This is a genomic window from Roseobacter sp. SK209-2-6 (genome assembly GCF_000169455.1).
Taxonomy (GTDB): domain Bacteria; phylum Pseudomonadota; class Alphaproteobacteria; order Rhodobacterales; family Rhodobacteraceae; genus Pseudophaeobacter.
Window position 1 is genome coordinate 1 of record NZ_AAYC01000005.1, and the last position, 54,095, is coordinate 54,095.

Annotated in this window: 60 protein-coding genes, 1 tRNA gene and 1 pseudogene (1 of these 62 running past the window's edge); 23 read left to right on the forward strand and 39 right to left on the reverse strand. The window is 57.6% G+C overall.

Translation table 11 applies throughout. The features are described from left to right. Positions 1-793: nicotinate-nucleotide--dimethylbenzimidazole phosphoribosyltransferase (locus RSK20926_RS08965; RefSeq protein ID WP_008206023.1), on the reverse strand; the 793-nt coding region annotated here is incomplete at its 3' end. A gap of 100 nt (positions 794-893) precedes the next feature. Between RSK20926_RS08965 and cobS the strand changes: the two genes are divergently transcribed. Further along, the gene (cobS, locus tag RSK20926_RS08970) at positions 894-1,652 is read left to right on the forward strand and encodes an adenosylcobinamide-GDP ribazoletransferase (protein ID WP_008206025.1); all 759 of its coding nucleotides are present in this window, start codon (positions 894-896) and stop codon (positions 1,650-1,652) included. Positions 1,653-1,761: 109 nt separating this feature from the next. On the opposite strand, the gene RSK20926_RS08975 is transcribed toward cobS, so the two are convergent. From RSK20926_RS08975 to RSK20926_RS08995, 5 genes and pseudogenes are all read right to left on the reverse strand, one after another. Beyond that, positions 1,762-2,271 (reverse strand): CarD family transcriptional regulator, encoded by a 510-nt coding sequence (locus tag RSK20926_RS08975; protein ID WP_008206027.1) that lies wholly within the window; start codon positions 2,269-2,271, stop codon positions 1,762-1,764. A gap of 355 nt (positions 2,272-2,626) precedes the next feature. After that, complete coding sequence (gene fdxA / locus RSK20926_RS08980; protein WP_008206030.1) at positions 2,627-2,965, reverse strand: ferredoxin FdxA; 339 nt, start codon at positions 2,963-2,965, stop codon at positions 2,627-2,629. A gap of 63 nt (positions 2,966-3,028) precedes the next feature. Next, positions 3,029-3,403 carry an RNA-binding S4 domain-containing protein gene (locus tag RSK20926_RS08985; RefSeq protein WP_008206032.1) on the reverse strand — a complete coding sequence of 125 codons (375 nt, stop codon included), beginning with the start codon at positions 3,401-3,403 and terminating at the stop codon, positions 3,029-3,031. Between the two features lie 6 nt (positions 3,404-3,409). After that, a pseudogene (locus tag RSK20926_RS08990) lies at positions 3,410-6,333 on the reverse strand (helicase-related protein). Positions 6,334-6,366: 33 nt separating this feature from the next. Further along, a complete protein-coding gene (locus RSK20926_RS08995; protein ID WP_008206037.1) occupies positions 6,367-6,936 on the reverse strand; it encodes a tetratricopeptide repeat protein in 570 nt (189 codons plus the stop codon). A gap of 113 nt (positions 6,937-7,049) precedes the next feature. Between RSK20926_RS08995 and RSK20926_RS09000 the strand changes: the two genes are divergently transcribed. The 5 genes from RSK20926_RS09000 to RSK20926_RS09020 all read left to right on the forward strand — a co-directional run bounded on the left by RSK20926_RS09000 (position 7,050) and on the right by RSK20926_RS09020 (position 11,326). After that, complete coding sequence (locus RSK20926_RS09000) at positions 7,050-7,340, forward strand: SCP2 sterol-binding domain-containing protein (RefSeq protein WP_008206039.1); 291 nt, start codon at positions 7,050-7,052, stop codon at positions 7,338-7,340. Next, entirely contained in the window at positions 7,340-8,311 is a 972-nt protein-coding gene (locus RSK20926_RS09005) for an alpha/beta hydrolase (RefSeq protein ID WP_008206041.1), read from the forward strand. The genes RSK20926_RS09000 and RSK20926_RS09005 overlap by 1 nt, the downstream gene beginning before the upstream one ends. Positions 8,312-8,452: 141 nt before the next feature. Beyond that, positions 8,453-8,770, forward strand: a complete 318-nt coding sequence (locus RSK20926_RS09010) for an Imm53 family immunity protein (RefSeq protein ID WP_008206043.1) — start codon at positions 8,453-8,455, stop codon at positions 8,768-8,770. A gap of 157 nt (positions 8,771-8,927) precedes the next feature. After that, positions 8,928-10,748, forward strand: a complete 1,821-nt coding sequence (locus RSK20926_RS09015) for a M3 family oligoendopeptidase (RefSeq protein WP_008206045.1) — start codon at positions 8,928-8,930, stop codon at positions 10,746-10,748. A gap of 80 nt (positions 10,749-10,828) precedes the next feature. Further along, a complete protein-coding gene (locus RSK20926_RS09020) occupies positions 10,829-11,326 on the forward strand; it encodes a GNAT family N-acetyltransferase (protein WP_008206047.1) in 498 nt (165 codons plus the stop codon). A gap of 22 nt (positions 11,327-11,348) precedes the next feature. Here RSK20926_RS09020 and RSK20926_RS09025 read toward each other — a convergent pair whose 3' ends face one another. Together RSK20926_RS09025 and RSK20926_RS09030 are read right to left on the reverse strand one after the other, a co-directional pair. Then, the gene (locus RSK20926_RS09025) at positions 11,349-12,470 is read right to left on the reverse strand and encodes a serine/threonine protein kinase (protein WP_008206048.1); all 1,122 of its coding nucleotides are present in this window, start codon (positions 12,468-12,470) and stop codon (positions 11,349-11,351) included. A gap of 215 nt (positions 12,471-12,685) precedes the next feature. Further along, positions 12,686-12,955: a DksA/TraR family C4-type zinc finger protein gene (locus RSK20926_RS09030; RefSeq protein WP_008206050.1), complete on the reverse strand. Its 270-nt coding sequence runs from the start codon at positions 12,953-12,955 to the stop codon at positions 12,686-12,688. Positions 12,956-13,076: 121 nt separating this feature from the next. On the opposite strand from RSK20926_RS09030, the gene RSK20926_RS22815 reads away from it, so the two are divergent. Further along, positions 13,077-13,427 carry a hypothetical protein gene (locus tag RSK20926_RS22815; RefSeq protein ID WP_157133074.1) on the forward strand — a complete coding sequence of 117 codons (351 nt, stop codon included), beginning with the start codon at positions 13,077-13,079 and terminating at the stop codon, positions 13,425-13,427. A 347-nt stretch (positions 13,428-13,774) separates the two neighbouring features. On the opposite strand, the gene rpoH is transcribed toward RSK20926_RS22815, so the two are convergent. Together rpoH and RSK20926_RS09040 are read right to left on the reverse strand one after the other, a co-directional pair. Continuing rightward, complete coding sequence (gene rpoH, locus RSK20926_RS09035; protein ID WP_008206052.1) at positions 13,775-14,671, reverse strand: RNA polymerase sigma factor RpoH; 897 nt, start codon at positions 14,669-14,671, stop codon at positions 13,775-13,777. 175 nt (positions 14,672-14,846) lie between these two features. Then, positions 14,847-15,665: a LysR family transcriptional regulator gene (locus tag RSK20926_RS09040; RefSeq protein ID WP_008206055.1), complete on the reverse strand. Its 819-nt coding sequence runs from the start codon at positions 15,663-15,665 to the stop codon at positions 14,847-14,849. 98 nt (positions 15,666-15,763) lie between these two features. Here RSK20926_RS09040 and RSK20926_RS09045 point away from each other — a divergent pair, with 98 nt between their 5' ends. Continuing rightward, complete coding sequence (locus RSK20926_RS09045) at positions 15,764-16,165, forward strand: hypothetical protein (protein WP_008206057.1); 402 nt, start codon at positions 15,764-15,766, stop codon at positions 16,163-16,165. A gap of 207 nt (positions 16,166-16,372) precedes the next feature. On the opposite strand, the gene RSK20926_RS09050 is transcribed toward RSK20926_RS09045, so the two are convergent. Further along, positions 16,373-17,014: a hypothetical protein gene (locus tag RSK20926_RS09050; RefSeq protein WP_037254523.1), complete on the reverse strand. Its 642-nt coding sequence runs from the start codon at positions 17,012-17,014 to the stop codon at positions 16,373-16,375. Positions 17,015-17,123: 109 nt separating this feature from the next. Here RSK20926_RS09050 and RSK20926_RS09055 point away from each other — a divergent pair, with 109 nt between their 5' ends. Then, positions 17,124-17,651, forward strand: coding sequence for a hypothetical protein (locus RSK20926_RS09055; protein WP_008206061.1), 528 nt, complete (start codon positions 17,124-17,126; stop codon positions 17,649-17,651). Beyond that, positions 17,651-17,881, forward strand: coding sequence for a helix-turn-helix domain-containing protein (locus RSK20926_RS09060; protein ID WP_008206063.1), 231 nt, complete (start codon positions 17,651-17,653; stop codon positions 17,879-17,881). Before RSK20926_RS09055 ends, RSK20926_RS09060 begins: the two co-directional genes overlap by 1 nt. Here the strand turns inward: RSK20926_RS09060 and RSK20926_RS09065 are convergent. Further along, the gene (locus RSK20926_RS09065) at positions 17,878-18,912 is read right to left on the reverse strand and encodes an RluA family pseudouridine synthase (RefSeq protein WP_008206064.1); all 1,035 of its coding nucleotides are present in this window, start codon (positions 18,910-18,912) and stop codon (positions 17,878-17,880) included. The two genes, RSK20926_RS09060 and RSK20926_RS09065, sit on opposite strands and share 4 nt — an antisense overlap. Between RSK20926_RS09065 and RSK20926_RS09070 the strand changes: the two genes are divergently transcribed. Beyond that, complete coding sequence (locus tag RSK20926_RS09070) at positions 18,911-19,213, forward strand: DUF6476 family protein (protein ID WP_008206066.1); 303 nt, start codon at positions 18,911-18,913, stop codon at positions 19,211-19,213. The genes RSK20926_RS09065 and RSK20926_RS09070 overlap by 2 nt on opposite strands. A 21-nt stretch (positions 19,214-19,234) precedes the next feature. Here the strand turns inward: RSK20926_RS09070 and RSK20926_RS09075 are convergent, their stop codons facing one another. Then, positions 19,235-19,816, reverse strand: coding sequence for a hypothetical protein (locus RSK20926_RS09075; RefSeq protein ID WP_008206067.1), 582 nt, complete (start codon positions 19,814-19,816; stop codon positions 19,235-19,237). Between the two features lie 162 nt (positions 19,817-19,978). Between RSK20926_RS09075 and RSK20926_RS09080 the strand changes: the two genes are divergently transcribed. Beyond that, positions 19,979-20,335: a hypothetical protein gene (locus tag RSK20926_RS09080; protein WP_008206068.1), complete on the forward strand. Its 357-nt coding sequence runs from the start codon at positions 19,979-19,981 to the stop codon at positions 20,333-20,335. A gap of 180 nt (positions 20,336-20,515) precedes the next feature. On the opposite strand, the gene RSK20926_RS09085 is transcribed toward RSK20926_RS09080, so the two are convergent. Continuing rightward, positions 20,516-20,592 (reverse strand) — tRNA-His (locus RSK20926_RS09085). Between the two features lie 220 nt (positions 20,593-20,812). Here RSK20926_RS09085 and RSK20926_RS09090 point away from each other — a divergent pair. Then, complete coding sequence (locus tag RSK20926_RS09090) at positions 20,813-21,004, forward strand: DUF6324 family protein (RefSeq protein ID WP_008206069.1); 192 nt, start codon at positions 20,813-20,815, stop codon at positions 21,002-21,004. A gap of 21 nt (positions 21,005-21,025) precedes the next feature. On the opposite strand, the gene RSK20926_RS09095 is transcribed toward RSK20926_RS09090, so the two are convergent. After that, positions 21,026-21,517: an MmcB family DNA repair protein gene (locus RSK20926_RS09095; RefSeq protein ID WP_008206070.1), complete on the reverse strand. Its 492-nt coding sequence runs from the start codon at positions 21,515-21,517 to the stop codon at positions 21,026-21,028. A gap of 115 nt (positions 21,518-21,632) precedes the next feature. Here RSK20926_RS09095 and RSK20926_RS09100 point away from each other — a divergent pair, with 115 nt between their 5' ends. Together RSK20926_RS09100 and RSK20926_RS09105 are read left to right on the forward strand one after the other, a co-directional pair. Beyond that, positions 21,633-21,953, forward strand: a complete 321-nt coding sequence (locus RSK20926_RS09100) for an ArsR/SmtB family transcription factor (protein WP_008206071.1) — start codon at positions 21,633-21,635, stop codon at positions 21,951-21,953. Then, positions 21,950-22,372 (forward strand): SRPBCC family protein, encoded by a 423-nt coding sequence (locus RSK20926_RS09105; protein WP_008206073.1) that lies wholly within the window; start codon positions 21,950-21,952, stop codon positions 22,370-22,372. The genes RSK20926_RS09100 and RSK20926_RS09105 overlap by 4 nt, the downstream gene beginning before the upstream one ends. A gap of 279 nt (positions 22,373-22,651) precedes the next feature. On the opposite strand, the gene RSK20926_RS09110 is transcribed toward RSK20926_RS09105, so the two are convergent. From RSK20926_RS09110 to ribB, 4 genes are all read right to left on the reverse strand, one after another. After that, positions 22,652-22,975 carry a hypothetical protein gene (locus RSK20926_RS09110; RefSeq protein WP_008206075.1) on the reverse strand — a complete coding sequence of 108 codons (324 nt, stop codon included), beginning with the start codon at positions 22,973-22,975 and terminating at the stop codon, positions 22,652-22,654. Between the two features lie 260 nt (positions 22,976-23,235). Beyond that, positions 23,236-23,718: a transcription antitermination factor NusB gene (gene nusB / locus RSK20926_RS09115; RefSeq protein WP_008206076.1), complete on the reverse strand. Its 483-nt coding sequence runs from the start codon at positions 23,716-23,718 to the stop codon at positions 23,236-23,238. Further along, positions 23,715-24,266 carry a 6,7-dimethyl-8-ribityllumazine synthase gene (locus tag RSK20926_RS09120; RefSeq protein ID WP_008206078.1) on the reverse strand — a complete coding sequence of 184 codons (552 nt, stop codon included), beginning with the start codon at positions 24,264-24,266 and terminating at the stop codon, positions 23,715-23,717. The genes nusB and RSK20926_RS09120 overlap by 4 nt, the downstream gene beginning before the upstream one ends. Position 24,267: 1 nt before the next feature. Further along, on the reverse strand, positions 24,268-25,389 hold the full coding sequence (gene ribB / locus RSK20926_RS09125) for a 3,4-dihydroxy-2-butanone-4-phosphate synthase (protein WP_037254623.1): 1,122 nt from the start codon (positions 25,387-25,389) through the stop codon (positions 24,268-24,270). Positions 25,390-25,571: 182 nt separating this feature from the next. On the opposite strand from ribB, the gene RSK20926_RS09130 reads away from it, so the two are divergent. Continuing rightward, positions 25,572-26,624, forward strand: coding sequence for a proline racemase family protein (locus RSK20926_RS09130; RefSeq protein WP_008206081.1), 1,053 nt, complete (start codon positions 25,572-25,574; stop codon positions 26,622-26,624). A 168-nt stretch (positions 26,625-26,792) separates the two neighbouring features. Here the strand turns inward: RSK20926_RS09130 and RSK20926_RS09135 are convergent, their stop codons facing one another. Continuing rightward, positions 26,793-27,380: a riboflavin synthase gene (locus tag RSK20926_RS09135; protein ID WP_008206082.1), complete on the reverse strand. Its 588-nt coding sequence runs from the start codon at positions 27,378-27,380 to the stop codon at positions 26,793-26,795. A gap of 285 nt (positions 27,381-27,665) precedes the next feature. Between RSK20926_RS09135 and RSK20926_RS09140 the strand changes: the two genes are divergently transcribed. The 3 genes from RSK20926_RS09140 to RSK20926_RS09150 all read left to right on the forward strand — a co-directional run bounded on the left by RSK20926_RS09140 (position 27,666) and on the right by RSK20926_RS09150 (position 32,231). After that, positions 27,666-28,970 (forward strand): capsule biosynthesis protein, encoded by a 1,305-nt coding sequence (locus RSK20926_RS09140; protein WP_037254529.1) that lies wholly within the window; start codon positions 27,666-27,668, stop codon positions 28,968-28,970. A 96-nt stretch (positions 28,971-29,066) separates the two neighbouring features. Beyond that, positions 29,067-30,200, forward strand: a complete 1,134-nt coding sequence (locus tag RSK20926_RS09145; protein ID WP_037254531.1) for a polysaccharide biosynthesis/export family protein — start codon at positions 29,067-29,069, stop codon at positions 30,198-30,200. A gap of 3 nt (positions 30,201-30,203) precedes the next feature. Next, the gene (locus tag RSK20926_RS09150; RefSeq protein ID WP_008206087.1) at positions 30,204-32,231 is read left to right on the forward strand and encodes a capsular polysaccharide biosynthesis protein; all 2,028 of its coding nucleotides are present in this window, start codon (positions 30,204-30,206) and stop codon (positions 32,229-32,231) included. 58 nt (positions 32,232-32,289) lie between these two features. Here RSK20926_RS09150 and ribD read toward each other — a convergent pair whose 3' ends face one another. From ribD to RSK20926_RS09240, 18 genes are all read right to left on the reverse strand, one after another. Continuing rightward, the gene (ribD, locus tag RSK20926_RS09155; protein WP_008206088.1) at positions 32,290-33,402 is read right to left on the reverse strand and encodes a bifunctional diaminohydroxyphosphoribosylaminopyrimidine deaminase/5-amino-6-(5-phosphoribosylamino)uracil reductase RibD; all 1,113 of its coding nucleotides are present in this window, start codon (positions 33,400-33,402) and stop codon (positions 32,290-32,292) included. 98 nt (positions 33,403-33,500) lie between these two features. Beyond that, positions 33,501-33,968: a transcriptional regulator NrdR gene (gene nrdR, locus RSK20926_RS09160; protein ID WP_008206089.1), complete on the reverse strand. Its 468-nt coding sequence runs from the start codon at positions 33,966-33,968 to the stop codon at positions 33,501-33,503. A 122-nt stretch (positions 33,969-34,090) separates the two neighbouring features. Then, positions 34,091-34,510, reverse strand: a complete 420-nt coding sequence (locus RSK20926_RS09165) for a secondary thiamine-phosphate synthase enzyme YjbQ (protein ID WP_008206090.1) — start codon at positions 34,508-34,510, stop codon at positions 34,091-34,093. A 574-nt stretch (positions 34,511-35,084) separates the two neighbouring features. Then, a complete protein-coding gene (locus RSK20926_RS09175) occupies positions 35,085-35,498 on the reverse strand; it encodes a hypothetical protein (protein WP_008206094.1) in 414 nt (137 codons plus the stop codon). Positions 35,499-35,877: 379 nt separating this feature from the next. Beyond that, the gene (locus RSK20926_RS09180) at positions 35,878-36,291 is read right to left on the reverse strand and encodes a hypothetical protein (RefSeq protein WP_232281866.1); all 414 of its coding nucleotides are present in this window, start codon (positions 36,289-36,291) and stop codon (positions 35,878-35,880) included. 116 nt (positions 36,292-36,407) lie between these two features. After that, positions 36,408-36,710 (reverse strand): hypothetical protein, encoded by a 303-nt coding sequence (locus tag RSK20926_RS09185; protein ID WP_008206098.1) that lies wholly within the window; start codon positions 36,708-36,710, stop codon positions 36,408-36,410. A 111-nt stretch (positions 36,711-36,821) separates the two neighbouring features. Continuing rightward, positions 36,822-37,385 (reverse strand): DUF4166 domain-containing protein, encoded by a 564-nt coding sequence (locus RSK20926_RS09190; RefSeq protein ID WP_008206100.1) that lies wholly within the window; start codon positions 37,383-37,385, stop codon positions 36,822-36,824. Then, entirely contained in the window at positions 37,375-37,959 is a 585-nt protein-coding gene (locus RSK20926_RS09195) for a thiol-disulfide oxidoreductase DCC family protein (RefSeq protein ID WP_008206102.1), read from the reverse strand. Before RSK20926_RS09195 ends, RSK20926_RS09190 begins: the two co-directional genes overlap by 11 nt. 80 nt (positions 37,960-38,039) lie before the next feature. After that, positions 38,040-40,031: an RNA polymerase sigma factor RpoD gene (rpoD, locus tag RSK20926_RS09200; protein WP_008206105.1), complete on the reverse strand. Its 1,992-nt coding sequence runs from the start codon at positions 40,029-40,031 to the stop codon at positions 38,040-38,042. 128 nt (positions 40,032-40,159) lie between these two features. Further along, positions 40,160-42,178: a DNA primase gene (gene dnaG / locus RSK20926_RS09205; RefSeq protein ID WP_008206110.1), complete on the reverse strand. Its 2,019-nt coding sequence runs from the start codon at positions 42,176-42,178 to the stop codon at positions 40,160-40,162. Between the two features lie 17 nt (positions 42,179-42,195). Continuing rightward, a complete protein-coding gene (locus RSK20926_RS09210) occupies positions 42,196-42,537 on the reverse strand; it encodes a hypothetical protein (protein ID WP_008206111.1) in 342 nt (113 codons plus the stop codon). A 36-nt stretch (positions 42,538-42,573) separates the two neighbouring features. Further along, positions 42,574-43,122 carry a sarcosine oxidase subunit gamma gene (locus RSK20926_RS09215; RefSeq protein WP_008206112.1) on the reverse strand — a complete coding sequence of 183 codons (549 nt, stop codon included), beginning with the start codon at positions 43,120-43,122 and terminating at the stop codon, positions 42,574-42,576. Beyond that, positions 43,115-46,060 carry a sarcosine oxidase subunit alpha family protein gene (locus tag RSK20926_RS09220; RefSeq protein WP_008206113.1) on the reverse strand — a complete coding sequence of 982 codons (2,946 nt, stop codon included), beginning with the start codon at positions 46,058-46,060 and terminating at the stop codon, positions 43,115-43,117. The genes RSK20926_RS09215 and RSK20926_RS09220 overlap by 8 nt, the downstream gene beginning before the upstream one ends. Beyond that, positions 46,057-46,326, reverse strand: a complete 270-nt coding sequence (locus RSK20926_RS09225; protein ID WP_037254533.1) for a sarcosine oxidase subunit delta — start codon at positions 46,324-46,326, stop codon at positions 46,057-46,059. The genes RSK20926_RS09220 and RSK20926_RS09225 overlap by 4 nt, the downstream gene beginning before the upstream one ends. 69 nt (positions 46,327-46,395) lie before the next feature. Beyond that, the gene (locus RSK20926_RS09230; RefSeq protein ID WP_008206115.1) at positions 46,396-47,649 is read right to left on the reverse strand and encodes a sarcosine oxidase subunit beta family protein; all 1,254 of its coding nucleotides are present in this window, start codon (positions 47,647-47,649) and stop codon (positions 46,396-46,398) included. Positions 47,650-47,879: 230 nt separating this feature from the next. Then, the gene (locus tag RSK20926_RS09235; RefSeq protein ID WP_008206116.1) at positions 47,880-48,467 is read right to left on the reverse strand and encodes a hypothetical protein; all 588 of its coding nucleotides are present in this window, start codon (positions 48,465-48,467) and stop codon (positions 47,880-47,882) included. A 24-nt stretch (positions 48,468-48,491) separates the two neighbouring features. Continuing rightward, positions 48,492-48,665, reverse strand: a complete 174-nt coding sequence (locus tag RSK20926_RS22820; protein WP_008206118.1) for a hypothetical protein — start codon at positions 48,663-48,665, stop codon at positions 48,492-48,494. Between the two features lie 37 nt (positions 48,666-48,702). Beyond that, positions 48,703-50,133: a Glu/Leu/Phe/Val family dehydrogenase gene (locus RSK20926_RS09240; RefSeq protein WP_008206119.1), complete on the reverse strand. Its 1,431-nt coding sequence runs from the start codon at positions 50,131-50,133 to the stop codon at positions 48,703-48,705. A gap of 342 nt (positions 50,134-50,475) precedes the next feature. Between RSK20926_RS09240 and RSK20926_RS09245 the strand changes: the two genes are divergently transcribed. From RSK20926_RS09245 to RSK20926_RS09255, 3 genes are read left to right on the forward strand one after another with little or no spacing between them, the layout of a single operon-like run. Beyond that, complete coding sequence (locus RSK20926_RS09245) at positions 50,476-52,068, forward strand: pilus assembly protein TadG-related protein (RefSeq protein WP_008206120.1); 1,593 nt, start codon at positions 50,476-50,478, stop codon at positions 52,066-52,068. After that, positions 52,065-52,604: a TadE/TadG family type IV pilus assembly protein gene (locus tag RSK20926_RS09250; RefSeq protein WP_008206121.1), complete on the forward strand. Its 540-nt coding sequence runs from the start codon at positions 52,065-52,067 to the stop codon at positions 52,602-52,604. Before RSK20926_RS09245 ends, RSK20926_RS09250 begins: the two co-directional genes overlap by 4 nt. Positions 52,605-52,607: 3 nt before the next feature. Then, positions 52,608-53,219 carry a TadE/TadG family type IV pilus assembly protein gene (locus RSK20926_RS09255; protein ID WP_008206122.1) on the forward strand — a complete coding sequence of 204 codons (612 nt, stop codon included), beginning with the start codon at positions 52,608-52,610 and terminating at the stop codon, positions 53,217-53,219. Positions 53,220-53,297: 78 nt separating this feature from the next. On the opposite strand, the gene RSK20926_RS09260 is transcribed toward RSK20926_RS09255, so the two are convergent. Beyond that, the gene (locus RSK20926_RS09260) at positions 53,298-53,777 is read right to left on the reverse strand and encodes a hypothetical protein (RefSeq protein WP_037254535.1); all 480 of its coding nucleotides are present in this window, start codon (positions 53,775-53,777) and stop codon (positions 53,298-53,300) included. 141 nt (positions 53,778-53,918) lie between these two features. On the opposite strand from RSK20926_RS09260, the gene RSK20926_RS09265 reads away from it, so the two are divergent. Further along, positions 53,919-54,095, forward strand: partial view of a reductive dehalogenase gene (locus RSK20926_RS09265; protein ID WP_008206125.1) — the start only. Its footprint extends 1,032 nt past the window's final position; 177 of the gene's 1,209 nt are visible here — the first part of the coding sequence; the start codon lies at positions 53,919-53,921; its stop codon lies beyond the right edge, outside the window.

A 54,095-nucleotide genomic window follows, 5' to 3' on the forward strand; every position in this document is an offset into this window, starting at 1 on the left:
GTTGCAAACAGGCGGCGGCTGCGCAGCAGATGAAACCATCCAAGATTACAGGAATTCCCAGAACACGCGCCGCTGCAATTGCGCCGGCCATGGCTGCGATTTCGCGCCCACCCAGGCGACCCAGAGCATCAAGCCCGTCGCGAATCTGGGCCTTGTGCAGAGCGATACCTTCCGCAACGACACGCGATTTATTCGCCAAGCCGGCATCATCAACGCCAGTGCCACGCCCGGTCCAGTCAGCAGCCTCGCCACCAAAAAGCGCATGGGCCAGAGCGGCGGCGGGTGTGGTATTGCCAATTCCCATCTCGCCGACAACCAAAAGGTCTGCCTCAGGGTCGACCGCGTTCCAGCCAACCTGCAATGCCGCAAGCAGTTCTGCCTCTGACATTGCCGCTTCTTGGGTGAAATCCTTCACCGGGTTGTCCAGGTCCAGCGCATGCACATCCATGCGCGCACCGGCCAGCTTGGCCAGCTGATTGATCGCAGCACCGCCGTGCTCAAAATTCAGCACCATCTGCGCGGTAACTTCCGGTGGGAACGCAGAGACCCCTTGCGCGGTCACACCATGGTTGCCCGCAAAGACGATGACCTGCGGAGATCTGATCTCGGGGCGGTCAGTGCCACGCCAGCTGCCATACCAAATTGCCAGATCCTCAAGACGGCCAAGCGCACCGGGGGGTTTGGTCAATTGCCCATTGCGGGACGCGGCGGCCGCGGCGGCCGCTTCGTCACAGTCCCCGGCCTTGGCCAGTTGGGCACGTAAATCATCGAGAGTGGTTAGTTCTGACAGCATGTAAAGCCTCGTTGCATCTGAGTGGCGGACGCGCGTAAATCAGGGTTCACTCTGTTTAGCGGCTGAGGGCTGCTTCGCAAGTACCGCAAGAGGCCCGCATATGCGAAAAAACGACATCTCCCCCGTGGACATCCCCCTGGCCCTGGTGCTGCTTACACGCCTTCCGATACCCACCCTTTCCGACACAACTTTTCAGCGACAATCCCGTGCGGTCTGGGCCTTTCCCCTGGCCGGGCTAGCTGTGTCGTTGCCTGCCTGCCTGCTGGCCTGGCTTGCCCTGTCTCTTGGCCTGTCCCCCGGCTTGGCTGCCGGGCTGTTCATTGCGCTTCAGGTTCTTCTTACCGGTGCGATGCACGAAGACGGGCTGGCAGATTGCGCTGATGGATTCTGGGGCGGGTTTGACCGCGATCGCCGCCTGGAGATCATGAAGGACAGTCAAATCGGCACCTATGGGGTGCTGGCACTGATCCTGGTGCTTGGGCTGCGCTGGCAGGCGCTTACGCTGCTACTTGAGGCAGGCCATCTCTGGCTCCTCCCCGCCCTCGCGATGCTAAGCCGCGCCTTTATGCCGCTGCTTATGGCGGCCCTTCCCAATGCGCGACAATCAGGGCTGTCACAGTCGGTTGGCCGACCGGAATGGCGAGCGGGTTTGGTTGGGCTGGGACTTGCACTAACCTTTAGCGTCCCACTCTTGGGAGCCAGCGGAGCTGTCGTGCTCCTAATCATGGCTCTCGCGGCTATTAGCCTCGCCCAGTTGGCACGCAACAAGATTGGCGGCCAGACCGGTGATGTCCTGGGCGCTTGCCAACAGCTCTGTGAGCTGGTGGGACTTTTGGCACTGGTCGCGCTCCTTCACTAGTGGTGGGCACTAGTGGCGGGCATGACAGGCCTTCACCCAGAGCTTCACTAAAAGAAAAGGCCCGCATCATAAGACGCAGGCCCCTTAGTTGTCAGATAGTCAATTCGGATCAGGCAGCGCGGGAGGTCAGAACCTCATCCACCTGCTTGGCGGCCAGAATCTCATCGGCACCGGAAACAGCGGCAACCTCACGCGTCAGACGCTCCAATGCGGCCTCATAAAGCTGGCGCTCAGAGTAGCTCTGCTCACGCTGATCATCGGTGCGGTGCAAGTCACGGACCACTTCCGCAATCGCGATCAGATCACCGGAGTTGATCTTCTGTTCGTATTCCTGAGCCCGGCGCGACCACATGGCCCGCTTGACCTTGGCTTTGCCTTTCAGCGTCTTCATAGCCTGGTTGATCACATCAGGAGAGCTGAGCGAGCGCATGCCAACTTCGGTTGCCTTGTTGGTTGGCACCCGCAGGGTCATCTTGTCTTTCTCAAAAGTGATCACGAAAAGCTCCAGCGCAAAGCCGGCCACTTCCTGCTCCTCGATCGAAATGATCTGTCCAACGCCATGGGCTGGATAAACCACATAATCATTTGGGCGGAATTCGAGCTTCTTCGATTTTGTCATTCAGGTCTTTCCTCGCTCTTGGTTCAAAACCCTGCCTACAGCTGTGCAATATCAGCAGATCACCTGCCTCAGACACAACAACGGCAACGCTCTCCCCCAACTTGCGCCAAACGTGGCGCCGTAAGTTCGATCGTCGCCGCAGGTCAATCTCAAAACCGCGCGATGCAGGGCATGCGCGGCCAGATCAGGGTCCCACCATCTCTAGTATCTGAAAAAGAGTGTAACACAGAATCACCCCAGCCGAAAGCTGAGCACCAGAGGATTCGCGGTTTCACATCTTAAAAGTGCATCACTTCCGCAGAAAACCAGCAATTTCCCGAGCCACGGAATGGCGCACGGGGCGCTAAATCGGGCCTCAGCCACCTTCGCCAGGCGCTTCGGAGAAGTATTTCTCCAGCTTGCCCTCTTCCCCATCTTTTTCTTCATAGCCCGGCATCGGATCCTTCTTGGAGACGATCACAGGCCACATTTCCGAGTATTTACGGTTAAACTCGACCCATTTGTCCATGTCTGGCTCTGTATCCGGCCGAATCGCATCCGCCGGGCATTCCGGCTCGCAGACGCCACAGTCGATGCATTCGTCAGGGTGAATCACCAATGTGTTTTCACCTTCGTAAAAGCAATCCACCGGGCACACTTCGACACAGTCGGTGTATTTGCAGGCGATGCAGTTTTCCGTAACGACATAGGTCATGGTGCCGAGTCCTATTTGCTGTTTGGCGTCTAGCTAATTCAGAGCAGCGACTTCTTCAAGACATCATAGCCCCTGACCATTGCGGGAAAGATCAAGCGCTCTGCGAGTCTTCTTGTCCGGACGGCCTTTTCCCTCAAAGCCTGGGTTCTTTGGTATGATTTCCTGCTTTGGCGTCCGGTCGAGGTATAGTGTTTGCGCCTCAGGTGCAGGACCGCGGCGTTCGCCTATCGCCGAGACTTCGATCACGCGAATTTGACGCCCCTGCGGGAAGGTCAGAACATCACCTGGCGTGACGTTCTGAGCCGGTTTTGAGATTTTGGAACTGTTAAGGCGCAGATGACCGCCGCTGACAAGTTTTGCGGCCAGGCTGCGGGTTTTGAAAAACCGCGCATGCCATAGCCACTTGTCGATGCGGATCTTCTGCCCCTGTGGCTCCATCAGCGATCAATCGCCCTGTTTCAGCCCCATAAGTGCGGCTGCAAAGGGGTTATCCGGATCGATCTGCTTTTCTTTGCGTGGTGGGCGCGCCGAATAGGTCTTGCTACCCTGCTGCGGAGGCCGCTTGCCGGTTTTGCCGCCGGGACGTCCCTGGCCGCCTTTGGCACCACGCGGTTTGCCTTTGCCACCGGCGCGTTGTTCCTGACCACGGGAGTCGCCGCGATCTTGTCCGCGACGTTGACCACGCTGGCCGCCACCCTGACGAGCACGGCCACCCCAGGTGAAAGTATAGAAAACTTCCATCTCTGGCGCGGCAGCTTCCGCTGATACCTCGGCAGGAGCTTCAGCACTCTCACCTTCGGCTGGGGTCGCGTCCTCAGCAGGAGCTTCACTTACATCGGCCGCCTTGGCTTCTGCCGCAGAATCTTCTGCCACGGCCTCACCAGTTGCTGATGCATCGACCTCCGTCGCTGAAGCTGCTTCAGCTTCCGCCGATCCCTCAGCCTTTTCAGTTGCTTCGCCACTGGGCTTCGGGGCTTCAGCAGGGGCTTTCACCTTCTCCCGTTCACCTTTTTCGGCGCGATAGCCAAGACCCTGCATCAGATCAGAGAATTGTTCCAGCGTCATGCCAGTGATCGACAACATGTCCGCCTTGGCTTCAAAACCACCGCGGCTGTCTTCACCGCGCAGCATATCTGCCAGACGCTCCAGCATATCGATACGGATCATCCGCTCGCCCGCTTCGCGGTAGCCCGACATGGTGTCATAGCCCTTGGGCGCATCTTTCAGCGCAGGCACGGTCACCAGTCCCGGAGGCGGCGCTTCGGGGAATTCTTGCAGACCATTTGCCAGAGACCACAGCACCAGACGCAGACGCGTTGGGGCGGGCTTTAGCAGGAGCGGCATGAAGATAGTGAACTGGCCAAAACGAATACCGTGCTTGCGCAGCGCGCCACGGGCATCCTGATCCAGGTCTTTCACTTCCTGCATCACGCTGTGACGCGGCAGCAGGCCCAGACCTTCGACCAGACGGAAGGCGAACCCACGGGCAAGGCCAGTCAGCTCTTCGTCTTTCTGCAGGTTCAACAGCGGTTCAAACAGCGCCTGCACCTTGCGGGAGATGAAATGCTGCAACCGGCGCTCAACCTTCTGAGCGACATCCGGACCAGCACTTTCATCTACAAAGACCTCTACCATGGGGGAGAGAGGATCAGCGCCAGCACCAATTTGCACGCTGCGTCGCCCCACATCAGCCCCCTGCTCGGTGAATCGATCTCGGTATCTGGGGCATTGTAAAAGCGGTCCGCACGCAGATGAAACTGCGGTGCCAAGGCCTGCAGTGAGGCAGACTTCAACGTCTTTGCCTCTGCGCCCTGCGCGCTTTTATCCGGGGAAAACCGGAACCCATCCAAACGACCGACAAATTCGCCTTCGACGGTCACTTCACCCTTGTCATTCACTTCGGCCAAAAGGGCCTCCTTCTGTTTGAGCCGGCGCAGAAGCACGGATGTGCGCCGGTCCACAAATCGCTGAGTCAAGCGCTCGTGCAGCGCATCTGACAACCTGTCTTCTACAGCGCGAGTCACCCCACGCCAATGGCTTTCATCACGCAACCAGTTCTTACGTTGTGAGACATAGGTCCAGGTGCGAATAAAAGCCAGTCGTTTGGAGAGGGTATCTATATCTCCATCGGTGCGATCAATTCGCTTTATCTGGCGAGCCAGCCAGTCGTCCGGCACCACTCCGCCCCCGTGCAGATACTCAAAAATACCCCCAATCAAGGAGGCATGCTCCCCGTGGGAGATACCGCGAAAATCGGGGATCCGGCAGACATCCCAGAGCAGACGAACAGATTCCGCATTGGTTGTGCGCGAAATTATGCCGCTGTCGCGCGACAAAAACTTGAGAGCTCCCAAATCATCCGCTTCGCGTGCCTTAACCAGCACTTCGCTCTGTGTGGCGGAGGGCGATGATTCGAGTGACCGGATCAGCGCCTCAACCGTGCCGAACTGCAGATCAGAAGACCGCCAGTTGAGTTTCTTTAGCGGCGCAAAGCGGTGATCCATGATTGCCTCGGCCACCTCATCCTCCAAGGGGCGCGCGTCACCGGTGACACCAAAGCTGCCATGGCTCATACCGCGCCCGGCACGGCCTGCGATCTGGGCCAGCTCATTGGGGGCCAGTGGTCGCATTCGGCGACCATCGAATTTTGAAGTGGCAGAAAAGGCCACATGGTCGATATCGAGGTTCAACCCCATCCCAATGGCATCGGTGGCGACCAGATAGTCGACTTCGCCATTTTGATAGAGCGCCACCTGAGCATTGCGGGTGCGCGGGCTAAGGGCGCCCATGACCACAGCCGCCCCGCCCTTCTGTCGCTTTAACAGCTCGGCAATGGCATAGACATTGTCGACCGAGAACCCAACGATGGCAGTGCGCGGCGGCATGCGACTGATCTTTTTCGAGCCGCCATAAACAAGTTCCGACATCCTTTCACGGCGCAGAAACTCCACACCGGGCACCAGGGCCGCGATCGGCCCGCGCATGGTATCGGCCCCCAGAAACAGGGTTTCATGGGTGCCGCGGGCACGCAAAAGCCGCTCGGTGAAGACGTGACCGCGTTCGGGGTCGGCACAAAGCTGGATCTCATCAATTGCCAGGAAATCGCAGCCCATACCCGGTGGCATCGCCTCGACAGTGCAGATCCAGTATTGCGCGCGCGGCGGCACGATACGCTCTTCCCCGGTGACCAAGGCAACCACCGAAGGGCCGCGCAGGGCGACGATCTTGTCATAGACTTCCCGCGCCAATAGCCGCAAAGGAAAGCCCATGATGCCGCTGCGATGGGCCAGCATCCTCTCGATTGCATAGTGGGTTTTGCCGGTGTTCGTGGGGCCAAGAACCGCCACCAGCCGGGATGCGCCTGCCATAGTCTTCAGCCTCCGCCTGCGCCGCGCCTACGACTACAGGTCCCTGCCGCCATAAAGGGGCATTAATCGTTCAAGCGCTGTGGTTACTTCCTCATGATGCGGATGTATAGACTTGGCCCGCAAATAGGCCTGATAGGCGCGTTTGGGACGTTGAACCGTTTCCAGGACCTGGCCCAGCGCAAAGATCGCGTCATAGTCGTTGGGATTCAGGGCCAAAGCGCGTTCCAGATCGGCAACGGCGGGGCCATAATAGCCCGCAGCGTATAAGGCACGGGCACGCAGCAGCCAGCCCCGTGCAAAATCAGGCGCATGATCCGTAAGCGCAGTCAGATGCTCTGTTGCCGCTGCGACCTCTCCCTGCTCCAGAGCTTTTTGCGCGCGAGAGAACAGCAGATCCATCGCCGGTGAGCCGCTTTTGCGCCAGAGCGCCTGCAACTCGCGATTTAGGGCCAAGGCCTCCTCTGCATCCGCCCCCGCCAGAGATTGCAGCAACTCACTCTCCACCGGGGCTGCCGAGAGAGGTTTACTAAAAGGCAAGGAAATCGTGACTGTCGCCAGAGTTGCCGCCACGATAGCTTTGAGATTCAGGTGATTTGCAATCATGATGGCCTAGTGTAACCCTGCGCGATGCGTTTACCAGAGCGAGTGCAGTCTGCATCACGCAGAATTGCGAAATCGCCCGCAGCTATATTGCGCGAAGAGATAAGGATTTGACAATGAGCGAGATGCTTGAACAGGCCGCAGCCGTCCTCAACGAAAAGCTGAGCGGAGAAGGCTTTGATGCTTCTGCAAAATTTGCGATTGAAGGCCTGGGCGCCATCATTCTGGACGGGGAAGGCGCGCGCATCAGCGATGATGAGGCCGATGTGACCCTGTCCGCAGATGCAGATACCTTTCAGGAAATCCTGAGCGGCGAGTTGAACCCGACCTCTGCCTTCATGACCGGCAAGCTCTCGGTGGATGGTGACATGGGCATTGCGATGAAACTCGCATCGGTTCTGGCCTGATGGACAAAAGCCTGATGGACCTTGCCCCTGCCCCCTATTTCGACGAAATCGCCGAAGGACCCCGTGGCGGCAAGGCCCATTGGGCAACCACCGAGGATGGGCTACGAATCCGCGTTGGCCATTGGCTCCCCGAAGGCCAGCCCGCAGAGGAACTGAAGGGCACCGCCCTGATCTTCCCCGGCCGCACCGAATATATCGAGAAATACGGCCCGGCCGCTCGAGAGCTGCACAAGCGCGGCTATGCCGCTTTGGCAATAGACTGGCGTGGGCAGGGACTGGCCGACCGCATGCTGCCTGATCGCAGGCTTGGTCATATTGAAGAGTTCAAAGACTTCCAGTCTGATGTTGATGCCGTTTTGAAAATGGCAGAGCGCTTGGACCTCCCGAAACCTTGGTACCTGCTGGCACATTCAATGGGCGGCGCCATTGGTCTACGTGCGCTATTGAATGGTCTACCGGTCAAGGCCTGCGCCTTTACCGGCCCCATGTGGGGGATCCAGATCCCTGCCGCACTCAGACCACTGGCGACCCTTCTTGGCGGCCTCGCCCCCCTCTTTGGGATTGGCAAAATCCGGGTACCCAGCACCACCGTAGGCCATTACGTCCAAAGCACGCCCTTTAAGGGCAATACCCTTACAAATGATCCGGGGATGTACCAGCTGATGATCGATCAGCTTGCCGCCGAACCCGATTTGGTTCTCGGCGGGCCAACCATTGGCTGGCTCACTCAGGGCCTGAAAGAATGCGCAGCACTGTCGACAGAAACCTCGCCCGCGCTGCCCTGTGTCACCTTCCTGGGGGCGCAGGAACAGATCGTCAACAGTGACGCCGTTCGCGACCGCATGAAGCGCTGGCCGGGCGGCGAGCTGGTCTTGGTTGATCCCTGCCAGCACGAGGTCATGATGGAAGACGACGAAACACAGGCCCGTGTCTTTGACCAGATAACGCGGCTCTTTGATCAATACCGCTAGCGCACAGGAATATCGCGACTGAGGCAGCACAGCCTCTATTACCTCTTCTCCTGCAAGACAATTTCCGAAATGCCTTAATAATGGGATCCACTAACTCTATTGCACTGCCCCAGAAGGTTTCAGATTAGGGTTTAGAAACACATGACCAAAGAGGCTTCCTCCACCGCACTTGGACGACTGCAAGATTGGTATCAGTCGAATTGCGATGGCGATTGGGAACACCATTTCGGCTTTAGCTTAGAAAGCTTGGACAACCCCGGCTGGGCAATTACGGTCGACCTCGATGAAACCCACCAAGAAGGCGAGACCTTTAGCGAGGTCTCATTAGCTGGAAACGACCCACACGATTGGATGCGCTTAAAGAAAGATGGAACAAAGCTCCGTGGTGATTGTAGCGCGCTCCATCTCAGCGAAATGCTGGATATCGTAGCGAATTGGCTGCGCCCGCGCCCATCCTAAACACGCAAAACATTACACCGGTCACCAAAGCTCCCCAAAGAAGTCCTAAGCCTTACCTTTAGGGGCAGGCATGTTTGCTTGTGATCCTTGAGGGGGCACCTTAGATATTGAATTAGACAACATCTAAAACACGAGCACGCCCAATAAAGGAGGCCCCATGTTGCATCTGCCTTTCCCCGTCAAAGACGCCAATGCCGCTTCTGGCTCTGAGGAGCTGGGCAACCTGCCAGAATGGGATCTAAGCGATCTCTACAAGGGTGAGGATGCAGCAGAGCTCAGCCGTGATCTCGATTGGCTGGAGCAGGAATGCAGTGCCTTTGCCGCTGATTACGAAGGTAAACTGGCGGGTCTCGACGCCGCAGGCCTGCTGGATTGTGTGTTGCGCAATGAAAAGATCAACGCCATCGCCGGGCGCATCATGTCCTATGCGGGCCTGCGCTATTATCAGCTGACGACGGATGCGGACCGGGCAAAATTCATGTCCGACATGCAGGAGAAGATCACCATCTTCACCACGCCACTGGTTTTCTTCACTCTGGAAATCAACCGTATCGATGACGATGTCCTTGCCGGGCATTTTGCGGCCAATGCGGATCTCGCCCGTTACCAACCGATTTTTGACCGCATCCGGGCAATGAAGCCATATCAGCTCTCGGATGAGCTGGAGAAGTTTCTGCATGACCTCGGCGTGGTGGGTGACGCCTGGGAGCGCTTGTTTGACGAGACCATCGCGGGGCTCAAATTTACCATCGATGGCGAAGAGCTGAACATCGAGGGCACGCTGAATTTCCTGACCGAGCAGGACCGCAGCAAACGCGAGGCCGCTTCGCGCGAGTTGGCGCGGGTCTTTGCCGAAAACGTCAAGACCTTTGCCCGAGTCCACAATACCCAGGCCAAGGAAAAGGAAATCGTGGATCGCTGGCGCGGCATGCCCACCCCACAGACCGGCCGACATCTGTCGAACCATGTGGAGCCCGAAGTGGTTGAGGCCCTGCGCGAAGCCGTGGTTGCGGCCTATCCCAAGCTCTCCCACCGCTATTATGAACTGAAGCGGAAGTGGCTAGGCCTGGACCGCATGCAGGTCTGGGATCGCAATGCGCCACTTCCTATGGAAGACAGCCGGGTGGTGAACTGGGACGAAGCCGAGCAGACAGTGATGGAGGCCTATAACGCCTTTGATCCGCGCATGGGTGAAATCGCAGCGCCTTTCTTCTCGGACGGCTGGATCGACGCAGGCGTGAAGCCAGGCAAGGCTCCCGGCGCCTTTGCCCACCCCACCGTCACAGAGGTGCACCCCTATGTGATGCTGAACTACCTGGGCAAGCCGCGCGATGTGATGACCCTGGCGCATGAGCTGGGCCATGGCGTCCATCAGGTACTGGCCGCCGAACAGGGTGAAATGCTCTCCTCAACCCCGCTAACCCTGGCGGAAACTGCTTCGGTTTTTGGTGAGATGCTTACCTTCCGCAAGATGCTGGACAAGGCCGAAACCAAAGAGCAGCGTAAGGTGCTTTTGGCGGGCAAGGTCGAGGATATGATCAACACCGTAGTGCGCCAGATTGCCTTCTATGATTTTGAATGCAAACTGCATGCCGCCCGTGCCGAAGGGGAGTTGACCCCCGATGACATCAATGCGCTCTGGATGTCGGTGCAGGCCGAGAGCCTGGGCGATGCCTTTGACTTCATGGAGGGCTATGAGACCTTCTGGTGCTATATCCCGCACTTCGTGCATTCACCCTTCTACGTCTATGCCTATGCCTTTGGCGACGGTTTGGTAAATGCGCTCTACTCGGTCTATGCCGAAGGCGGTGAAGGTTTTGAGGACAAATACTTCGATATGCTCAAGGCTGGCGGATCCAAGCATCACAAGGAACTTCTGGCCCCCTTTGGTCTGGACGCTTCTGACCCCAAATTCTGGGACAAGGGCCTTGCGATGATCTCTGGCATGATCGATGAGCTGGAAGCGATGGAAGACTGATCCGGCACTGTTGACTTGACAAACGGGCACCATCTGGTGCCCGTTTTCGTTTGAACGAAGACAGGACTAAAGACTAAGCGATGGAAGAACTCCGCCTCGCTCCACTGGCCAAAGATGAATTCCGCAGGGTCCGCCACATATGGATCCCTGATGACCAGGTCCTGTTTGCAGGCAGCATTCAGCAGGCTTTTGGCGTCGAAGAGCCGGAAGTCGATTTTCACATCTTAGAAACAGAGACCCGGATCATTGGCTTCTTCAAGGTGGACAGGGGATTTGATCGTAATGGCTTTGCGCTGCCCTGGGAGCTAGGGATCCGGGCTTTCAAGATCAATCATGCGGATCAGAGCAAGGGCTTTGCCACACGAGCAGTGACAGCCCTGCGTGCCTATCTGCAACAGCACTATCCAGATCGCAGCTCTGTGGTGCTAACCGTGAATATGCAAAACCCGGCTGCTTTGGCCTGCTATCTGCGCGGCGGCTTCCAGGACACTGGTGAAATCTACACCGGCGGCATTGCCGGACCTCAGCATGTACTTCGCATGTCGTTGGAAGGATCACCCGCCGCAATGAGCGGATGACCCAATTCGTTTAGAACCCCAATCACTGGTTGGGGAAGTAATCCTCACAATCGCCATCGCGGTAGACGTCTGCGGTGCAGCAATGCAGCCCGCCGCCAAAGGCATAGGCGTCGCGCAGTTCGACCTCGACCACTTCCATACCCAGCTTATCCATCTGCTCGGCCTGATGGACCTCGGACTTTTCAACACAGACGGTTTTTGGATCCAGCACCAGCACGTTCATCGACAGCCAAGTGGAGGAATAGCACAGCGGCGGAGGCGTGTTATGCGCCGGGCGTACCGCATCGACGATTTCCCAACCGTTCTTGTTGAACAGCTCGCGCTGATCGTCCGGCAGGCGGCGCTGCGGGTTGTTCAGGATCAGACCCGGACGCAGCGGCGTGAAGGTTGCGTCGATGTGGATCGGATAGGGATCACCGGGGAAGTTCACAGTATGCACGCGGTGATCGGGGAAGTGACGGCGCAGCCACTCGATGCCCTTCAGGTTGGTGGTAAACCCGTGCTGCACCACCAGATCCTTGCCAAAGCGCAACACGTCGGCTGCGTCGAACAGTGGCTCCTCCTCTGTGGTGACAAAGAACTTCTCAGCCGCCCACTCCAAACGCTTTGCATCTCCGATCTTCTCGCTCAGATAGTCGGGATGATAATCCGCATCTGTGAGGCGTGGCTTAGGCGCCGCCTCATGGCGGAACTTGGGGTCTTCTTCCCAGTATTGCTTCAGCAGCGGGCGGTAATTCAGATACTCAAACCAGCGGCAGCGATAGGACATGGTCGCTTCCAGCATCTCATGCCCCACGGTCAGCAACACGTCACGCGGTGGCATACAGCCAAACTGGCTTTCGGTGTGGAAGTCTGGCGTGGTCACCGGCTGTGAATGATCAATCGAGACCGGGCGATCAACACGGATGCCACGGTCACGCAGCTGATCTGCGAAGTTATCGAGCAGTTCATTGGCGCGATCGATGGTTTCCTGCGGGCGGCGGCCCCATTGGCCGCGCATGTCGCTATCTTCCGGCACCTTGGCATCCAGGGCGGGCTCTTCCGGCGGGATATGGCAATCATCCGCGCGCCCCACGATCACATGGCGCAGCGTATCCCATTCATTCCAGCTTTTGACTTCGGTTTTCTCTGGCGACCAGGCCATGAATGCCTCCTTGATCTAGGGAGACAAGGCGGGGCCTTCAATCTCCCGATTGAAAGTCCCGGCGTACAGGAGCGTGGAACCAGGGCGAGAGCAAACCGCTCTCCGGCGACGCCATCGCCTATGAGCCCTGCCCGCGATATAGCACTGGTGCGCGGTGCGGGGAAGATGTTTCAACCACGCCCAGCTGCGGCACAAGGTGCCCCCGGACGTCAGCCCTATTTAAGCTGGCTGTCCTTGGAGCCGCGCCGATTGATGCCGCCGCGCATCTGCTGCGCACCATCACGTTCCTGCTGGCACTCGATGCATAGCTTCACCCCCGGCAATGCAACCCTGCGCTTTTCAGGAATCACCTCTTCACATTCGGCGCAATGGGTCAGGCTTTCGCCCACCGGGCGCTTTTGCGCCTTCATCCGGGCCAGCTCATCATTGATTGAGGCTTCGATCTGTTCACTCACAGCCCCGTCCTGCGCCCATCCGCCAGCCATGCCCAGCCCTTTCCAGCAAAAAACCGGCTTCAGTCTAAGCCTCTCCCGGCACTTCCGGCAAGGCTCCCTGCGACACCTGGTTTGTGTTTCGAGACCCGCCGGGAAAGCTGTCAGCTTTTCAATGACTTTGCCTTCGCCGCCATATCCTTTGTCTTTCTATCGGAAAAAAGAAAGCCAAGCGCGGCTGCTAATTTCCGACAAAAATAATCAACTATTTGATTTTGTTAGATTTTTCCCTCAATTCCAGTTGACGCCCCACCGGGAATTGCGTATTCAAACTACAGGAACTGCAGCCCGCCGGATCTCAGGCAGCCAGCAGCAAGCTACTCAAGCCAAACCCGCTTCTCGCAGGGTTAGCCAGACAGCCAGCCCCGCCAGCAACCGACCGATCTTCGCCAGCCAGCCGTTCCCTATTGGTTTTTTCTTTTGCAACCTCGCATCGCAAGGTCTCCATCTCGCTCGCCAGCCTTAGGGGCAAACCCTATGCTAGCACGCCCGAAAGACACCCAGCACGCCAGGCAGCCCTCCTTCTCAGCACAGAGCCAGCCAGCGCTAATGAACACGCTATGTTTCGCCCGCTAGATACCTCTGTCATGTCCCAGGAACCGCCAGCCAAAACACGCCAGCGGCCCCCAGGGATCGCTGATCCGGCGCCTGGATCAAATCCATTGCCCACACAAATCATTAGATAAGCTTTCGCCTCCTTCCCAGGGTCGCGAACCAGATCGCTCCTGCGGAAACCCTGTAGATGGCAACAAATGCAAAAGGCGGTGCTCCTTTTGAGCCCCGCCTTTTCTTTTTCACTCGTTGAGCAGCCGCTCAGTGTCGCGCAAGCATTCCTTTTTCGGATGCCAGATCGCGCATCTTCTTTTGAAGCTTTTCAAAAGCGCGTACCTCAATCTGGCGAATCCTCTCGCGGCTGACACCATATTCGCCGCTGAGATCCTCAAGCGTGGTTGCCTGATCCGACAAACGTCGCTGGGTCAGAATGTCTTTCTCACGGTCGTTCAAGACCTCCATGGCCTGGACCAGCAATTCACGACGCGCTTCCAGCTCATCGCGTGCTTCATAGTCACCGGCCTGATCGGCGTCTTCATCTTCCAGCCAATCCTGCCACTGCATGGTGCCTTCGCCTTCGGAACCAACCGTGGCGTTGAGAGAGGCATCCCCGCCGGACATGCGGCGGTTCATCGAGATGACCTCTTCCTCGGTCACACCCAGATCATGGGCGATCTGTGCGACGTTTTCTGGACGCAGGTCGCCTTCTTCCAGGGCACCGATGCGGGCTTTAGCCTTGCGCAGATTGAAGAACAGTTTCTTCTGCGCTGAAGTCGTACCCAACTTCACCAGTGACCAGGACCGCAGGATATACTCCTGGATCGAAGCACGGATCCACCACATGGCATAGGTCGCCAGACGAAAGCCCTTTTCCGGGTCAAAGCGTTTTACAGCCTGCATCAGGCCAACATTGGCTTCCGAAATCACTTCTGCCTGAGGTAGGCCGTAGCCGCGGTATCCCATGGCGATCTTTGCCGCCAACCGCAGGTGCGAGGTCACCATCTTATGGGCAGCACCTGTGTCTTCCTTTTCGACCCAGGCCTTGGCCAGCATGTATTCCTCTTCCGGCTCCAGCAGCGGAAATTTGCGGATTTCCTGCATGTAGCGGTTCAAGCCGCCTTCCGGGGTCGGTGCGGGCAGATTTGCGTAGTTCGCCATTTAGTTGGTCCCTCCCAATGTTTAAGGACTTAACATTAGTCCATATGGGGTGATGCATTTCCCCTTTCAAGGGGGCGCTAACATGGATCGTTATATATTTCGTTTTCAGAAACATCTGTGAACTGCAACACAGAGCGTAGATTTTGTAACTTTTCTTAGGATCAGCCCTAGCGCCTCAGTAGAAATCCCGCAAAAGACTGGCGATTTCATGCGCAAAAACCGATTTTCTCGCAGAAACGCCAATCCGGCGCGTCACTTGCGTGGGTACATTCCGCAAGGGACGCACCACCACGCCCGCATGCCCCTCCCCATGCGACAAAGGTACAAATGCGATGCCCAACCCGGCGGCAACCAAGTCAAGAACCTGTTGATCATTCACCGCCTGTGCAGGCAACTCCAGATTCGGCAATGACTCTCCCACCATTCGATCCGCATTGGGGCAATAGGGCCGATGGATACGCGGCTCCTGCTCCAGTTGCTTCAGATCGATTGTCTCATCCTCTGCCAATAGGTGATCAGCGGCCAGGGCAACCCCATAGGCTTCTTCGGACAAAAGAAAGAAGTCATGACCTTTTGGCGTACAAGGTTCAGAAACCAATGCGATGTCCGCCATTTCGACCTGTTCCGTGAAGGAGGGAACAACATCCGGCTGCATATTCTGAAGCTTGCGGAAGGACGGAATAAAGGGCGTCAACACGACATCCGGGTGACAATAGATACGCAGGGGGCTGCGCGGCACTGGCTTCAGACGCTCAGCCATGCCACTCAGACGCTTTACGCTTTCTCCGGCCTCAGCATAGACACGTTGCCCCAATGCAGTCGCCCGCAGTCCGCGCCGACTGCGGTGAAACAACACGCCACCCAGCTCATCTTCGAGCTTTTGAATTGCGGTTGAAACGGTTGGCTGGCTCACCTGGTTCATTCTAGCCGCATGGCTGAATGAGCCACTTTCATATGCGCTTAGAAAGTAGCGCAGCGGAGTGAGTTCAATCATAGACGCCCTCTATACCAAACATAGCCACCATATGAATAGATTATGCCGCAGGGTTTTGCCATCTCTCTAAGCATCCAAAGCAAGCACGGAGAGTTAGAATGACAACCGCAATCGAAGCCCTGATCCAAAAATTCGTCGCGGGCGATCCTGGTCTTTTTGACCTGATGGCCCCCGACATCGATTTTCGCATTGACCACTTCCGCGACGAGGAGACCGACATTAGCTGGCAGGCCGGAAAAGGTCTGAAAGCCATGCAGGTCATCCTGACCCGTCTCGCTGGCGAAGTTTTCCCAAAAGGAACAGAGGCCCTGTCAATCAATACCGAAGCCCTGCCCCAGGAGGGCTGGATGCTGACCACCTTTGAGCAGAGGTTCTACTACGGTGTGCGCGGCTGCAACTGTACCAGCGTGACATTGATCCTGTCCCACGAGAGTGAGGGAAAGGTGGATTACTTCCGCGAAACGGTCACCAAAGTTGTTGATCTGAAGGATACAGCCTAGTGGCGAAGTCGTGCCCTTTGTCATGAACAGGGGGCACGAACTCCGATCACTGTATCACGCCACCCGGCGCAGAGCCTCAATCAAGTATTTCATACCGATAGGCGCCGGTGCTGCACCTCACATTCGGCATCACTCACCGGATGTGTGGGTAAACCCTGTCTCAGCGATCAAAATAGCCGCTTCGCATGACCAGCCTGTTCTTGCGCTTCACTCGGCTGGGGTGGTGACATCCACCACCTTGCAACGGGTCAGACCTTTGCTTTTTGCCCAGGCTCGCCCCTCGATATTGAGGCCGGTAAGCGCCTGCGCCACTTCGGCTTCGCAATAGCTGATCGCGGTTGCCCGTGCCTCTGCCTCATCCGCCCAGCCAAAGGACATTCCAGCCTGGTAAGCTGGGGAGATCGCATAGGCACCGTAGCCTTCGGCCCTTTGCTTCTTTTGGTAGGCCCCAAGGAAGGTCGCACGTGCGCCCGAGCCCAGTCCAGATGCCTCCCTGGTGTCAGGTGCCATCCCTCTGGGGAGCATTTCGCCATAGGCTCTGCATGTTCCCTGCCCTTTTGAAACAACCTGACATCCCTTCAATGCTGCCTGTCGAGCGAGGTTCAGATCAGAGAACCCTTTTACATGAAACGAAAAATCGACCGTATCATTCACATAGAACGCACCAAAGTAGCTTTGCTGCTTCAGAAACCCTGCAAAGTGCCGCGCCTGATTTGGTTTCAGAGTGATCGCATCAGAACGAACAACTGAAACTTCTGGACCAAAATCCGTAGGTGCTGCAACCAGCGGTGCGGCAGTAGCCAGAAACACTGAAGCGACGGCACAAATTGCCGATCTTTTAGTTTTCATAATAGTTCTCCAAACTTAGGACACACGAATAAGTTGCAGAGAATCAATTCTTGCGCAAGAGGCATTTTTTATCGTAAAACAATAATTATTCAAATCACGGAGTTCATTCATGCCTCATATCCGAACTGTCGCAAGATTGCTCATCCTGCCTATGGGTATCTTTGTGATCTATTATTTCTACAAGGGCATGGAGTGGCAGTTGAACATAGCCTTTCTGGAGCCAGAGCGCTGGATGAAAAGCCGCTATGTCAGCCCGGAAGCCGTGGTCGAGACCTCGACCCGCATCTTTTACTTCGTGATGTGGCAGGTGCCGCTTTACTGCGGGCTTACAGCTTATGCCTTTGCTGTTATCTGCCTCATCCGCCTTGCCAGAGGCTACCTGTTTGACCAAGGGATTGCGCGGTGTTGCATGATGATCGGCACTTTTACAGCGGTAAGTTCGGGAAGCAATTTGATTGCTGCGGCTTTTTCACCGATGATTCTGTCTTGGCACAATCCAGAAGGACCAGCACCCTTGCGCTTCTGGTACAGCTCGACACATTTCTCTCTGGTCTTCTATGGCTTTGCTTTCCTGATGATGGGATGGATCCTGCAAGAGGCCATCCGCGTCGACAAGGAAAACCGGGAGTTCGTGTAATGCAGATCGCTGTCCGGCTGGATGTGATGCTGGCCCTGCGCAAGATGAAATCCAAGGACCTGGCAGAGGCCGTCGGCATCACGGTGCAGAACCTGAGCCTGTTGAAAACCGGCCAAGTGAAAGGCGTGCGCTTTGAGACCCTGGCCAAGATCTGCGAGGTGCTGGAGTGCCAGCCCGGCGATCTGCTGGAAGCAGTACCGGACCCCAGAGAGAGCCCGGAAGCGACCTAAGCGGGGGCCGCTCGCAATTTGTCGATAAGCTCTTCCATGTCATCCGGCAAAGGGGCTTCAAATCTCATTGCTTCACCACTCACCGGATGGGTGAAACCCAAAACCGCCGCATGCAGCGCCTGACGGGGGAAGCTCTGAACCGCAGAGATTCCCGCAAGGCTTAGCGCTTTGGCAGCTAATTTGCGTTTGCCGCCGTAAGTCGGGTCACCAATCAGACTATGGCCCGCGTGGGTCATATGCACCCGGATCTGATGGGTGCGGCCGGTCTCCAGCCAGCATTCAATCAGAGCCGCAGTGCCTGGATTACCAAAGGGTTCCACGATGCGTGCCCGCGTCACCGCATGGCGTCCGCCCTGGAACAGAACGGCTTGGCGCTGGCGGTCATGTTTGTGCCGCGCCAGTTGGGTGGTGAGTTTTAGAATATTCCCGGATTCGAAACTGGCCCCTTTGACCCCACGCAGACGCGGGTCATTGCCATCTGGAACACCATAGCAAACCGCGCGGTAATAGCGCTCCACCGTGTGTTTTTCAAATTGCGCTGCCAGCCCCTGGTGGGCCGCATCGGTCTTTGCCACCACCAGGAGGCCTGAGGTTTCCTTGTCGATGCGATGCACGATGCCAGGCCGCTTCACCCCGCCAACGCCGGAAAGTTTCTCACCACAGTGATGCAAGAGCGCATTGACCAAGGTGCCAGAAGGTGTGCCCGGCGCTGGATGCACGACCATTCCAGCAGGTTTATTGATAACGATGAGGTCATCATCCTCATAGATTACCTCCAGCGGGATATCCTCTGGTCCGATATGGCTGTCCTCGGCCTCTTCAACTGTAATGGAGATCTGCGCGCCCTCGGCGATACGGGCCTTTGGATCCAGCACGACCACACCGTCCACCAAAAGGCTGCCCGCCTCAATCAATCGGGCCAGGCGGGTGCGCGACAGGGCCGCTTCCTCTGGCACATCACGCGAAACCGCTTTATCAAGCCGTTTAGGCGGGTTTTCCGTGATGACAAATTCAATCTGGCGGCTGCTCATGACAGATCCTTCCAAGCCCGAAATTCAAGAGGAGCCAGCGCAGCTGAAGTTTTTGCGGCGGCTGGTCACAACCCTGACAGTGGTCATGATTGGCGGGCTTGTAGTGGTTATCAGCCTGCTTGTCATCCGCTTGTCTGACAAGGGCCCGGCTTTGCCTCAAGACATCACGCTACCTGCGGGCGCAGAAGCACAGGCGGTGACTTTTGGCTCTGACTGGATTGCGGTCGTCACCAAAGACAACCGCATTCTGATACTAGATCCTGCAAGCAATGCTGTCCGCCAAGAGATCGATCTGCAATAACTCGCGCCAGCAACACATCTACTAGGTGGAACGCAGGAGCACCTTGTTCGAATCGATCGCAGAAGCAATCCGGGCGTATTGACCGCTGCGTTTCTTTTCCGAGGCAGCACTGCGCAAAAGAACCGTCACAGCTTCGTCCAGAATAGCGGCAGCGGCGGCATTTACCTGGGCCTGCGCTTCGGGCCGTACCGGAACCAATGCACGACTGGATTTGCGCGATTTATCCGTTGTGGACACACGCGCACGCGACCGCCCTGGGTCTCGATTGGAACGCGCAAGCTGCGCCAGATCCTGCGAAGTCTGCGCCAAAACGCTTCGCACCTCTTCGTAGTCGGTCCCTTCCGGGATGTCATTGGCGACACTGTCCAGCCGATCCGCCAGACAATCAACCGTCAGCGCTTCATCCTGAAGACCCGCACAAAAGGCCCGTGCGGCCCCCAATCCCTGAACAAGTTCTTTTAAGAAAGCCGCGGATCCAAACCCACCTCCGGGTAGAATCACGGTGTAAATCACCCCCGGCGCGCCCTGCGCATTGACCGGTGCAATGCCGAAAGTGACTGAAGAAGCGGTGGCTGCCAGAAGACCAAAAAAACGTCCAAACATCTCTAAACCTTAAGAATGACTATGAAAACAACCATAGGATCAACTTTCGCCGTCCCATGTCTCTGCCGCTTTCAGTCTTCCAGCCAATTCCTTAACTTGCAAGTGTGGAGTTTCAACCGCTAGGTTGGAGCAACTGTTCCAGTAGTTGTTTAGGAATTTGCCATGACCAGAACTCTTATTTTTTCATCCCTTTTCTGCCTAAGTTTTTTGCCAGCAGCCCAGGCTGTTTCAGCACAAGCGGCCACAGCGGCCCTCAACGAAGCAAAGGCTCGACTGGCTTGCGGTGCGGGGACACCGGTTTCCGCAAGTTATCTCCCCGGCGGCTCCGTCAAAGTGACCTGCCGGTCCAACGCACCAAGCAGCGGCTCTGAAAGTGTATTAGGAGATACCGCGCTCAATCCCATCACCCCCGGACTTGCTCCCATCGCGACGGCAATTGTCGTCGGCGTCTTGGTTGGTGACTCCGGAGAAACCTCCACCACGACGACCACAACCGATAGTGGCGGAGGCGGCGAGTAAAAAAATCGCAACGGGGAGCCCCCCCTTTGGGAGACAGACCTGATGTCAGGGCAAACAGTACATCCCCTGCAACATGTACAACACAGCGGGCTAAAACGCCCGCTAGCGAACCAAGCTTAGCCTCCGCCCAAATGCGGTTCCTAAAGCAGGGAGGATATAGGGATTTGAAGGGAAAGAGAGTGGTACCACCTCCCCGGCTCGAACGGGGGACCTCCTGATCCACAATCAGGCGCTCTAACCAACTGAGCTAAGGCGGCACTGCGGGCGATTTAGCCCAGAGAAAAGCGAAGCGCAAGAGGATAGTAGCACAGTTTTTTACCTTTCTCCAAAGAATTGCTTTCACTGCGGGAATTTGAGCCATGCTGGCTTCGTGGCTTTCTTACTCCCCTTCCTGGTCGTGCTGTCAGCTTGCCTTTTTTGTCTCCACGGGCTAGCACCGGGCACTGAAAATCCGACAGCCATAGCAGGAGCCGCAGGATGGGAATCAACAGCGAGCGCGATATCGAAGCAAACATGCAGATCGGCCCAACCGATCAAGGTATGGTGCGGATATTCATCGAAGCCGATGGCCTCGAGATTCCAATGGATTTCGACCCGGAAGAAGCTGAAGAGATTGCAGATGAACTGCGCGCTGCAGCCCAGGCTGCACGGGCTGTTTCCGGCTCTTAAATCCATACTTTGTTTGCAGGGCTAGAAGGTGTCCTCCCCTGCCCCTGTCGCCCCGGCGGCCTGTAAAAGCAGGCCATCGCGTCCGGGACGCGGATCTCTGAGCACCTGCAATCTCCTGGCGGCATCCATCGCAAACTTCTGCAGCAGCTTCTTGCGCCGCGCAGGGGGCAGTTTGTCTTCAGGCCCCATGCGAACCAGCTCTGCGTCATAGTCATCCGCGATGATCAATCCCGTTTCATCTGGCAAGAGCTCGGTTGGGAAGGCCAGATCCACCGCCCAGAAATAGCGGTCACACCAGTCCAGATACCCTTCCCATTTATTGTCAGACTGAAAATCCGCGCGGCTGGATTTGCATTCAATGACCCAAATTTCGCCCTTGGGTCCCAAGGCGATGACATCGACGCGTAGCCCGCGTGTAGGCACGAATTCCTCCAGTGAAGCAAAGCCAAGAGAGCGCAAATGTCGCGCCACCCCCCGCGCCAATTTCTGTCCAGGCTGCATGTTATGTTCCATGGTAACACCGTGAACAATTCATGAACAAATTGCAAGATCAGAGACACTCTTGACAGGATACCAAAAGGTATCACATAAATTAGGATACCGTTTAGTATCACTTCAAGGGATCCAAATGCCTGATCCAGTTCAAAGCAGTTTTCGTGCACTCGCCGATCCGACACGGCGCGAGATCATCGCGATCCTGTCCAAAGAGCAGCAAACCATCGCACAGCTCACTGGTCACTTCGACATGACCAGAGCAGCGGTAAAGAAACACCTTACCGTTCTCAGCGACGGCGGTTTGATCACCATGGAGCAACAAGGGCGCGAATGCATCAACCGTCTAAGTCCTGGCGGAATGAAACCCGTCCTGGATTGGCTCAGCTACTTTGATCAATTCTGGAACACCCGCCTGGAAAACCTAAAAGAAGCCATTGAAAGGAACGACACATGACCGCCAACACTCTTGAAAAATCGATCTTTCTAAAGGCAGAACCAGAAAAGGTCTGGGCCTATTTGACCGACCCGGACTGTCTGGCAGAATGGTTCCACAGGCCAGATCATGCCTTGGACAATGCGGGGCAGCATTTCAAAATGTGTTCTGATGGGGGAACCGCAATCATTGGCGAGGTCTTGAAAGCAGAGGCCCCGACCGACCTCGAATACAGGTTTCACGTCCCCCCAATGGGAGAGCAAATCAGCACTGTAAAATGGCGGATAGACCCTGTGGCTGGCGGTTGCAAACTATCCCTGCTGCACGAAGGTTTGCCAGAAAGCGCAACTGCTTTCCCACTCATCCTCGCTTTGGACAAGGGCTGGGATGCACATTTCACCGCCATGCGGGATGCATTTCATCAAAACCTTGCGGCCTGACCCCTTGCGCCAGAAGAGAGAGGCGCCTAGGTAAACCCTTGGCGGGTTCTGCCCTTCTTGTGACAGGCAGCATTCTGGTGGCCTTAAGCAAATCCGAGGGAGCTGGCTCTGTGCGGATCCTGGTCCGTTTACCTGGCGCCCACCTGTATATACAGGTCCTCGGGAATCAAGCCGCACGGTTGTTTGGTGGTCCCGCCGCCTGATCTATCGATCAACCAAAAAAGCCGCTCCCCAAAAGGGTGCGGCTTTTTGCATTCCAGTATTGTCAAACGCTCAGTTTCAGCGGCGCAGCTGTTGCGCCTGTCTGGATCTATTTGAGGCCTCAACCCGAACCGGTTCAAAGTGATGCGCAACAGGCGTTCCGCCACGGGGGCCCTGCCCCTTGTCCGCCATCGCCATGATAACCCAGGCAAATTGGACACCGGCAAAAACAATTCCATGCATGAACCACAAGAGGAACAGCGCCAGCATGCCATCATTGGATTGGCTTATAAGCCCCCATAGGTTCATGACATTGAACCACAAGAGCATCGCGACAAAGGCAGCGGCAATTGCAAATCCGATCAGGACGTTCTTGATATAGAGCTTCACCAGCTTTGGCATCTCGACCTCTTTTTGCTTTCAGAAAAGAGGGTAGCACTCAGCGGGCTGAGGTCCAGCGGATCTCAGCAAATTGGTGAATATTTTCTCAGACAGTTTGACGCAGCCAGATCCGGGTATGGTAGAATTTTGGCATCCCGCCCCTCTTTTCTGGGCTTTGGTCATCTATGAGTGCAGAAAGCACCTACCCTAGGCCCCAAACAAAAAAGCGCGCCCAACGGGACACGCATTTTCAACTCCAAGAGATCAACCAGAGAACCGACTCAGAAGGCCTCTGGTTTGGCTTCCCGCGCCATATGGTCCAGCACGCCATTGACGAATTTCGACTCTTTGCCCTCCGGGAAAAAGGCGCGAGCGATATCGACAAATTCGTTGATCACAACCTTAGGGGGCGTCTCTGACTGTGTGAGTTCAGCACCGGCTGCGCGGAACAGCGCGCGCAGGGTCGGATCGATGCGGGCAATCGGCCATTTCGCCACCAGCGCGCGGTCGGTCATCTGGTCCACCGGCGCCTGATAGTTCACCGCATCCTCAACCAACTTACGAAACAGCTTGGTATCACCCTCGGCCATCTCGTCACCATCATAGACAGCGCCAAAGCGGTGGTCTTCAAACTCGACGATGATCTGGTCAAAGGTCTGACCGGACTGTTCCATCTGGAACAGCGCCTGCACCGCATAAAGCCGCGATGCCGATTTCATCTGTCTTTTGCCACTGCCCTTTGGGGCGCTGCCGGATTGGGTCATGCTGTCTGGGGTCCGTTCTCTGTGCCAGCCAGTTGAATGGCTTCGGAAGGCGCCTTAAAGCCGACTCCCTTGGTCTGGGCGCCCCACTTACGCGTCAGTGCAATAAGATGCAAGGCCGCAGCTGCAGCACCACCGCCTTTGTTCTGATCTTCCGGGTCCGCGCGCACCTCGGCCTGCTTGCGGTTTTCGACAGTCAGGATGCCATTGCCAATGCAAAGCCCCTGCAGGCCCAGCAATTGGATGGCGCGGCTGCTGTCATTGCAGACCGTTTCATAATGGGTGGTTTCGCCGCGAATGACACAGCCCAGCGCAACAAAACCATCAAAATTCGAGCTCCGGTCGGCAATGGCAATGGCTGTTGGAATTTCCAGCGCGCCAGGGACCTGAACGATCTCATAAGTCCCGCCCGCAGCCTCGATCTCTGCCTTGGCGCCGGCCAGCATATTGTCGGCGATATCCTTGTAATAGGGCGACATCACGATGGCGAGTTTGACCGGTTTGTCGAACTCGGCGCGCGGCATAATGTAGTGCTGTTCATGTCCAGCCATATCAGTCTTCCTTAAGAATGGGGCGGGTGCCGACAATGGAGAGCCCGTAGGCATCAAGACCGAGATAGGTGGTAGCTGGCGAATCCGTCAAGAGGACCAGTTCCTCCAGACCCAGTTTAGACAGAATCTGTGCGCCCAGGCCGGTCTGCTTGATGGTGCGGGGGCCCTCGTCTTCAGGCGCATAAAGGGAATGGCGCGGCTCGCGGAACAGGCAGACAACGCCGCGACCCTCTTCTGCGATCAGTTCCATGGCGCGGGGCAGCTCACGCACCGGCTTGGGGCCAAGGCCAAGGATGTCAGAGGCCTCATGCAGCGCATGGGTCCGGGTCAGCACAGGTTTGCCATCGGTGATATCGCCTTTGATCAGCACGACATGTTCAACCCCATGGGTCTGGTCGGTGAAGATCCGCATCTCCCACTCGCCGCCGAACTCCGAATTTACCGTGCTTTTGTCTGTTTCAACAACCAGGTTGTCATTGCGCGAGCGGTAAGTGATCAGATCCGAAATGGTGCCGATTTTCAGCGCGTGTTTTTCTGCGTAGTCCACCAGATCCGGCAGACGCGCCATGGTGCCATCTTCATTCATGATCTCGCAGATCACGGATGACGGATAGTGACCGGCAAGACGGGCCACATCGCAGCCAGCCTCTGTATGGCCGGCCCTTACCAGCACCCCGCCCCGGCGTGCGCGCAGCGGGAAAACATGTCCCGGTGTGGCAATATCGGCGGCAGTTTTTTCCGGGTCAATCGCAGTGGCAACTGTCAGCGCGCGGTCTGCGGCGGAAATACCGGTCGAAACACCTTCGCGGGCTTCGATGGAGACGGTAAAGGCGGTTTCATGGCGCGAGGAGTTGTGCATCGCCATCATCGGCAGGCCCAGTTCCTCGATCCGCTCAGCAGGCAGCGTCAGGCAAATCAGCCCGCGCCCGTGGGTGGCCATAAAGTTGATCGCATCTGCATTTGCGGCCTGCGCCGGGATCACCAGATCGCCTTCGTTTTCGCGGTCTTCATGGTCGACCAGAATGAACATGCGGCCCTGACGCGCCTCTTCGATGATCTCTTCAATCGGGCTGATCGCCGCGCGCAAGCGGGCCTCAACCGGCCCAGGTGTTTCAAAGCTCATCTCTCGGCCTTTCCATTGGCAGGGTGCCAGGTCGCCAGCGCCTAGCAGGATATGGGGCGAAATAGCCCAACCAGCCCGCAAAGACCAGCCCCGCAAGCGGCGCAGGAAGGGCTGGACGCGGCGTTTGCTATCGGGCACATAGGTTTTGATTGGATACAATATTCAAACACACAGGAGGTTCCATGCGCGCATCCCGTATTTTGCAAGCTGTCGAAGCCCATGCCGAAGGCGAGCCCGGTCGCGTCATCACCGGTGGCATGCCCTTGCTCAAAGGCGCCAGCGTTTTTGAGAAAATGCAGGACATGGCTGCAAACCATGACGAAATCCGGCTGATGATGCTGCGTGAGCCACGCGGCAATCCGGGTCTTTGCGGCAATGCCATTGTCGCTCCCTGCCATCCTGATGCGGATGCGGGCTTTATCATCTTTGAGCAGACCGAATACCCGCCAATGTCCGGGTCAAATACAATCTGCGTGGTCACTGTGCTTCTGGAAACAGGCATTGTGCAGATGCAGGAACCTGTGACGGAGCTGACCCTCGAGGCCCCGGCGGGTTTGATCCGAGTGCGTGCGGATTGCCGGGACGGAAAAGTCACCCGTGTGACCTTCCACAATGTACCCGCCTTTGCCATGCATCTGGATGCTCCGGTCGAGGTCCCGGGCCTTGGCACCGTGGAGGTGGATGTGGCCTGGGGTGGTATGTTCTTTGTGCTGATCAATGGCGAGAAAATCGGGTTGGACCCAAGTGCCGAAAATGGCGCTGAAATCGTCAGGATTTCCGAGGCCATTCGCCACGCCACCGCGGAACAGCTGCCGGTGGTTCACCCGGAAAACCCAGCGATCACCGGGCCAACAATCAGCAATCTCTGGGCACCTCCCCTGGACCCTGAAACACAGGGGCGTGGCGCCATCACAATCTCTACAGGGCCCTTCAACCCAGAGCGCCCACAGGACGCCAGTGGCATCCTGGATCGCTCCCCATGTGGGACGGGTACCTGCGCCAAGATGGCCGTTTTGCATGCGCGTGGACTGCTTGGAGAGGGTGAAGACTATGTCAATGCCGGCCCTCTGGGTACCACATTTACCGGCCGCATCCTGGAAACCACGACCGTCGGCAATTACCCAGCCATCGTACCCAGCCTTTCAGGCCAAGGATGGATCTATGGGTTGAGCGCTTACAGCCTGGATCCCAGCGACCCTTTTCCTGCAGGCTATACCGTTGGCGATATGTGGTGACGCGCGCCGCAAAGCGGCGCGCCGGGCCCAAGGCTTGGGGCTGCATCTTTGATGCTGTCTCAAGGCGCGGGAGCAACACCGCGACTGGAGATGAGGGGCTCTGCCCCTCGGCTCTTTGAGCCTCACCCCGGGATGTTTTTTGGGGAAAGATGAAGGGGAGGCTAAATCTCAGCCCGCTTCGTGGAGCCGCGCCACATAGCGCGCCAGGGTATCAATCTCCAGATTGACCTGATCGCCCAGCTTTACGTCGCCCCAGGTGGTGACCTCTTTGGTATGCGGGATGAAGTTGATGCCAAAATCGCACCCCGCCACGTCATTCACCGTCAACGAGGTGCCATTCAGCGCCACCGAGCCCTTTGAAGCGATAAAGCGGGCCAATTCTTCTGGCGCACGCAGGGTGACACGGGTGCTATCGCCTTCATCTTCCAGCTTGACCACTTCGGCCACCCCGTCCACGTGACCAGAAACGATGTGACCGCCAAGTTCATCACCAACCTTGAGCGCGCGTTCCAGATTGACCCGCTTGCCAGCCTCCCAGGCGCCTATATTGGTCTTGGAAACTGTTTCAGCCGAAATCTGCACATCGTACCAGTCCGGCCCCAGCTCCACCACTGTCAGGCAGACGCCATCTGATGCGATAGAAGCCCCCATGTCGATGCCAGAGGTGTCATAGGAGGTCTTGATGCGTGCCCGCAGATCACCTTGTTGCTCGAGGTGGGTGATGGTTCCGATATCGGTGACAATGCCGGTAAACATAGGGCAGCACTCCTTGGTAGGCGCGGATCTAGGCGCTGGGTTTCGCCAAAGAGGTAAACGCTCCTCTTGCTCGCGACAAGCCCTGTCTGGCAGCCATGACCTGTGGCACCTCCGCTGGGTGATATAGCCACGCGGAGGTGCCACAAGTTCACCAGCATTCCCAAGCGCGCCGCTCCCTGCTAGATGTGCGATGAGAAGTCAAAAACGGGCAGCCATAGTTTCGCCCCAGTCCATCGATAGTTTACGCGAGCCCCAAACCCCATCCTGCGGACCCAATCCAACCTGATGCCCCAGACGATCAGCCATACCCCAGCGGGAAAGCGCAGTTTTCTCTTTTTGCAGGGCCCGCATGGGCCTTTCTTTAGCGCCTTGGGGAAGATGCTTGTTCAGGCCGGCAGTCGGGTGTTTCGCATAGGGTTCAATGCAGGAGACCAGTTTTTCTGGCCTTCGAAAGCAAATTTCCATCCCTTCACGGGAACACCGGAGCAATGGCCTGACTATTTCTCTGAGATATGTCAGGCCAATGCGATCACGGATATTGTGCTTTATGGTGATACCCGCCGGATCCATGCCGAAGCCGTGGAAATCGCTCGCAGCCTTGGGCTACAAATTCATGTCTTTGAAGAAGGCTATCTACGGCCCTACTGGGTGACCTACGAACGAGGCGGTTCCAATGGGCATTCTCGGCTGACCGATACCACGGTTGGTGAGATGCAGGAGGTGCTGGAAAACAGCGATACCGAGACATCACTGCCGCCCTCTCATTGGGGAGATATGCGGCAACATGTTTTCTATGGCGCCCTCTACCACTGGTTCGTAATGTTTCGAAACCAAGAGTATCGCAACTTCCAACCCCATCGCGCCCTGCCGGTAACGCGTGAGTTTCAGCTCTATCTAAAACGGCTCTTGTTGATGCCCGCTCAGGCGTTGGAGCGTCAATTGGCCACCCTGCGGATCAGAAACGGTGGCTTCCCCTATCATCTGGCGCTTTTGCAATTGGAGCACGACAGTTCTTTTCAGATGCACTCCCCCTTCAAAACCATGACCGAGTTTTTGGAAGAGGTAGTATCGGGTTTTGCCAAGGGCGCCCCACGGCATCATCATCTGGTGATCAAGGCACACCCGCTTGAAGATGGTCGCGTCGCGTTGCGGCGTGAGGTTGATCGCCTGGCCCGCGCCTATGAAATCCGCCATCGCGTCCACTATGTCCGTGGCGGAAAGCTGGCGCAGCTTCTCAATGAGGCCCGCACGGCCGTCACTGTGAACTCAACCGCTGGGCAGCAGGTGCTCTGGCGTGGAATCCCACTCAAAGTCTTTGGAACTGCAGTCTATGACAAGCCAGAGTTCATTTCACGCCAGCCCCTGACAGAGTTTTTTGCATCAGCCAAGCGGCCGGACGCCCGCGCCTATCGGGACTATCGCCGATATCTTCTGGAAACCTCCCAGGTTCCCGGCGGCTTTTATTCCCGCAAGGGCCGCCGCAAGCTTCTGCGCCATACGGTAGACATGATGCTATCCCCCCATGATCCCTATGATGCCTTGCGTCTGGGCACAGCGGCGCCGCGGCAACAGTTAAGCGTGGTCCGCTAAGAGGCCGGCGGCTCTGGGCTGGATTTATTGTTACCTTCGGGTTAAGTTAGCTCAAAAAACTGAGGCAGAACAATAATTGGTCGAGGAGACCGAGCAGTGAAAAACGTCCCCCTTCGTTGGGCGCGGCCTGTTGCGCTATTGGCGGCAATGGTGCTTGCGGCGTCCTGTGGCCTTCCAAAAGTTGGCCCGAACAAGCGCCAGATTTTTGCCGGCTCCGTGCAAAAAGAAGGCGATGCCTTCATTGTATCCGTCAATGACCGCGTCACACGTGCAACCGCCGTTGTACCTGCTTTGGGTTTCTCTCAGCAGTTCATCAATGCCGGGAAATTGACCTCTGACACCATTCGGCCTGGCGATGTACTGGGGCTGACGATCTGGGAAAACGTCGATGACGGGCTCTTGGCCAGTGAAGCCACCAATGCCACCGCATTGGAAGAGGTGCAGGTCGATAGCGCCGGCTACATCTTTGTGCCCTATGCCGGGCGCCAGCGGGCGGCAGGCAATACGCCTGAACAGTTGCGCGCAATGATCACCAAGAAACTGGAAGATCAGACCCCGGACCCGCAGGTGCAGGTGCGTCGTGTTGCGGGTGATGGCTCCACTGTCAGCCTGACCGGCGCCGTCGGTGGCCAGGGCGTCTATGCGATTGAACGCCCGACCCGCACCCTCTCGACCATGTTGGCCCGCGCTGGTGGTGTTGCGATTGAACCGGATATCGCGCAGATCACCGTTATACGCGGCAAGGAACAGGGCAAGATCTGGTTCCAGGATCTGTTCAACCATCCAGAGCTGGACATTGCCCTGCGTGGTGGCGACCGTATTCTGGTAGAGGCTGATACCCGCTCCTTTACCGCACTTGGCGCAACCAGCGCCCAGGCGCGTGTCCCTTTCGAAAGCCAGAACCTCTCTGCGCTGGAAGCGATTGCCCAGGTGGGCGGTCTGATTTCGACCAGCTCTGATCCGACCGGTGTGTTTGTGTTGCGCAACGAACCGGCTGAAATTGCAAACCAGGTGCTGGGGCGTGATGATCTGATCGGAGCGCAACGCTTGGTCTATGTGCTGAACCTCACCCAGCCCAATGGGCTGTTTGTGGCGCGTGATTTTGTAATCCGGGATTCAGACACGCTCTATGTGACCGAAGCCCCCTATGCACAGTGGACCAAGACAATCTCCCTCTTGGTTGCGCCACTCTCGCCGATCACCACCACCACATCGGCGCTTGGCCTCTAACCTATGCAAAGCAGCAGTACGACAGCCCAAGCCGGGAGCAAGCGCTCCCGGCTTTTTGTCTACAACGGCGGCTTTTTGCTGCAAAAGAGACTGCGCCGCATCCTGCAGCTCGCGGGTTATGACCTGCGCCTCGGTCTTCCCAAAGAAGGGGATCTTGTTGGCATCTGGGGCAATTCCCCGACTGCAGATCGCGGGCGTGGAATTGCCGAGAAGTACAATGCCCCCCTCTTGATTGCAGAGGATGCTTTCTTGCGCTCGATCCACCCAGGGCGCGCTGGTGAGCCACCCCTGGGGTTGCTGCTGGACAAAACCTGCGCACATTTTGACCCAGTGCAGGCCTCTGACCTGGAACAGATGCTTGCAACGCACCCTCTGGATGACAGCGCCATGATGCGGCGCGCCCGGGCGGCCATTGCCAGACTGCAGGATATTCATCTCAGCAAATACAATGGGTTTTCACCACAATCACCGGTGCCAGAGCCGGGCTATGTCCTGGTGATTGACCAACTGCGGGGCGATGCCTCCGTTACTGCCTCCAAGGCCAATCGCGACCGCTTCCGGGAAATGCTTTACTATGCGCAGGAGGAAAATCCCGGAGCCCGCATTCTGATCAAGACCCATCCAGAGACACTGGATGGACATCGTCCGGGTTTCTTCACAGAAGAAGACGCTGATGGAAGGGTCGAGTTTTTCTCACAGCCGGTCTCTCCCTGGCCTTTGCTGGATGGTGCGATTGGCGTTTATACGGTTTCCTCTCAGCTTGGATTTGAGGCGATCCTCGCAGGGCACCGCCCGCGTGTCTTTGGCCATCCTTTTTATGCAGGCTGGGGCCTGACACGGGAAGAAAACCCATTACCGCGCAGGCAACGCCAGCTCACCCGTGCACAGCTGTTTTCTGCTGCCATGATCCTCTATCCGCACTGGTATGACCCCTTCAATGACGCGCGTTGCGAATTGGAACGCGTCATCGACATCCTGGAAGCCCACGTCAAATCCTGGCGCCAGGACCGAGCTGGATGGGCTGCCTCTTCTATGCGGATGTGGAAACGCAGGCCGCTGCAGGGGTTCTTTGGGCAGGAAAAAAAGCTGAAATTCATCGAAGATCCCAAAGCAGCGCAGGAGAGTGGGCGCAATTGGATGGTTTGGGCAGGCAAAGCCAAGACAGAGCATCAGGGCGCTTGGCGGCTAGAGGATGGTTTTCTGCGCTCTCGCGGGTTGGGGGCAGAGCTGGTTGCCCCGCTTTCCTTGGTGTTGGATCGCAAAGGTATCTATTACGATCCGCGCAGCCCTTCCGATCTGGACGATCTCATTTCAGCCAGTACAGAGCTGGAACCTGCAGCACTAAGGCGCGCCGAAGAGCTTGTGGCCCGACTGATCCGGCATAGTGTAACAAAATACAATCTCGGTGGCTCTGTGCCTGCGCTCCCATCGGGGCATCGCATTCTGGTCCCGGGCCAGGTTGAAGATGACGCCTCGATCCTGGTAGGGTGCGGGAAGATCCGAACCAATCTAATGCTGTTGCAGGCCACCCGCCGTGCAAATCCCAAGGCGGTGATTGTCTACAAACCTCATCCAGATGTCGAAGCAGGTCTACGCAAGGGAGCAGTCCCTGAAAAAGAGCTGGCGCAGCTTGCAGATGTTGTCGCGGCCAATAGCGACCCAATGGCCCTGTTGGATGAAGTTCAGGAGGTCTGGACGCTGACCTCCCTCCTGGGGTTTGAAGCCCTCTTGCGAGGCTGCAAAGTGACCACGCTTGGCTTGCCTTTCTACGCAGGTTGGGGCCTGACCCGAGATAACCTAACTGCCCCACCCTGGCGGAAGGCACGGCCGGAACTCATGGGCCTCGCCCATGCGGCTTTGATAGACTATCCCCGCTACTTCGATCCGGTCACAAAGGCCCCATGCCCGCCAGAGGTTGTTGTAGATCGCCTGATCACCGGCGATCTGCCAACAGCTGGACTAGGAAATCGCAGCCTGTCAAAGCTGCAAGGGCTGTTTGCAACCTATGCCCATCTCTGGCGTCGCGATTAATCGCTTTGCCGGATCAAGCCCCAAGGCTGAGAGATGCTGAAGGCATAGCCCTCACACCTCAGCCCGCGCGATGCCACCGATGTAGAACATCACCACCAACGGGCGTTGTTTCCACCAGATCAAACCGCCCGGCACGCTCCAGACCTGTCAGACCGAGTGCCCCTATCGAAGGCAGGCCTTCGGCGCCAATCCCAAGACCCGCGGTAAAGCCAATCAGCTCATCCACCAGGTCAAAGGCCAGAAGCGACGCCGCTAGCGCACTGCCGCCTTCACAGAACACACGAGTCAAACCAGCCGCGCCCAGTTGCTGCAAAATATCATTGGGATCCAGCTGCACGCCATGCGCAGCACAGGGCAATAGTCGCGCGCCCAGGCCCTCCCAGGCCTGTATCCGTTCGACATCCGCCCCAGCCCCATGACAGAGCCAGACAGGCACCTCTTTTGCAGTGCGCGCCAATTGCCCCATCAGGGGCAGGTCCAGATGCCTGGAGATCACCACCCGCACCGGTTGCTCAGCAACGCCAAGATCCCTGACCGTGAGGGAAGGATCATCAGCGCGGGCTGTGCCCCCACCAACCATGACCGCATCATGGCAAGCCCGCATCGCGTGAACCCGACGCCTTGCTTCCGGACCCGTTATCCATTTGCTCTGCCCGGATCCCGTCGCAATGCGCCCATCAAAACTGGAGGCAAGTTTCAGCGTCACCCAGGGACGCCCCTGCTCCGTTTTGTAAAAGAAGCCTGCGTGATCCAATCCGGCCTCTTCCGCCAGGACACCGGTACGCACGGTGATCCCCGCCATACGCAGCATTTCAAATCCTTGACCGGACACACGGGGGTCACTGTCTTCAATCGCAGCAACCACATGGGACACGCCTGCATCGATAAGCGCCTGGGCACAGGGCGGCGTTTCACCAAAGTGCGAACAGGGCTCGAGAGTGACATAGGCCGTTGCGCCACGCGCAGCTTCCCCCGCCTGTGCCAGTGCTTGTGGCTCGGCATGGGGGCGTCCGCCCGGCTGGGTCCAACCCCGCCCGACAATGCGTCCCTCTTTGACGATAACGCATCCTACCGCAGGGTTCGGCCAGCATTTGCCCTGACCACGGCGCCCCAGGGACAGGGCCAAGGCCATGTAACGCGCATCGGTTTGGTTTGCCTTTGTCGCCATCATATTCTCCGGCAGCCCTTCGGGGGCCTCTCAAACTCAAGAGGGAGTTGAATTTCCACCAACTCCCCCAGTTTTAGAATTTAGACTGTTCTTGTAAAAAATCACTCGTCCTTGGGAACATTCGGGCGCAATTCATGGACGAAATCCTCGAAATCATCCGCCGCCTGGAAGTTCTTGTAGACGCTGGCAAAGCGCACATAGGCAACGGTATCGATCCGCGCCAGGGCCTCCATGACGATCTCACCGATCTTCTTGGAGTCTATATCCGTCTCGCCCATGCTTTCCAGGCGCCGGACGATACCGGAAATCATCTGGTCAATACGCTCAGGATCAATCGGGCGCTTTTGCATCGAGATCCGGATCGATCGTTCCAGCTTGTCGCGGTCGAAATCTTCGCGCTTACCATTGCTCTTAACCACCACCAGGTCACGCAACTGCACCCGCTCATAGGTCGTAAAACGTCCGCCACAGGCGGGGCAAAACCGCCGTCTGCGAATTGCTACATGGTCCTCTGCGGGCCGTGAATCCTTCACCTGAGTGTCGATATTTCCGCAAAACGGACAGCGCATCAGCTGATCCCCTTCTTCCGCAAAGCCAGTAGATAGTACTGAGCCTCGCCCAGTTATCCACAACTATAGGGCAGCCGCTATGGATTGGGTAGAGGGGAAATGCCACCGCAAGATCAAGCGGTTCACTGCGTGAGATGGGCAACAACTCTGCGTCGGTGAGGCGCGTTTCGGTGTTCAAAAAGATAGACCCCCTGCCAGGTTCCCAGCACCGGCCGACCTTCGCTGATCGGGATCGAAAGGCTCACGGGCATCATCGCGGCCTTGATATGGGCAGGCATATCATCCGGGCCTTCATAGGTATGGCGCAAATAGCGCATCCCAGGGTCATCTGCAGGCGGAACCAGACGATTGAAAAAAGCCAGAAGATCTCCTTGGACATCAGGGTCGGCATTTTCCTGTATCAAAAGCGAACAGGAAGTATGACAAACAAAGAGTGTGAGAAGCCCCGTCTGGCAACGACGATGTCCGGTCCATTCACATAGCCTATCGGTAAACTCATATAGGCCCTGGCCCTGGGTAGAGATGATGAATTCCTGCTGCATCTCTTTTGCCTGCCGCAAACGACCCAACTAGGCAAGTCGTGTTCGGCCTAAGCCAGCTACCAGCGCCGAAAGAGAAAGTCCTCTCTGCGATCAAAACAGTAGTTCCGAGCGGTCGCAGCATTGATATTCCGCCCCGGAAACTTGACGCTTAGCGAGTAGTGGTGGCTGGTATCTGCCCCATCAGGTGGAGATAGGGCAAAGTGAACAGCCTTGCGGCCGGCGCGATGAACCGAAGGGCCAATTTCGCGCCAAACATAAATCCGTTGCGTTGCCTTGCTCCGCAATTGACGGATGCTGAAATCTCCAATTGCGCACCAATAGTCTTGTGCGCCAGATCCAACCTCGCTCACCACCTCCCAAACCCCTGGGGCGACTGGCAAGACCTCATGCCTGTTCCATGCCCACCAAGTCTGCGCCTGCAGTGGAGCTGTCGCGACGACAAGAATGACGGTAAGAAAACTATGGGTAACCCGGAACATGGCACTTCGCCTTTTGGCAAAGGAAAACAAAAATGCGGGCGAACCAGGCGCCCGCATGCGAGATCGGACAAGACAGATATCTGCGTCCAACAGGATCAGAACGTAGTTTGAAGCTGATGACAATAGCTAAAGGCTTGGCTTACCTTCATGCTTTCGCCGGGTTTTAGACTATTGATGTTGTGAAACCCCCCAGCGGATCCTGCCGCAGCTTGTTGCGCATCCAGTGTAAATTGCGCGGCGGATTTGCGCCTTGTCGTTTCGCTGGGACCTAGCCCTCGTGCAACATAGAGCTTCGCTGACCAGGGTGCTTTCAGCTCACGCTGGGCATAGTCCGCCGCTGCGCACCAATAGTCACGCCCAATTCCACCCGCTTTGGGAACCACCTCAAACAGACCGGAGCCAACTGGGTTAACCTTCGCACCACCTCGGGAGGTGAAGGCATCTGCGGTCTGTGGCATAGACAAAGCCGCAAGGGCGGCCACGAGGATCGGGAGAGAGGTGTTTTTCATCGGTTTGGCCTTTCTTTTAGGAAGTACAAAGACCCGCGGGCCTTCTCCTAGAAGAGATAGGAATGCCTGTATGAACTACCAGTAACGGTACCGTGCTACACGCGTCCGTGCCACAGATGTGACCATAGACAACAACCAGCACTTCGTGCCATCGCAGGAAGATCACTTCTCACGGCAGCGCCTCAAAACTCTCTGTTGAAAGTTGGAAGGTCTTCCGCCGAAGGTTTCCAGAAATCCCAAACCTTCTGGAATGTTTGCTAAATCCAGCTAAGCATGGTGTTCCGGCCCAAAACAAAAAAGAGCCACCCACACTAGCGCAAAACCAGCCTAGCGCAAAACCAGCGCTTTCAAATGCCGAGGCGAGGTTACAAACCTAGGGTCATCTCTCTTCAACAATGCTCTGATCGCAGTGACGGCGAGCGGATTGAATCGACATCCGGTCACCGGCCTTGATGCCAAAACGCAGCCAACCTTGCGGTGCAGGACCTACTCCGGTTTGCTCAGGATACAGCGTGAAATGCACTGCGGAACGTCGCCCAGTGGTCTCACTCGGTCCACGTTCTCGCAAAACATAGACCTTATCGGTCCATCCGGCACCAAGCTCCCGGCGCGCATATTCCGAAGCTCCGCACCAGAATCCAGCCAGATCGCCAGACCCAGAAGGGATGACCTCAAACACCAGATCCGTGAGAGGATTAACTTGAACGCCGCGCGCGGTTGTAAAGGCTTGAGCACCTGCAGGAAGAGCCAAGAGCACAGACAGGCTAAGCGCTTTTAGTGTATTTTGCATCATCTTGGTCCCCTTTGCTTGCTTCCTAAATAGGTCAGCAGGCCGGAGCATCCAAGAGGTCTGGGCAAAGTTTCTGAAACGCCCAGCCCGCAGCTATCATTTATTCAAAACCCGCCCAGTTACATCAGGCGGCGGGGCGCCGGAAAGGGGATGACATCCGCCTCTAACCCGTTGCTCAGCGATTGCTCCAAAAGCGCCAAAACCTCTGCATTGGGGGCGATGCCCCCATCAGGAGAGAACTTTGCACGCGCTTTCCTGCGCAACATGGCCCGCGCGGAGTCTGCGCCCATGTTGCGCAGGGCATCGCCTTCCTCCCGAAGCATTTCGACCAGGAACTGGTTGGCATCGGTCATAACCTTCAGCGCTTCCAGCTTTTCTTTTAGCGTCCCGAGGGCCGTATTCAGGTCTTGATCTGCAGACATCAGCACCTCCTGGGGCGAGTTGGTCGTCAAATGGATACATTGGTTAAGACAAAGTTAAGCCCTCCCTCCTGCTGCAACAAGATCAGAACTTAACAGATGGTTAACGCCCAACTACGACACGGAAGAGCCAGATTGATCGACCGGCACGTCGAACTGCCCCTGGTAGCGGATCAGCAGGCCGACCCCCGGCAGGTGCCCCGAGATATCAAAACCAAAGCCGCCATCAAGTGCTGCAAACTCGCGCGCGGCACTCACAGGCGTCAGAAAACGCGGCAGCGGCAGGCCGAAGAGACGCGCCCGCAGCACTTGGACATGCAGTTCCCCGCCCTGAACCCTCAGGGTCACCTCAACCGATGCTGGGCCAAAGCTTTCAACGGCGCGGCCCGTCTTGGCATTGTAACGGAGGCAGGAGCGGGTAACCGAAGCACCAAAATGGCGGGTCCAAATATGGGCCGCTCCGTCCTCAATCGGGGTAATTTCTATGGAAAAAGGCACTGCATTGCTTGCCCGGGGGAACCCCAAAATCCGGGTCAGCAGCCGCGCCAGCCAGTTGCCGCTCTGCACTTCGGCCAGCCCGGAATAGCGCCCACTGCCCCGTTCATGGAACGTGCGCAGCACCTCCGGCACTTCCAAGCCCTCGGCTGCGATGATCTTTCCATAGGCATCAGCCGCCATCGGGCCTCCAATCGAGAAAACGGGACCGCACCTCAGCACTGGGCAGCATGCAGGTCTCATAGCGGCCAAAGATCTGATACCGGTTGCGGGCGATCAGGTGATATGCTGGATCTTTGACCCAACGGGGCAGAAACCGGCACAAGGACAGGATCGGCCAGGGCCAGGGCAAAGCGCGCATGGCCGTCGCAAAGGCGTCCAGCCGCTGATAACAGCGTCCATCGACATAGACGAGATTGGTCTCGAAATCTCCGGTGGGCAGCCCTTGCTCCCGGTAAAGCCGCTGGCCCAGGGCAGATTGAGCGGTGGCGAAAGAGAAGCGCCCTGCCCGGTCAAAGCGCAGCATGAACCGGAAGAACCCCGAACAGAGCACGCATTCGCCGTCAAAGACGATGAGATCGGAATGCTCGGGCCGCCAGCCTGCGGTCGATGTTTCCATCTCCACCGGTACTTCCCCACCGCCTTCGAATGCTGCACCGGGCGGCACCGCCGGGCAGCCCCCACCCGCCCCCAAGACGGGGGCTTTACCCCCACCCGGCCGGGCACTGGCCTCTGGCGATTCAACAGCCTTGTTCATACAGCCCTACCCGACCTCTAGGCCCGGGTCCGGGCCGACTTTCATATAGAGAAAAAGGCGCCCCGCAGGGCGCCCTTTGATCACTGGTCCAAGAAGCTGCGCAACTTGCGGCTGCGGCTGGGGTGCTTCAGTTTCCTGAGCGCCTTCGCCTCGATCTGACGGATCCGCTCGCGGGTCACGCTGAACTGCTGGCCGACTTCCTCCAGGGTGTGGTCAGTGTTCATGCCGATGCCGAAACGCATGCGCAGAACCCGTTCCTCACGCGGGGTGAGCGAGGCCAGAACCCGGGTGGTGGTCTCCTTCAGGTTTTCCTGAATGGCCGAGTCCAGCGGCAGCACCGCGTTTTTGTCCTCGATGAAATCGCCCAGCTGCGAATCTTCCTCGTCCCCGATCGGGGTTTCGAGAGAGATCGGCTCCTTGGCGATCTTCATCACCTTGCGGACCTTCTCCAGCGGCATCTGCAGTTTTTCGGCCAGTTCTTCCGGGGTCGGCTCGCGGCCAATCTCATGCAGCATCTGGCGTCCGGTGCGGACCAGCTTGTTGATGGTCTCGATCATATGGACCGGGATCCGGATGGTGCGGGCCTGATCGGCAATCGAACGGGTGATGGCCTGACGAATCCACCAGGTCGCATAGGTAGAGAACTTGTAACCGCGGCGGTATTCAAATTTGTCCACCGCCTTCATCAGGCCGATGTTGCCTTCTTGGATCAGATCCAGGAACTGCAAGCCGCGGTTGGTGTATTTCTTGGCGATCGAGATCACCAGGCGCAGGTTGGCCTCGACCATCTCTTTCTTGGCCTGACGGGCTTCTTTTTCGCCTTTCTGAACCTGCTGCACGATGCGGCGGAATTCAGAAATATCCAGACCTACATACTGGCCGACCTGGGCCATCTCAGCGCGCAGATCTTCGACCTTCTCGGTGGAACGCTCGATGAACATCTGCCAGCCACGACCGGGCTTTTCGCTCATCTCGGACAGCCAGTTCGGATCCAGCTCGCGGCCGCGATAGGCCTCGACGAATTCGCGGCGGTTGATACGCGCCTGATCCGCCAGTTTCACCATGTTGCTGTCGATCTGCATCACACGGCGGTTGATACCGTAAAGCTGGTCGATCAGCGCTTCGATCCGGTTGTTGTGCAGATGCAGCCCGTTTACCAGTTCAACGATCTCTGACCGCAGAGATTGGTAAGTCTTCTCGTCCTGGCTGCTGAAAGAACCGTCTTCATTCAGAGTCGCCGAAATCCGGCTGTCCTGCATTTCGGACAGCTGGGCAAAATCAGTCGAGATGCGTTCCAAAGTAACCAGAACACGGTCTTTCAAAGCAGCTTCCATTGCCGCCAGGGACATATTGGCCTGTTCGTCTTCGTCGTCATCATCATCAGAGGCAATCGGGTTGCCATCCGCATCCAGCTCTGGGCCTTCGTCTTTTTCGGACTTGGCCGCTGGTGCAGCCGCCGCGCCGGGCGCGACAACGGGCTCGTCGACCTCGCCGTCTTCGTCCATCTGATTGCCGAATGTGGTTTCCAGATCGATGACGTCGCGCAGCAGAATGTCTTCGGACAGAAGTTCGTCGTGCCAGATGGTGATCGCCTGGAAGGTCAGCGGGCTTTCGCAAAGCCCAGCGATCATCGTGTTACGACCTGCCTCGATCCGCTTGGCGATTGCGATCTCGCCCTCGCGGCTCAGCAGTTCAACCGAGCCCATCTCGCGCAGATACATGCGCACAGGGTCATCGGTGCGATCCAGCTTTTCAGCCTGCGCACCGGCCAGAGCGACTTCGCGTGGGCCTTCGGTGGTCACAAGGTCTGTGGCGCCCTTGTTCTCTTCCTCTTCGACCTCTTCGTCCTCAATGATATTGATGCCCATTTCCGAGAGCATCGACATCACATCTTCAATCTGCTCCGAGCTCACCTGATCGGGCGGCAGAACCTGATTGAGCTGATCATAAGTGATGTAGCCCTTCTCACGGGCTTCAGCGATCATCTTCTTGACCGCTGCCTGGCTCATATCAAGGGAGATCTCTGCTTCCTGATCTTCAGGCTTACGGTCGTCGTTGTCTTTGGCGGCCATTCATTGCTCCTCTGGGGGGCTGGGCGATTCGGATGCGCGAATCATTAGCGCGTTCCTATGATTCGTCACCCCGTTTACCCAAATTTCTTCAGGTCTTCCTTAGCAAAACGCCATTTTCCTGCGGCATGTCACTTATTTGAAAAACCGATTCTGTCCAAAAGGGCACCAAAAGCATCGCGTTCCTCCCGGCTGAGCCGCGCGCCATTCTCGCCCACATCATATGTTGCCTTGTCCTCATTTTCGCTGCGCACCGCGCGGTTTCGCGCCTCGGCTGCCTCTTTCAGACGCCAAGTCAAAGCCTCATCCGCCAGACCACTCAGGTCTTCTTCGGCTTCCGCGAGTTCCGCATTCAATCCCCGCAATGCTTCCAGCTTGGCAAATTCTTCGGCCAGGGTCAGACGGGCCGCTTCGAGATCTTCTGGTCTGCGCAGGCAGGGGATAATTGCCACATGGCGTAGGGACATGAGGTTTTCAAGGGCCTGGCTGCCAAGAGTTTCGCAGATCCGTTCTTTCAGCTGCTCTGGTGCATCCACGCCATGGCGCAAAACCTGATCGCGTAGTGCCGCAAGGGCACCATCGGCGCAGGTCATACGCTCCAGATTGACTTCGAATTCTACAATGATCCACGGGCAGGAGATGGCAACAGCCAGCACCACCGCCTCACGCACCCGGGCCAGCTCACTCTCATCAGCTGCCGCAACCAGGGAACTGCGGGTTGTGGAAAGCGGAGCCTGCGCTGCAGCCTGCCCCTTCCATGGACGACGTGCGCCATCCCGAAAGCCCCCGCCTTTATAATTGCCGCCCTTGTAGCTCCCCGGTTTTCCCTCGGTGCCGTCATAGCCGCCTGCCCCCGGCGGGCGGTTCCCCCGAAACAGGGTCCAGCGCATCTCTTTGATGTCTTCGCCGTAATGCTTGCGGATCGAGGGATCACGGATCAGCCGGATCTTGTCGCGCAGCGCCTTGTCCAGCGCGGCCTTGCGCTCGGGGCTGTCAAAGACCTTGCCCTCGGTTTCGCGCTGCCACAGCAGCTTCACCATGGGCATCGCCTGGTCCAGCACCGCCTGCACCGCCGCAGGGCCCTTGCTGCGGATCAGGTCATCAGGGTCCTGGCCATCCGGCATCAGGGCAAAGCGCAGGGATTTTCCCGCCTGCAAATGCGGCAAAGCAAGGTCGACCAACCGCATCGCGGCGCGGATCCCCGCCTTATCACCATCCAGCGCAATAATGGGCTCATCCGACATGCGCCACATCATCTGCAGCTGGTTTTCCGTCACTGCCGTGCCCAATGGCGCCACCGATGAGGTAAAACCGCCTTCGGAGAGGGCAATCACATCCATGTAGCCCTCAGCCACGACCAGCTGCGAACCCCGGCCCGAGGCCGCACGTGCGGGCCCGTGATTGTAGAGGTTGCGCCCCTTGTCAAAGAGCTCGGTTTCTGGCGAGTTCAGGTATTTGGCATTGTCATTCGGATCCATCGCCCGCCCGCCAAAGGCAATGGCGCGGCCACGTGCATCGCGGATCGGGAACATGATTCTGTTGCGGAAAGTGTCATAGGGCTTGCCGCCCTTGTTCGAAGGCTTGGCAAGGCCAGCCGCGATGATCAGATCCTCGGGCACATTCTTGGCCCTCAGCGCATCCCAGAGGTTCTGCCAGCCATCCGGGGCAAAGCCGATTTCCCAACGGTCCAAGGCGGGCGGTGTTAGGCCGCGGCGCTGCAGATAATCGCGTGCCGGTCCTGCCGCGCCTGTCTTCAGCTGCAACCGGAAGAACTGCACCGCCTGTTCCATGACCTCCGCCAGCAGGGTGCGGCGGTCCTGTTTCTCCTGGGCGCGCGGGTCGCGTTTGGGCATCTCCATGCCTGCCTCGCCCGCCAGGATCTCTACCGCCTCCATGAAGCTGACGTTTTCGGTCTCCTGGACAAATTTCAGCGCATCGCCTTTGGCGTGACAGCCAAAGCAATAATAGAAACCCTTGCGATCCTCGACATGGAAAGAGGCGGTCTTTTCATGGTGGAAAGGGCATGGGCTCCAATAATCGCCTTTGCCGGGCTGGCTTTTGCGCTGATCCCACATAACTTTGCGCCCGACAACATCAGAGATACTGATGCGGGTGCGCAGTTCATCCAGGAATCCGGGCGGCAAAGACATCGCGGGTCAGGCCTTTATTAGTTCGATTGCAGCTGTTTTTGCATTTCCTGGATCTGATCCCAGTTCTCCAGACATTGCTGTTCCAGAAGCTCCCCCAGTTCGACATTGCGCAGATCGCGACGCTTCATGTCATAGACATGGGCCGCGAGCTGCGGGATCGCCTTGGAATACTCCTCGGGCCACTCCGGCTCACTGTCGAGGATGGTCTGTTCGACATCCTGCAGTTTCACGCGATCCAGACGCGCAGCCTGCACCGCAGCCATGACCTGGCCCTGGTACTTGCAGCTGGCTTCTTTCTTGTCAGCCGCATAGGCCGGCGCCGCCAGCAGAACGGCGGCTGCGAGGGTGAGGCGGATCATGGATCGCTCCCGGAATCAGTTGATGATCCGGAGAGACTACCCCCGCGCCGCCAGAGCTTCCATGGCTGTTTTCAGGTCATGCACCAAAGTCTGCGCCAGAGAGCGGAAGACCATGATCTGAAAGCTCGCCTCTTCCAGCCGCGTCACCGAGGCCATCATATGCTTCAGCTCTGCTCTGGATGTAGCGCCAACGGGGAATTCGGCGAGGCGAAAATCCACCGGGCAAAGCCGTGCCAGCACCTCTTCGCCGCCGACCCCCTCCAGGGTGACCACGGCCCAGCCTGCGGATTGATCGGTCAGTGCCGCATGTTCCGACAGACCTTCCGCCGGGGCGGCCCCAGTCAAAAGCGCCATATCACGCCCGAACCAGATGGCTCTGGCGCCGGCCTTGCCTTCAGTGCTTTCATTCGGCCCAGGGAAGGCCATCCCATGCGCCTTTTTCAGCGCCTTGCTCAGGGCTGCCTCCTGCCCTTTAAAAGGCGCAATGGTGGTCAGCGGGCCTGGAGTCGCCTCTTTCAGAGTGAGCGCACCGCAGGTGACGGGCAACAGCCCTTCGCAGGGTGATTTCAGCGTGAGTTCAGCCACGGGCCCGCTCCCCTTCTGTGTCGTAGAATACCGGCTCGCAGACCTCGCATTGGACATCCAGCCCGCGCATGTGGTCCACCAGGCGGATCTGATCCCCGATACGGTTCTGCCCATCCTTAAGGAAGCCCAGCGCAATCATGTGCCCCATCAAAGGCGAGAAGCCCGCCGAGGTGACATAGCCCTGATCATAGATGCGCTCCACCGGATCCTCCGGGTTGAACAGATGCGCCCCGGCGCTCAGCTCTTTCACGGCACCAACAGGTTTCAAACCAATCAGCTGCATGCGCTCCTCACCCAATAGGCCCGGGCGCGTCGCCATTGCTTTGCCGATGAAGTCTTTCTTCTTCGACATCAGCCCCTGCATGCCCAGATCAAAGGCGGTCACCGTGCCGTTGATCTCCGCGTGGGTGATAAAGCCCTTCTCGATCCGCAACACATTCAGCGCCTCCATCCCATAGGCCCCGCCGCCCAGCGCCTCTGCCCGTTCGACCAAGAGCCGGTAGAGGCTGTCGCCATAGCCCGCGGGCAGCGCCAGCTCATATGCTTCTTCGCCTGAAAAGGAGATCCGGAACAAGCGGCCCTTGATCCCCATGACAGAGATCTCACCGCAACCCATGAAGGGCCAGCTTTCGCTGTCGATCTTTTCGTCCAGCAAGCCGTTCAGCAACTCACGCGATTTCGGTCCGGCTACAGCAAACTGTGCCCATTGTTCCGTGACCGAGGTAAAGCGCACATCCCATTCGGGCCGCAGAGCTTGAGAGACGAACTCCAGATGCGCCATGACCTGACCGGCAGCAGCGGTGGTGGTGGTCATCACATAGTGATGCTCCCCCAGCCGCGCGGTGGTGCCGTCATCCATGATGAAACCGTCTTCGCGCAGCATGAGCCCGTAGCGGGTCTTGCCGACCTTCAGCTTTGAGAAGCCATTGGTATAGACAAAATCCAGGAATTTACCTGCATCCGCGCCCTGAATGTCGATCTTGCCCAGGGTGGAAACATCACAGATGCCCACCGCATTGCGCACATACATGACCTCACGGTCGCAGGACTGGCGCCAGTTGGTCTCTCCCGGCTTGGGGAAATAGGCGGCCCGGTACCAGAGGCCGACCTCAAGCTGATGCGCCCCGCGCGCTTCCCCGGCCTCATGGGAGGTGAGGAAGCGTTGCGGCTTAAAGCCCTCATCGGCAGCCCCCGCTCCCATGGCGCCAATGGCCATCGGCGTAAAGGGCGGGCGAAATGTGGTCGTGCCGGTCTCAGGTATTGTGCGCCCGTTGGCATCGGCCAGCACCGCCAGCGCAGCAACATTGGAGTTCTTGCCCTGATCCGTCGCCATGCCCTGGGTGGTGTAGCGCTTCATATGCTCGACCGAGCGGAAGTTCTCCACCGCTGCCTGTTTCACATCCTTGACCGTCACATCATTCTGGAAGTCGAGCCAGGCGCGGCCCTTGCCCGGCACCGCCCAAAGCGGTGCAATCCGGTATTCTGCATCCTCCGCCTGCGGCAATTCCTGCGTGGCAGCCGCCAGCCCCAGGTCATTCAGAGCAGCCAGTGCCGCTTCCGCCCCTTCGCGCAGGGCACCAGCCGTGCTGAAGCTGCCATTGCAGGCCCCCGCCGCCCGCAGCCCAGGCACCGCGCCCGCCTCGGGCACAAAGCCCAGAATATCTCGCCGCCAGGCAGGCCGCGCGTTCAGGTGGCAGGTCAAATGCACCGAAGGGTTCCAGCCGCCGGACATCGCCAGGCAATCGGTCTGGATCTTCTCTTCACCGCGCACCGAGCGCACGGTGATGCTCTCCAGCTGCTTGCCGCCGCCGGAGTTGCAGACCTGCGCACCCTTGATCACCGGATAGAGATCGCTTTCGGGCGCATCATGGCGGCTGTCGATCACCGCTGCCAGATGCACGCCGGATTTCACCAGATCGTGCGCAGTGCGGTGGGCATCGTCGTTATTGGCAAAGAGCGTCATGCGCTCGCCCGGGGCCACGCCCCAGCGGTTGAGATAGGCCCGCACCGCACCGGCCATCATGATGCCGGGGCGGTCGTTGTTGCGGAATGCCACCGGGCGCTCAATAGCGCCAGCCGCCAGCACTGTGCGCTTGGCGGCGATCCGCCAAAAGCATTCGCGCGGCAGATGGCTGCCCTTCAGGCTATGACTGCGCGGCAGATGATGGCTCACCCGCTCCAGTGCTGCATAGGTGCCCTGATCATAGGCGCCGGTGACCGAAGTCCGGCGCATCAGGCGCACATTCTCCATGGCCTCCAGCTCTGCCTCAGCCTCTGCCACCCAGAGATGCGCGGGCTTGCCATCGATCTCTTCGTCTTCGGCCAAGAGGCGCCCGCCCAAGCGGCAGTCCTCTTCACACATGATTACATCCGCCCCGGCACGCCCCGCGGTCAGGGCCGCCATCAGCCCGGCAGGCCCGGAGCCAATCACCAAAAGATCGCAAAAGCCATAGGCCTTCTCATAGGCGTCCGTGTCCGCCTCACCCGACAGGGCACCCAGCCCCGCCGCGCGCCGGATCATCGGCTCATAGAGTTTTTCCCAAAAGGCAGCGGGCCACATGAAGGTCTTGTAATAGAACCCGGCCCCAAAGAAGGGGGCGGCCAGATTGTTCAGCGCCATCACATCATGCTCGACCGAGGGCCAGCAGTTCTGGCTGCGCGCCTCCAGCCCCTCAAAAAGCTCCTGCGTCGTCGCCCTCTGGTTCGGGTCCTGCTGCGGCCCGTGACCCAGAGTGACCAGGGCATTGGGTTCTTCGCTGCCCGCTGTCAGAATGCCGCGCGGCCGGTGATATTTGAATGAGCGCCCCACCAGATGCACACCATTGGCCAAAAGGGCAGAAGCCAGGGTGTCTCCCTCCTGCCCCATCAAATGACGGCCATTGAAGGTAAAGCTGACGGATTTCGCTTCAGGCGCCAGTCCTTTGCCCGCAATCCTCATCGTGCACCTCCCAGCCCGGCATCCGCCGCCAGCACCACATCGGTAATCTCATGCGTGGCGGTATCGCGCGTCACTCTGAGCCAGGAATTGCAGCCCATCTCATGATACCAAAGCTCCTCCAGCTCCCCTGCCGGGTTTTCCCGCAGGTGCACATGGGCATGCCAGGCGTCCAGATCGGCCTCCGCAGCAGGGCGTTCCAGCGCGGCCCCTTTGTAATAGAATTCGCGGCGGTCTCTTTCACCGCAGAGCGGACAGGTGATCCTCATTGCCAAGGCTCCCTTTTCATTTTGCTCCAAATACCTCCGCCGGAGGCTCCCCAGATTGGCAACAAAGCCTTAGTGCAAATTATGCTGCGCACCGGTCCCCTCCTCATCCATCAGGCCCACGCCACTGCAGAAACGGTCGAGCTTCAGTTTCTCCGCCGCCCCATGGGGCCGGTCGGTGGCAATCAGATGCGCGTAGACATTGCCGGAGCCGGGTGTGGCCTTGAAGCCGCCGTAGCACCAGCCGCAATTGAGATAGAGGCCCTCAATCGGGGAATGATCGATGATGGGCGAGCCATCCGGCGTCATATCCATAATGCCGCCCCAGCTGCGCAAGAGCCGCGCCTTGCTGACCGCTGGCACCATGGCAACGCAGGTCTCCATGGTGTGCTCCACCATCGGAAGGTTGCCGCGCGCCGCATAAGAGGCGTAGAAATCCAGATAGCTGCCAAAAACCAGCCCGCCCTTGTCGGACTGGCTGATATAGAGATGACCCTCGGCAAAGGTGATCACGTGGTCGATGAGAGGCTTCAGCCCCTCCGAGACAAAGGCCTGCAGCACATGGCTCTCGATCGGCAGGGTGAGCCCCGCCATAGCCGCCACCTGAGAGCTGCGCCCAGCGGCGGCCAGCGCAACTTTCTTGGCCTTGATTGGCCCGCGCGCGGTCTGCACCCCGGTGACCTTGCCGTTCTCGACATCGATGCCAGTCACTTCGCAATTCTGGATCAGATCCACGCCGCGCATATCAGCACCGCGGGCAAAGCCCCAGGCCACAGCATCATGGCGCGCGGTGCCCGCCCGGCGCTGCATAAGTCCGCCCATGATGGGAAAACGGTTATTGTCGAAATTCAAAAACGGCGCCAGCCGGCGCACGGCTTCGCGGTCCAGCAGTTCTGCATCATCACCCTGGTTGACGATGGCATTGCCGCGCCGCACGGCTGCGTCGCGCTGGCCGTCATTGTGGAACAGGTTGATAATCCCGCGCTGGGACATCATCGCATTGTAGTTCAGCTCCTGCTCCAGGCTCTCCCAGAGCTTCAGAGAATGCGAATAGAATTCAGAGTTTCCGGGCAGATAGTAGTTGGCCCGCACGATGGTGGTGTTGCGACCGACATTGCCGCCGCCGAGATAACCCTTCTCCAGCACCGCCACATTGGTGATGCCATGCTCCGCCGCCAGGTAATAGGCCGTTGCCAGCCCATGACCGCCGCCGCCGATGATCACCACATCATATTCGCGCTTGGGCTCAGGGTCACGCCAATGGGGCGCCCAACCCTTGTTTCCGGTGAGCCCCTCCTTGAGCACCCGCCATCCCGAAAACCGCATCCTGCACTCCTCCCCCTGTATTTTGGCCTGACCGCGAATTACCGCAAAAAGGTTGCGCTATTGCTAGCGACTTTCAAGCAAGGCGGGTAGAGCAAAGCCGCAGAATTTAGCAAAGCGGCAAGCTCCCGCCGCCACAGATCACCAGAACTAATCACATGTGTCTAGTACCAATGCCGACAAATCGGGGCACAAATTCCGCAAATCCCGCCGCAAAGCAGCCGCTACGGAAATCAACCCGGGATCTGGGCGCCCTCACTGCCGCATTCTGCCCGCTTCTTTTCCCAGAAAGCCTGCTCTTCCGCCGCCATGCGTTCGGCACTCCAGCGCGCGCCAAAGATTTCCTGCATCAGATCAAAGGCATCCTGCGCCCTTCGCATGCAGTGCAGCCTTGCTACTTCAAAACGCAGAGACAGCAGTGTTGGCTGCAGTTCAGTTGCTTCCGCGACATCCCGGCGCATTTCCACATCGGAATTCGGGCAGTTATCCAGCCAATGGCGCCGCGCGGCCTCCACTTTGGGCGCCGCCCCGGCCTCCAGCAGCAGACGGGCAACCTTCGGATAGGGTGACCTCCACTCATAATAGGGCTGCACCACCAGGAACGGCACCAGTGCAAAAGGGTTGAACTTTTCAAGATCCGGCTGGCAGACCAGCAAGGTTTGATCGAAAGCCAGAACCGCGTGATCAAAAGCTCTGAGCCCGGAGAGATCACGCTGGTCCACTGCTTGTTTGACTTCGGGCAGCTCCAAAAGGAACGCGACCGCAAAAGCATAGCCTTTGGCGGCAGCGCGTATCAGAAGATTGCGCCCCTTCCCGTCCAATGCCAGGGGCTCCAGCCGCCCGGCCTATTGCAGGCTGCGCCAGTCTTCGAGCAGCTTTTGCTCGGCGGCTTGCCAGTCCTCCAGGGACCCACCAGTGGTTTCGCCCAGCACATAAAGCCTGCGGCCAAAGTCCTTCAGAGCAGTTTGCCCGTTTGCCGCGGAACCCGCCAAAGAAATGGCGGGCAAAAGGCCCGCCATCCAAAGTGCACAGAAACCGGCGAAGAACCGCTAAGGATCAGAGCCCCTTGGCCCGATAGCTGCGGGCGACCTTGTCGATCGAGACCAGATAGGCCGCGGTGCGCAGATCGGTTACATCGTCCCGGCTGTGCCAGACCTCGCGCATAGACTGATAGGCAATCCGCATTGTGTCATCGAGACCGGAACGCACCAGCTCCAACTCATCCGCACCGCGCAGGTACTTATCTTTGAAACTGCCTTCGAGGTTCCAAGTATTGCCCATGCTATCGGACAGCGCTTCCAACTGATCAACAACCAATTGGTGACGCGCCTCCTCCTGCCGCCGCTGCATGCGTCCAAAACGAATATGGCTCAGGTTCTTGACCCACTCAAAGTAGGAGACCGTCACACCACCTGCGTTTGCATACATATCAGGGATGATTACCGTACCCTTGTTGCGCAGGATCTCATCCGCGCCCGAAGTCACCGGACCATTCGCCGCTTCGATGATCAAAGGAGCTTTGATCTCTTTTGCGTTGCTGAGGTTGATTACCCCTTCGAGTGCGGCCGGGATCAGAATATCGCAATCCTGCTCCAGCAGTTTTGCCCCATCTTCGATCAGGTTGGCATCCGGGTAGCCACTCACACCACCGTGTTTGATGATCCAGTTGCGCACGGCCTCTACGTCCAGGCCCTCCTCGCGGAACAACGCGCCATCTCTTTCGATTACACCGGTAATCAGCGCCCCATCCTCTTCGCTGAGGAATTTTGCAGCGTGATAACCCACGTTGCCAAGTCCCTGAACAATGACTCGCTTGCCCTCAAGGGTACCAGAGAGACCCGCCTTGGCCTTGTCCTCTTCGTAGCGAAAGAACTCTCGCAGAGCATATTGAACGCCACGCCCGGTGGCCTCTACCCGCCCAGAGATCCCCCCCGCATTCAGCGGCTTGCCGGTAACACAGGCGCGACCATTGATATCGGTGGTATTCATGCGCTGATACTGGTCTGCAATCCAGGCCATCTCACGCTCACCGGTGCCCATATCAGGAGCCGGGACGTTCTGGGCCGGGTTGATCATGTCACGCTTGGCCAACTCATAGGCAAAACGGCGGGTGATCAACTCCAGCTCATGCTCTTCATATTCACGCGGATCAATGCAAAGCCCGCCTTTGGACCCGCCAAAGGGTGCTTCAACCAGGGCACATTTATAGGTCATAAGTGCGGCAAGCGCTTCAACCTCATCCTGGTTCACGCCCAGCGCATAGCGAATACCGCCTTTCACGGGCTCCATATGCTCGGAATGGACCGAGCGATATCCGGTGAAGGTTCGTATCTCGCCGCGAAGGCGCACACCGAAACGCACCGTGTAGGTGGCGTTGCAGACACGGACCTTTTCCTCGAGCCCTGGCGGTAGGTCCATCAGGGCCACAGCCCGATTGAACATGATATCTACGCTTTCGCGAAAACTGGGCTCTTTAGGGCTGCTCATTGGCGTCACTCCGTGCTCCTAAAACGACTCAGGTGATTGTCTTTCAAATCTATGCACGGAAGCTTAAAGAGTGCGACCATTTTAACCCTTTCCATCTCCTTTTTTTCACGTTGCATCTTTCTCGTTTTTCAGACTGTCGATTCGGATAGCCCTCCTCGCCATTGTTGCCGGTTCCGCGACAGAGGCTGCCGCAGCCAAAAATTGGCGGCCAGATTAAGAAAATTGAAACCAAATAGACCTAACAGCGCCCCATTTCCGCCATCTTCCCAAACCAATCATGAACTGTCGAAAACCCACTTTGTAAATGCCCCGTGGACCGCGGGGCGATGAAGGTTGCTGCCAATGTTCAAATGCCGGATGCCAGAAACCGCCTTGCCGCGCTATGTCCTCGAAAAGAGTGTTAACAACCTGCGCAGCTTTCGTAGTGATGAGAGCGGTGCACTCGCCTATCCCACTATTGCCTTCTTTCTTGCCATGCTGGCCGTGGGGGGCGTGGGCGTCGACCTGATGCGTTTGGAGCGTGACCGGACTGTTCTGCAATACACATTGGACAGGGCTGTGCTTGCTGCGGCCGACCTTGACCAAACGCAGGAACCTGCAGTGGTTGTGCAGGACTATCTGAACAAAGCGGGCCTGGGTGAATACTATGAGGCCCCGGAGGTCGAAACCGGCCTCGGCTACAAAAAAGTTAAGGCAACCATCGATGCGACCTTTGATGCCCATCTTCTGCAATTCGCAGGCGGCAGCGATTTGCCCGTCTATGCCAGCTCCACCGCAGAGGAGAGCATCGATGGCCTAGAGATTTCTCTGGTCTTGGATGTATCCGGATCGATGAATTCAAATAGCCGCCTGTCCAACCTCAAGGTGGCTGCGCGGGATTTCATCGACACCATGGTTGAAAACACTACCGATGGGCGGATGTCGATTTCGATCGTGCCCTATGCGACCCAGGTTTCGGTGTCTGACGAATTGTTTGACGAATACACAACGTCCGGCACCAACAATTTTGCCAATTGCATCAACTTCGAAACATCAGATTATTCAACAACAGCCCTATCCACCACCAGCGAACGTGAAAGAACCATGCATTTTTCGCCATGGTACACCTCCAATACACGCGCCTCGGGGTCGCCAATTGACTATGAAATTTGCGACGATCGCAGCAGCCGCGAGATCCTTCCTCTTCAGAAGGATGCAACAACACTCAAGAGTTTCATTACCAACCTGACCGCTTGGGGAAATACCTCTATCGACATTGGGATGAAATGGGGGGTTGCCTTGCTGGATCCATCCGCGCGACCAGCGATCTCATCGCTGGCCTCGGGCGCAAGCGTCCCCAGCGAATTCTCGGTGCGCCCGGTGGACTACTCCGACCCAGATACACTCAAAATCATCGTCTTGATGACCGACGGCCAAAACACTTCACAGTACTACGTCGAAGACGATCACCGAGCTGGCGACTCAAACGTTTGGTACGACTTTAGCGCGAACAGATATTCCACCTATAACCCCGACAATGGGTACTACTGGCGCGACGGCTATTCCTATTGGTACAGCTCCCCTTATGGCGGCAACAATGCACAGCAACTAAGCTACCCCGACCTTTTTGCCTATACCTCGTTGAAGTACCTCTATAAGTACATCTACGCCGATTGGATGGGAAGCTATTCCGCCAGGAGTGAATGGTACTATGGGGTCTATGACTACCATGGCAACAGCACAAAGAACACGCGCACCAGCAACGTCTGTAGTGCAGCCAAGGCCCAGGGCATTATCGTCTATACCATCGGCTTTGAAGCACCCAGCAATGGTGTCGCAGTCTTGCAGGATTGTGCCAGCTCGGACTCTCACTACTTCGATGTCGATGGCCTGGAAATCCGCGATGCCTTTGAATCCATTGCAACCTCAATCCGCAAGCTGAGGCTGACACAATGATACGCTCAGGCCTGATCAAGTTGCTCTGCAAATTCCGAAGGCGCGAGGACGGCAACGCCACGATTGAATTCGTCATCCTGGCTCCGCTCCTGTTGCTCATGCTGGTTTCCACCGTTGAGCTGGGCATGATCAACCTGCGCCAGTCCCAGCTTGAACGCGCATTGGATATCACCGTTCGTGGCATTCGCTTGTCGACCGGCTCGGCACCACAGCACAACGAAATCCGTGACCAGGTTTGTGATCTATCTGGTTTTATCGACGATTGCGCGACCTCGCTGCGCCTCGAAATGGTTCAATTGGACCCGTTCGCTTGGTCTCCTGTTGATCCCGAACCAGACTGCGTCAACAGCATCGAGGATGTTCAACCCGTACGCACATTTGTTGGCGGTGCGTCGAACGAATTGATGCTGATACGAGCCTGCATGAAATACAGACCGTTCATTTCGACCTGGGGACTTGGGGATGTCCTGGAAAAGGACGGCGACGGCCGGGCCAGCCTCTTTGCGGCCTCTGCCTTTGTTCAGGAGCCGAGATAAGCCATGGAACAGTCAATCTTTCATAAACTGAAGAGCTTTCGTCAAAAGCAAGAGGGCTCTGTTACTGTAGAATTTGTCATCTACATTCCTCTGTTGCTCTGGCTCTTTGCGGCGATCTACACCTTCTTTGACGCCTTCCGCCAGGAGAGCATCAACCTCAAAGCCGCCTATACAGTTTCCGACCTGATCTCACGCGAGACGACAACGCTGACCGAAGACTATATGGACAGCATGCATGAAATGACCCAACTGCTGATCAGAGGCGACTCCAGCGTTTCCCTTAGGGTCACGGTGGTGCGCTGGGACGAGGACAACGACCGCTACTATGTGGATTGGTCAAAAGTCCGGGGCGACAATCTGGCAGGAACATTCACGGCCTGGACAAATGCCACCGTGGGAGAAATCGAGGATGATCTACCCAACATGCCGGACGAGGAGCGGGTCATCGTGGTTGAAACCTTCAATGACCTCGTGCCAGCCTTCGAGGTCGGTCTGCCTGACCTCGACATTGAGAACTTTGTTTTCACCCGCCCGCGTTTCGCGCCCCTGGTCTACTTTGAAGGCGTAGACGTCGGCGGCGGCAGCCACGACGACGGCGGAGATAGCATCGACTGATCACTGTTTCGACAGACCGACAACGTTCCCTACAAATCAAATGAAACCCGCTGCGCCCTACAGGCCAGCGGGTTAACTTCATAGCTTGCCTGTTCGCTGCGCGATCATCGCCGCCAGAATTTCAGACATGGCTTTGCTTTGAGACCCGGGCGTCACACCACCAATGCCGATCCGGCGCCCAGCGCGCCACCAAAGGCCTGGAAACCATGCTCTTGGGCCGCGGGAGGACAGGCGGATCAGAAAGCCGTTGGAAGGCTTAAAGGCAAAGAACCCGCGATCCAGGGCCTCAATCTCCGCGACCTCTGCAATAAGACTGCCATCGCTACTGCGCAGCTCGGTCTCGGTCAGCTCGATATGAAAAGCAGTTGCCTGCCACATGCGCCAGGACAGCCAAAGCGCAGCAAAGCCCACAATCAAGAGAAAAGCCAACCAGCCCACAGAGGGTGGCGTGGACATGGCGATGTAGATCAGCACAAGTCCGATACAGCCCAGCATACCCACACCCATGACCCGCCGCACACCAGATGCTTCGATTTTTGCCAGAACTTCTTCGGACATTTCTGCTCTCCTGCCTTGATTGGCTTGGTGATACAGGCTTTCCCCAAGTGGGAACAGCCCCACTTGTACGGCAATTTTTGACAGGGCCATCCTCCCAAAGGACTATTGCCGCCCTGGGGTGCGGCCCATAGGGTCCTTGCTATGACTTGGCCCAAAAACACCCCACCCCGCTACGACACCGATGCTGCGGCAGGCATTGAGATCACCGAGAACTTTGAACGCTTCACCCAGCGCAATGATGTCTTTACCCGCGCTTTCTGGGATCCGCTGGTAAAATCCAAACACACCGCCAAGTTCTTCGCCTCTTACCGCATGGAG

Bases quoted from the DNA above. Each gene is read 5' to 3' on its own strand.
- cobS (WP_008206025.1), top strand. From the start codon at position 894: ATGCGAAAAAACGACATCTCCCCCGTGGACATCCCCCTGGCCCTGGTG.
- RSK20926_RS08975 (WP_008206027.1), bottom strand. From the start codon at position 2,271: ATGACAAAATCGAAGAAGCTCGAATTCCGCCCAAATGATTATGTGGTT.
- fdxA (WP_008206030.1), bottom strand. From the start codon at position 2,965: ATGACCTATGTCGTTACGGAAAACTGCATCGCCTGCAAATACACCGAC.
- RSK20926_RS08985 (WP_008206032.1), bottom strand. From the start codon at position 3,403: ATGGAGCCACAGGGGCAGAAGATCCGCATCGACAAGTGGCTATGGCAT.
- RSK20926_RS08995 (WP_008206037.1), bottom strand. From the start codon at position 6,936: ATGATTGCAAATCACCTGAATCTCAAAGCTATCGTGGCGGCAACTCTG.
- RSK20926_RS09000 (WP_008206039.1), top strand. From the start codon at position 7,050: ATGAGCGAGATGCTTGAACAGGCCGCAGCCGTCCTCAACGAAAAGCTG.
- RSK20926_RS09005 (WP_008206041.1), top strand. From the start codon at position 7,340: ATGGACAAAAGCCTGATGGACCTTGCCCCTGCCCCCTATTTCGACGAA.
- RSK20926_RS09010 (WP_008206043.1), top strand. From the start codon at position 8,453: ATGACCAAAGAGGCTTCCTCCACCGCACTTGGACGACTGCAAGATTGG.
- RSK20926_RS09015 (WP_008206045.1), top strand. From the start codon at position 8,928: ATGTTGCATCTGCCTTTCCCCGTCAAAGACGCCAATGCCGCTTCTGGC.
- RSK20926_RS09020 (WP_008206047.1), top strand. From the start codon at position 10,829: ATGGAAGAACTCCGCCTCGCTCCACTGGCCAAAGATGAATTCCGCAGG.
- RSK20926_RS09025 (WP_008206048.1), bottom strand. From the start codon at position 12,470: ATGGCCTGGTCGCCAGAGAAAACCGAAGTCAAAAGCTGGAATGAATGG.
- RSK20926_RS09030 (WP_008206050.1), bottom strand. From the start codon at position 12,955: ATGGCTGGCGGATGGGCGCAGGACGGGGCTGTGAGTGAACAGATCGAA.
- RSK20926_RS22815 (WP_157133074.1), top strand. From the start codon at position 13,077: ATGACTTTGCCTTCGCCGCCATATCCTTTGTCTTTCTATCGGAAAAAA.
- rpoH (WP_008206052.1), bottom strand. From the start codon at position 14,671: ATGGCGAACTACGCAAATCTGCCCGCACCGACCCCGGAAGGCGGCTTG.
- RSK20926_RS09040 (WP_008206055.1), bottom strand. From the start codon at position 15,665: ATGATTGAACTCACTCCGCTGCGCTACTTTCTAAGCGCATATGAAAGT.
- RSK20926_RS09045 (WP_008206057.1), top strand. From the start codon at position 15,764: ATGACAACCGCAATCGAAGCCCTGATCCAAAAATTCGTCGCGGGCGAT.
- RSK20926_RS09050 (WP_037254523.1), bottom strand. From the start codon at position 17,014: ATGAAAACTAAAAGATCGGCAATTTGTGCCGTCGCTTCAGTGTTTCTG.
- RSK20926_RS09055 (WP_008206061.1), top strand. From the start codon at position 17,124: ATGCCTCATATCCGAACTGTCGCAAGATTGCTCATCCTGCCTATGGGT.
- RSK20926_RS09060 (WP_008206063.1), top strand. From the start codon at position 17,651: ATGCAGATCGCTGTCCGGCTGGATGTGATGCTGGCCCTGCGCAAGATG.
- RSK20926_RS09070 (WP_008206066.1), top strand. From the start codon at position 18,911: ATGACAGATCCTTCCAAGCCCGAAATTCAAGAGGAGCCAGCGCAGCTG.
- RSK20926_RS09065 (WP_008206064.1), bottom strand. From the start codon at position 18,912: ATGAGCAGCCGCCAGATTGAATTTGTCATCACGGAAAACCCGCCTAAA.
- RSK20926_RS09075 (WP_008206067.1), bottom strand. From the start codon at position 19,816: ATGTTTGGACGTTTTTTTGGTCTTCTGGCAGCCACCGCTTCTTCAGTC.
- RSK20926_RS09080 (WP_008206068.1), top strand. From the start codon at position 19,979: ATGACCAGAACTCTTATTTTTTCATCCCTTTTCTGCCTAAGTTTTTTG.
- RSK20926_RS09090 (WP_008206069.1), top strand. From the start codon at position 20,813: ATGGGAATCAACAGCGAGCGCGATATCGAAGCAAACATGCAGATCGGC.
- RSK20926_RS09095 (WP_008206070.1), bottom strand. From the start codon at position 21,517: ATGGAACATAACATGCAGCCTGGACAGAAATTGGCGCGGGGGGTGGCG.
- RSK20926_RS09100 (WP_008206071.1), top strand. From the start codon at position 21,633: ATGCCTGATCCAGTTCAAAGCAGTTTTCGTGCACTCGCCGATCCGACA.
- RSK20926_RS09105 (WP_008206073.1), top strand. From the start codon at position 21,950: ATGACCGCCAACACTCTTGAAAAATCGATCTTTCTAAAGGCAGAACCA.
- RSK20926_RS09110 (WP_008206075.1), bottom strand. From the start codon at position 22,975: ATGCCAAAGCTGGTGAAGCTCTATATCAAGAACGTCCTGATCGGATTT.
- nusB (WP_008206076.1), bottom strand. From the start codon at position 23,718: ATGACCCAATCCGGCAGCGCCCCAAAGGGCAGTGGCAAAAGACAGATG.
- RSK20926_RS09120 (WP_008206078.1), bottom strand. From the start codon at position 24,266: ATGGCTGGACATGAACAGCACTACATTATGCCGCGCGCCGAGTTCGAC.
- ribB (WP_037254623.1), bottom strand. From the start codon at position 25,389: ATGAGCTTTGAAACACCTGGGCCGGTTGAGGCCCGCTTGCGCGCGGCG.
- RSK20926_RS09130 (WP_008206081.1), top strand. From the start codon at position 25,572: ATGCGCGCATCCCGTATTTTGCAAGCTGTCGAAGCCCATGCCGAAGGC.
- RSK20926_RS09135 (WP_008206082.1), bottom strand. From the start codon at position 27,380: ATGTTTACCGGCATTGTCACCGATATCGGAACCATCACCCACCTCGAG.
- RSK20926_RS09140 (WP_037254529.1), top strand. From the start codon at position 27,666: ATGCCCCAGACGATCAGCCATACCCCAGCGGGAAAGCGCAGTTTTCTC.
- RSK20926_RS09150 (WP_008206087.1), top strand. From the start codon at position 30,204: ATGCAAAGCAGCAGTACGACAGCCCAAGCCGGGAGCAAGCGCTCCCGG.
- ribD (WP_008206088.1), bottom strand. From the start codon at position 33,402: ATGATGGCGACAAAGGCAAACCAAACCGATGCGCGTTACATGGCCTTG.
- nrdR (WP_008206089.1), bottom strand. From the start codon at position 33,968: ATGCGCTGTCCGTTTTGCGGAAATATCGACACTCAGGTGAAGGATTCA.
- RSK20926_RS09165 (WP_008206090.1), bottom strand. From the start codon at position 34,510: ATGCAGCAGGAATTCATCATCTCTACCCAGGGCCAGGGCCTATATGAG.
- RSK20926_RS09175 (WP_008206094.1), bottom strand. From the start codon at position 35,498: ATGAAAAACACCTCTCTCCCGATCCTCGTGGCCGCCCTTGCGGCTTTG.
- RSK20926_RS09180 (WP_232281866.1), bottom strand. From the start codon at position 36,291: ATGATGCAAAATACACTAAAAGCGCTTAGCCTGTCTGTGCTCTTGGCT.
- RSK20926_RS09185 (WP_008206098.1), bottom strand. From the start codon at position 36,710: ATGTCTGCAGATCAAGACCTGAATACGGCCCTCGGGACGCTAAAAGAA.
- RSK20926_RS09190 (WP_008206100.1), bottom strand. From the start codon at position 37,385: ATGGCGGCTGATGCCTATGGAAAGATCATCGCAGCCGAGGGCTTGGAA.
- RSK20926_RS09195 (WP_008206102.1), bottom strand. From the start codon at position 37,959: ATGAACAAGGCTGTTGAATCGCCAGAGGCCAGTGCCCGGCCGGGTGGG.
- rpoD (WP_008206105.1), bottom strand. From the start codon at position 40,031: ATGGCCGCCAAAGACAACGACGACCGTAAGCCTGAAGATCAGGAAGCA.
- dnaG (WP_008206110.1), bottom strand. From the start codon at position 42,178: ATGTCTTTGCCGCCCGGATTCCTGGATGAACTGCGCACCCGCATCAGT.
- RSK20926_RS09210 (WP_008206111.1), bottom strand. From the start codon at position 42,537: ATGATCCGCCTCACCCTCGCAGCCGCCGTTCTGCTGGCGGCGCCGGCC.
- RSK20926_RS09220 (WP_008206113.1), bottom strand. From the start codon at position 46,060: ATGAGGATTGCGGGCAAAGGACTGGCGCCTGAAGCGAAATCCGTCAGC.
- RSK20926_RS09225 (WP_037254533.1), bottom strand. From the start codon at position 46,326: ATGAGGATCACCTGTCCGCTCTGCGGTGAAAGAGACCGCCGCGAATTC.
- RSK20926_RS09230 (WP_008206115.1), bottom strand. From the start codon at position 47,649: ATGCGGTTTTCGGGATGGCGGGTGCTCAAGGAGGGGCTCACCGGAAAC.
- RSK20926_RS22820 (WP_008206118.1), bottom strand. From the start codon at position 48,665: ATGGCGGGCCTTTTGCCCGCCATTTCTTTGGCGGGTTCCGCGGCAAAC.
- RSK20926_RS09240 (WP_008206119.1), bottom strand. From the start codon at position 50,133: ATGAGCAGCCCTAAAGAGCCCAGTTTTCGCGAAAGCGTAGATATCATG.
- RSK20926_RS09245 (WP_008206120.1), top strand. From the start codon at position 50,476: ATGTTCAAATGCCGGATGCCAGAAACCGCCTTGCCGCGCTATGTCCTC.
- RSK20926_RS09250 (WP_008206121.1), top strand. From the start codon at position 52,065: ATGATACGCTCAGGCCTGATCAAGTTGCTCTGCAAATTCCGAAGGCGC.
- RSK20926_RS09255 (WP_008206122.1), top strand. From the start codon at position 52,608: ATGGAACAGTCAATCTTTCATAAACTGAAGAGCTTTCGTCAAAAGCAA.
- RSK20926_RS09260 (WP_037254535.1), bottom strand. From the start codon at position 53,777: ATGTCCGAAGAAGTTCTGGCAAAAATCGAAGCATCTGGTGTGCGGCGG.